A 56455-nucleotide genomic window follows, 5' to 3' on the forward strand; every position below is an offset into this window, starting at 1 on the left:
CCTTAAAACCGCCGAGACCCGGAGCCGCCGCCCACATGTCCCTTCATCATTCCAACAATGAGAAAAAGCCAACCGCCAAACACGCGCCAAATTTCCTCCCTGTTTCCAGAGTGGAAGTCCGGTGCTAATTTGGCGGTGAACGATGCTTGCTTTGCAGCAGCGCCGTTGACGAGGGCTGATCTACGGTCGTCGGCCGGAGGAGTCAACAACCATTCGTCGCAAATATGCAAGATTGCGCGCCGCGTGGGGAACAAAGCTCTCCGACGTGTGGCGGCCGCGGCCTACCCTGCCCTTCTGCCGCGGGCACGCCTTGGCGGCAGTCCGGGGTTGGAGCGCGGCATATGACACGTGATGCCGCGCTCCTCCCCAGTGCCGGACGCAGGGAATGCCGCCGACAAGGGACTCAACGTCCCCGGGCGTCTCGGCTTGCGTCGCCGATCGGCTCGCCGCCGCAATTCGCTGTGGATAAGATCGCGCCGTTCGACCGAAGTCGAACGATCGCTCGCGACGGGGCACGCGCACGCGTCCGGCGGAACGGCCCCGCCTGCCGCTGAGACCAAGAGCCGGGCCGCGATCGGGCCCTATTTGGGCCGGTAGCGTTCGAACCAAGCAAGGATCGCGGCATTCTCGGCTACGAGTTGCGACGGCCGATCGGCGAGCCCGCCATGGCTCGCGCTCGGCACGCGGATCAGGACCGTCGGCACCGATCGGATCTGCAGCGCCGCATAATATTGCTCGGCCTCGCTCGGCGGCGTGCGATGGTCTTCCTCGCCCACCATGACGGCGGTGGGCGTCTTGACGTTGCCGACCAGGCTGAGCGGCGACCGGCGCCAATATTGCTCGGGATCCTCCCACGGCCACTTGCCGAACCAATATTTGGCCATGGACGTGTAGCCGTCGGTCGTGAGTACCTCGCTCGTCCAGTTAATGACCGGCTTCTGCGAGACGGCGGCCTTGAAGCGATCGGTCTTGCCGACGATCCAGGCGGTCAGCAGGCCACCGCCGGAGCCGCCGGTGACGAACAATGCGTTCGGATCGACGTTGCCCCGGCCGATCGCCGCATCGACGACGCTCATCAGGTCGTCATAATCCTGGCTCGGATAATTGTGATGGATGCGGTTGGCGAACTCCTCGCCATAGGAGGTCGAGCCGCGCGGATTCGCATAGACGACGATATAGCCGGCGGCGGCATAGAGCTGATCGTCGGTGGACCAGACCGGGCCATAGCTCGAGAAGGGCCCGCCGTGGATCTCGAGGATCAGCGGATATTTGCGCGTCGGATCGAAATTCGGCGGCGTGACCATCCAGGCATCGATCGGCAGCCCCCCCGCCGAAGACGTGACCGCAAGCGGCGCTACCTGCGCTAGGCTCTTGCCGGCGAACAGGCCGGCATTGAGATCGGTAAGCCGGCGCAGGCCGCCGCCGCGGCCGGAGACGGCGACATCTCCCGGCCGCAGCGCATCACCGAGCGTGACGGCGACAACCCCGTTCCTGGACACGCTATAGTCGCCGCTGGAATAAGGGCGATCGAGCTCGCCGCTGGCGAGGCCCGTGGCGACGATGCTCGTCCGGCCGGCGAGGTCGACCCGGCCGACCTTGGTGACGCCATGATCGGTATATTTGAAGAAGAGCGCGCGCCCGTCGCCCGACCAATGGGGATCGTCGATGTCGCGATCGAGGCTGGTGAGCGTGCGCACGCCGGTCCCGTCGGCATTCATCACCGCGAGCTGCTTGTTCTGATTACCCAGTAGCTTGTCGTCGAAGCCGACGAAGGCGATGAGCTTGCCGTCCGGCGATGCGGTCGGCTGCTCGTCGGGCCCGAAGCGGTTGGTCAGTTGCCGGAGCGCGCCGCTGTCCGCCTGCACCGCGAACAGGTCGCTATTATTGGGTTCGCGCTCGGGATCCTTGCCGCGATTGGAGGCGATCAACAGCTGGCGGCTGTCGGCCGTCCAGGCGACGGTCCGGCCATCGTCATAGGCGCCGAAGGTCAGCTGGCGCGATGCGCCGCCGTCGGCGGAGACGGTGAAGACATGATTGTAGCCGGGGCGGAGATAGCCTCTGCCGTCGGCGCGATAGCGGACCTCGCCGATGATCTTGAGCGGCTCCGCCCACTTCGCGCCCTCCGGCTTGGCGATCGGAGCGCCCAGCTTCGTACCCTCGGCCGGCACGAACATCGTGAAGCCGATGCGGGTGCCGTCCGGCGACCAGGCGATGTCGGTCGGGCTTTCCGGCAGCGCGGTCACCGCCGCTTCGGTGCCGGTGCCGAGCCAGCGGACGTGGATCTGCGGCTTTTGTCCGTCGCCGCCTCTGGCGAAGGCGAGCCGCGTTCCGTCGGGCGACCAGCGCGGCCGGCTGCTCCCCGGCGCGCCGAGCGGCGTCTGGCGACCACTCGCCACGTCGATCAGCCAGATCTCCTGCCGCATGCCATCAATCATGATGTCGCCGGTCGCGCGGACATAGGCGATGTGCTTGCCGTCGGGGCTGATCTGGACGTCGGTCGCCTGCGACAGCGAGAACACATCCTGCGGCCGGAAGGTCCGGGACGGTGTCCCGACTTCGGCGACCTGAGCACTGGTCTGCGCGCCGGCGGCGGTCGCGCACAGCAAGGAGGCGAGCAAGAAGTGGCGGCTCATCAGCGGCGTCTCCGATCGCGACGATCGACGACCGTCCGTATCATTTTCCCATGCGGGAGCAGCCGCTCGTTGGCAATCGAAGGACCGAGGCGCGGCGTCAGATCACACGAAAGATTGCCGAAAGGCGGTTCCGGCAGCCCACCTGCTCACTAACCCTGCAGCCGGTCGAGCGGTAAGCGCATCATCCGGGATCCCTCTCCACTCGCAATCTGGGGCCGCTGACCGATGAACCGGCGCAGCGCAACGGCGGACATTGGCTTGCCGTAGCGATATCCCTGCACGATTCTGCAGCCGCTCGCGCGCAGAAGCTCAGCCTGTTCTTCGGTTTCGACGCCTTCCGCGATCAACTCGATCCCCAGCGTCGTCGCCAGGAAGACCATCGCCGCCACCACGGCGGCATCGACACGATTGTTGCAGATGTCACGGACGAAGCTGCGATCGATCTTGAGGCGGCTGAGCGGAAAGCGCCGGAGCAGGCTAAGCGAAGCGAATCCGGTTCCGAAATCGTCGAAGGCAATGCCGACGCCGAGAGCCCTGAGCTTCCGGAGCGGCAGGAGCATCGTGTCGTCGTGACGCAGGGCGATGTTCTCGGTGATTTCCAGCTCGAGCGCGCGCGGCGGCAGGCCCGTCTGCGTCAGGATACGCTGAACGTCCTCAGCCAGCCGCCCCGTGCGAAACTGCGCGCCGAACAGGTTCACCCCCATGACCAGTTCCGGCACCAATTCCCGCAACGCGACCGCCTCGGCGCAAGCGGTCTGCATCACCCACCCGCCAACCTCCGGGGCCAGCAGACCCATCTCGATCGTCGGCAGAAAGAGATCGGGCGTCAGGAGGCCGCGATCCGGATGCCGCCAACGGAGAAGCGCTTCCACGCCCAGCATCGCCCCATCCGCCATGCGGACCTGCGGTTGATAGAAGAGCTCGAACTCGCTCCTGTCGAGCGCACGCCTTATTTCGCCTTCGAACGCCCGCCGGTTGATCGCGGCATCGCGCAAGGACGGTATGAAGAAGCGGCGACAGTTCCGCCCTTCGCCTTTAGCCTGATACATTGCCAGATCGGCGGCCGACAGGAGCTCCTCGGCATGTCGACCGTCCTGCGGGCTCAGTGCGATGCCGATGCTGGCGCCGATATGCGCCATCTGCTCATCGACGATATACGGGGCGCCGATCGCAGCGATCAGGCAATCGGCTTCCCCGCCGATCAGCCCCTGATCGGGTCTCCGGGGGAGAAGGATCGCGAACTCGTCCCCGCCGAGCCTGGCCACGGTATCGATCGAGCGGACACAGCTAAGGATCCGCGCGGCGACCTGCCGCAACACGGAATCGCCCGCATTATGGCCGAGCGTGTCGTTGACGCTCTTGAAGCCGTCCAGGTCGATCAGCATGATGGCCACGGGCTCGCGCGCTTTGGCGCACTCGGCGATCCGGCTCAGCAAGACGGCGCGGTTGGGAAGCTGGGTCAGCGCGTCGCGATGCCCGAGATCGAACAGCCGCGTCTCGTTGGCGCGGCGTTCGGTCAGGTCGCGGATGATCGCGCCGAAGCTCGTCTGTTCGCCTTCGCGCCACATGGACAGCGACAGCTCGATCGGAAATTCGGACCCGTCCTTGCGACGCGCATTCAGTTCGATCGTCGTCCCGACGAGACGCGGTGCGTCTCCGGCGACAACGCGCCGCAGCCCGCCGCCATGTCCACTCCGCATCGCTTCCGGGATGATGATGTCGAGGCTCGCGCCGACCGCTTGAGCGGCCGTAAAATCGAACAGCTCTTCGCAGGCCGAATTCCAGAACGTGATATTGCCCTGCTGGTCGGCACAGATGATGCCATCCGGCGACGTGGCGGCGATGCTTTCGAACCGTGACTGACTGACGGCACGGGCGACCGCCAGACGGCGCAGCTCAAGCCGATCGATCACGAGTTCGGCGAGCGCCGTCAGGTCGGCTCGCTCCCTCTCGGTGATCCCGTTTCTCGGCCGGCTGTCGATAACGCACAGCGATCCGATGGCGTGTCCCGACGGAGCCCTCAGCGGGACGCCGGCATAAAAGCGGATGAACGGCTCGCCCGTGACCAGCGGATTATCTTCGAATCGGCGGTCGAGCGTCGCGTCGGGAATGACGAAGGCGCCGTCCTCACTGATAGCGTGCGCGCAGAAGGAGATGCTGCGATCGGTGCCGCAGCTATCGATGCCCACGCGCGCCTTGAAAACCTGGGCGTCGCGTTCAATCAGCGACACGAGGCAGATGGGCACATCGAACATGTGCGACGCCAACTGCACGATCTCTGTGAGATCGACATCGTCGGTGCCGCTCAGCAGGTCATACTCGGCGAGAGCGGCCAGGCGCGCATCTTCGTTGAACAAGTGCGGCGCTGCACGCATACGGATACTGTCCTTCGGGGCTGGATCGGGTCGCGTAGCACCGAGGCCTTAACGATCTGGGCGTCCGAAGTGGGCCCGAGGCCGCCCGGCAAACGGCATTGAGCCCATGCCGGACCGAGGGCGCAAACGTCGCTGGCGCGTCGACATTGGCGACCCGCCCTCGAAGAGGCCTCCCGACGGACGCGTCGATCAGCCGCGATCACGCGAAGCTAATCCATATCAACTATCTGTATTCGTTATCAACATTGCATCGCTAATTCCGCCAGCGCGGGCAGCGAGCGGAACGCGACAGCCCCCCGGAAGGTTTGATGCGGACCAATGGGCACACCGTCCGTGGAACGGAGAAGGATTGCCCCAAATGCCAGCGCCGGAAGACCTCAAAGAAATTTATACCGACGAGCTGAAGGACCTGTGGTCCGCCAACGATCAGATGAAGCGGCTGCTGAAGAAGATCACGTCCAAGGCGAGCGACGCGGCGCTCAAGGACATGCTGGCTCAATCGCAGGCGGGGATCGAGAAGCACACGGATGTTCTGAAGGAGCTGATCGCCGGGCAGGACGAGAAGGTCTCAAAGGAGCATTGCAAGGGCATGGAGGGCCTCGTCACCGAAGCCACCAAGCATATCGTCGAGGAAGGCCCGAAGAAGGGACCGCTCCTGGATGTCATGATCGTCGCGCAATATCAGCGCATGACGCACTACGGCATCGCCGGGTTCGGCACGGCGGCGGCCTACGCCAAGGCGCTTGGTTTGAAGGATGACAACAAGAAACTCCGCGACGCCACCAAGGAGATTTACGGCGGCGACGAGTTCATGACGAAATTGGCAGAGACCAGCGTCAATCTGCAGGCAGAAGCCGTCTGATATAGCAGCCCCGCCGGCGCGCGGCCGGCGGGGTCGTTCCTGAAATTTTCGAACCGGTCGATGGCAGACCGGAAAGTGAGCCCGACGATGAATCTTGTTGCGCCGGCGGCCCATCTGCATGGCGACGCACCCTCCGCCAGCACGCCCCAAGGCGAAGTCGACCGCAAGGAGCTTGCCTTCATCGCCATGGAGCGGACGCGGATGCCGATGGTCGTGACCGACCCGCGGCAACCCGACAATCCAATCGTGCTCGCCAATCGATCTTTCCTCAATGAAACCGGCTACTCGTCCGAGGAGGTGCTCGGCCGCAATTGCCGGTTCCTGCAGGGGCCTCAGACGGACGCCGAGAGCGTGGACAGGGTCCGCGCGGCCCTCCGAGACGAGCGCGAGATCGTGATCGAGCTGATCAATCATCGGAAGGACGGCACGCCGTTCTGGAACCAGCTCTATATCAGCCCGGTCCACGACGACGACGGGCAGCTCCTCTACTTCTTTGCGTCGCAACTCGACACGACGAAGAGCCATCAGGCCGAGGATCTCGAGGTCGCCGAGCAGAAGCTGTTGCGGGAGGTCGATCACCGGGCGAAGAATGCGCTTGCGCTCGTCCAGGGCATCGTCCGGCTCACGAAGCGGAACGAGGCGGCCGATTTCGCCGATGCGGTTCAGGGCCGGGTCGATGCGCTCGCGCGCGCGCACGCCATCCTCGCCGAGCATCGGTGGCGGACCGTCTCGCTCGAGACGATCCTACGCGGCGAACTGGGTTCGCTTGCCCCACCCCGGGTCCGTATCAGCGGGGATGCCATCGAGCTCGATCCGGCGCAGGTTCAGCCGCTCGCGCTTTTGCTCCATGAACTGGTCGCGAATGCGCATCGGCATGGAGCATTGTCGGTAGCCGCTGGAGCCGTGTCGATCACATGGCAGCGTGATCCGACGACCGGCGAACTGCGTACCATCTGGACCGAGACGGGCGGCCCCCCTCCCCCTCAGGACAGGTCACCCGGCTACGGACAGACGATGATCGATGCCATCGCCCGCAGGCAATTGCGCGGCCGGATCGACTATCGCTGGCCGGATACCGGCCTGGTCGCCGAGATCGCGATTCCCCGCGCCGCCTTCGGTTAAGGTAGGCGCTTCCGGGGATCTAAGTTTCGCTCAGTGGGACGACTTCGAAATCGAAGCCGGTCCAGCCGCGCTGCCGCGCTGCCTCTTCTGTCGCGATCCTCTTGCCCGTCGCTTCCTTCAGCGAATTGCAGTGCCCCCAGAATATCTCCGTCTTGCCGCTCTCGAGATGAGCCACGATACGCCAGAAATGCGTGAATGCTGCGGCGGTCGGGCCGATCCTCTTGACGGTGCCATCTGCCATTATCGCGGTCAGGTAGCGTTTCTTCCGTGCCATTATCCCCGGTCCGCTCCCCCGGCCGCACACGCGCTATCGAATGCGGCCACCAGGGAAGGATAGGTCGATGCCAGCCAATCGCGAACCTTCGCGATGAACGCTGGCGTGGCGCTCTCGGGAACCCGCTGCAGCCACCGCATCGCCCGCTCCTCATCGTCGCGAGCCAGCAGCATCCGCGCGTGGTTGAACATGCCTCTGAAGTCGCCGCCCTGCGCGGCACACAGGAAATGCTCGCCGGCCGCTTCGAGGTCGCGTTCGACCGCCCATCCATCTTCCAGGAAGCTGCCGATCATGTTGACCGATTTGGCGTGCCCCTGCGCCGCCGCGCGACGAAACAGCGCCAGCGCTGCCGGCCTATCCTCCGCGACGCCCTGCCCCAGCGTCAGCAGCGTCGCGAGATTATACATGCCCCAGTCCAGCCCGCGATCGGCAGCCGCGCGATACCATTGCGCAGCAGCCTTGCTGTCGGCGGCGACGCCCCAGCCATGCTCGCAGCATCGCCCGATCATGTTCATCGCCATCGGGTGCCCCGTCCGTGCCGCCTTGCCGAACCAGGTGAGCGCTTCGTGGGGATCGGCTCTCGTGCCCGTCCCGTCGAGCGAGGCCTGCCCGAGCAACAATTGCGCCTCGACCGCGCCGCCCTCGGCGGCGACGCGCAGGAGCGCGATCGCCTGTTCGGGGGAGTCCGAAAAAGCCGCCCGCAATGCCGAAGGCTCCATCGCATTGAGATCGTCGAGTGTCATGCTTCTCGCGTCAGATCGGGCTGCTTTTCGAGCAGCCCGTCCGCCCGGCTCAATAGCGCAGGTTCAGCGTGGCCAGCGCCGTCCGCCCCGCCGCCTGATTGGCGTAGTGCGCGGTATAGGCCTTGTCGAAATAGCGCTTGTTAGTGAGATTATTGACGTTGACCTGCAGGCCGATCCTGTCGCTGATCTGGTAGCTCGCATTGGCATCGAAGCGCCAATAAGCCTGCACCATGCGGGCCAGCGGCCTGGTGATCGTCAACACGCCATTGGTAACCGTCCGCGTGTCCGAATAGCCGCCATAGACCTCACCCATGTAGATCGCACCGCCGCCCACCGTGAATTTCGGCGTGATCTTGTAATTCGAGAAGGCCGTGAAGCTATGCTTCGGCGTGTTCGGGAAGCGCTTGCCCGTGTTCACCGACGGCGCGAAATAGGCGACATTGTTGACCGTCGTCGTCGTGATGCCGCCATCGACGATCTCCGAGTCCATGTAAGTGTAGCCCCCGAAAACGTTCCACTCCGGCGTGATGTTGCCGTTGAAGCCGAGTTCGACGCCCTTGATCTCGCGCTCGCCGATGAAGACGACGAGGCCGTTCTCGCCGGTCGTCCGCGCATTGCTCGTCTTGGTCTTGAACACGGCCGCGGTCAGCGAAAGATTCCCGTCGAGTAGGTTCGCCTTGGCGCCGATCTCATAGGACTTGGTGCGCTCCACCTTCAGCGCGTCGGTCGCCGCCTGCCCGTCGACCGTCGCCGAAATGGTCGTGTTGAGCGCATTGCCTTCCGAGCCCTGCGCAAGGAACGATCCCGGGGGCGTCGCCGAGGTCGAGGTCGAGACATAGATGCTCGTGTCCGGCGTAGGCTTGGCGATCAGGCCGACCTGATAGGTCCACAGATCGTCCTCGCGGCCGAAATAGGTCCGCCCCGTCGTCGGCGCCGTCACCGCGATGCCGGGAGAGACGGTCGTCTTATAGTGATCGTAGCGCCCGCCGACGTTGAGCAGCAGCCAGTCGGTGAAGGTGATCGTGTCGAACAGCGACGCCGCCTTGGTGCTCGTCTCGCTGACCGTGAAGGTGATCGGCTGGGCGCGCTGGATCGTCGCCAGGGCGGTCGAGGTGTCGCTTGCGTAGCTTACCCACGGATCGGACGGATTGGGCGTGTCGATCGTCGTGCAATTGAAGCGCGCGAGCATCGCCGTCGAGCAGCGCGGGCTGATCGTCGACCCGGTCGCGATCGCGGTGCCATTCGCGGCGTTCGAGACGTAGGAACCGTTCTGCGCCTTCTCGTTGCTGATCTCCAGCGTCGCAGCGAAGCTGTGCTTGATGCCGCCCGTGTCGACCGTCCCGTACAGATCGGTCTGGTTCAGCAGGCCCTCGGCCTCGCTGTAGCGCGAATTGATGCGGCGCCAGACGAGCCCGCCCGCAGTCGATGCGGTGGCGGGGTTCGTGCCGTAGACATTGCCCTGCTGGTCGTCGGGCTGCGTCCAGACATAGCCCTGCGTGCTGCGGCCGTAGCGCGAGGTATTGCGGACGTGGATGCCGTTGCCGAAATCATGCTCGAAGCGCAGCGTCGCGTTGTTGACGTTGGTCTTGCGGAAATCGCGATCCTCGAGGCCGTAAAAGGCGCCGCGCGGGACGCTGACCTGGCGGCCGCCGATCGTCGTATAATCGCGCGCCGGGCTGGTCTCGGTGATGCCGTTCGGCACGTTGGCGGCGGTGAAGAGATAGGGGATGCCGGAATCGGGGAGTTCGTTCGATTCCAGATGGTAGAAGGAGGCAGTCAGGCTCGTCGGCCCGGTCAGGCCGAGCTTCACCGATGGGGCAACGCCCCAACGCTTCTGCCAGATGGAGTCGCGGCCGGCGACATCTTGATCGTGCCACATGCCCGCGATGCGCACCCCGACGAAATCATTGAGCGGCTGGTTGATGTCCGCCGTGACGCGCTTGTAACTGGCGTTGCCGCCCACGATCGACGCCGTCGCTAGGCGCGTCGCGCTCGGCATCTTGCTGACGAGGTTCAGCGAACCGCCCGCACTGCCGCGCCCGCCGACGACGCTGTCCGAGCCTTTCACCACCTCGATCTGCTCGACCGCGAACACTTCGCGCGTCTGCGCGCCGATATCGCGTACGCCGTCCAGATACGTGCTCGCCTGGCTGTCGAAGCCGCGGATGAAGGGCCGATCGCCGAGCGGATTGCCACCCTCGCCCGCGCCCATCGTTATGCCGGGAACGGTGCGTAGCGCCTCCGCCAGCGTCGCCGACGCCGTGTCCTTGATGACCTGCGCGGGGATCACGGTCACCGTACGCGGCGTGTTGACGAGCGGCGCGGTATATTTGGGCGAACTGACGCTGTCGGTCTTGTAGCTGCCCTCGTTGATGGCCGTGTCGGTGACGGTCACGCCTTCGAGTTCGGCCGCCTTTTCCTCGGGCGGCGGGGTGGTCTGCGCGACGGCCGGAAGCGCCAATCCGATGCTGCCGACGCAGGACAACGCGAGTAAGCTCTGCGCATGCCGCGCATCGCCGCGGCGTCGATCGGACATGTTCATAACGACCCCTTCTAATTTTCGGGGGTGCTAATGCGAATAACTCGCAGGGTTGGCAACCGCAAATGCGACTGGCTCGCAGAGAACACGTCAATAATCAGGCCGCGACGCCAATCCTCCACCGAACTGTTTCGACACCGAAATAGATTGCAGCGCTGCAATATTAGAATGGATCGCTGGCGTCACCGCAGATGGTGACCAATGCTCGGCATGTTCTGTGCTGCTTTTCTCGGGCCGATGATTTCGGCGAGCGCGGCCCCGTACCGGGGCTATGGCAACGTCGGTAAGTATGCGCTCATCCGGGCTCGATCGCGGGCATCATGGCAGGACGCGGTCTGCTGATGAATGGCCGCGTCCGCCCGCGTGCACATCGATCATCACGACACGGCAAGCGCGGCGCGGCGCGCCCAAAGATCGAAGAGCTTCGGCCAGGCTGCGCTCGCCTGCCCCGATCGGCCGATGCCGAACGCATGCTGGCCCTCTGCGAATAGATGCGCTTCGCACGGTACGCCGCCTTTGCGAAGCGCAGCCAGCATAGCGAGGCTGTTCTCGATCGGCACGGTCGTGTCGTCGGCTGCATGGGCGAGAAAACAGGGAGGCATCGCGGCGGAGATGCGCAGATCCGGAGAGCGATGCGTCAGCTGTTCCAGCGTTGGCGACGGGCCGAGCAATTCCGTGCGCGCGCGCATGCGCATAAGCGCCACTGGTCAGGATCACGGGATAGATCAGCCCCGCATAGGCCGGTCGGGCGCTCTCGCGATCTGCGGCATCCACGGGCAGATAGACCTGCTCGGCGTGATCGGCCGCGAGCGTCGCCGCGAGTTGGCCGCCCGCGGAGAAGCCGAGCACGCCCACGGTGTCCGGCCGGATGCCGAAGGTCCACGCCCGCTGGCGGATCAGGCGCATCGCCCTTTGGGCATCTTGGAGCGGCACGTCGGCCCGCTCCCGCCAGCCTTCTCCCGGCAGGCGGTAGCTGAGCACGAACACCGTGACACCGATAGCGTTGAAGACTCGCGCAACGTCGACGCCCTCGTTCGCCGCCGAGACGAAGACGTAGGAGCCGCCCGGGCATACCAGCAGAGCCGCGCCGTTCGGCCTCGCCGGGCGGAAGACGTTCAGCGTGGGAACGGACGTCCTGCGCAGGAAGCTCGCCGGCCATGCGCCGCCGGTCCAGCCTGCGGGGATGGCGGGTATCTCGAACGCGGCGACCCGCCCGGGCGGCCGATCGGGCCATAGCGGGATCACCTCGCGCGGTGGCCAGATTTGCGACCAGTCTGAAGGCGACAGGCCAGGCGGCGTTCGCTGCTGAGCGACGGCGCTCGTCGCCGCCAGCGCGGAGGCGATGAGGCCGACGCCGAAGGCGCGCCGATCCGGATCGACAGCGAACATGGCAGCTCCTAGCGCGCTTCCGCCTGCGCAAGCGCACGCCGGAAAGGGGCGTCCATCTGCCGATAGCCGACATGCGAGGGATGCACCGCATCCGTGCCAAATTCGGGCTTCAATCCGCCCGCAGAATCCGCGAGCACGGCGTGATAGTCGACGAAAACCAGCTTCTGCTGCTGCGCATAAGTGCGCAGCCAGGCATTCCAGGCATCGATGCGTCCGGCCGGCCGAAGTTCGGGCTTCCAGGGGAAAGAGGCCGCGGGGGGAATGCTGGCCAAAATGATCGCGATCCCGTTGGCGCGAGCGAGATCCACCATGGCGCGGATATTGTCCTGAAATTGGGCATCGCTGGTGGGGCCGGTATTGCCGGCTATGTCGTTCGTGCCCGCCAGGATATGGACGACGCGCGGGTGCAGCGCGATGACATCCTGGTAGAAGCGCACGAGCATTTGCGGCGTCGTCTGGCCGCTGACCCCGCGATCGATGACGCCCTCGGTGAACAAGGCCGGATCGCGCTGCTTCCAGTTTTCGGTGATCGAATCGCCGAACAAGACGACGCGCGGCCGCGGCGCAGCCGTCAGCCGCAGATTCTCGTCGCGGTAGCGACAGAGATAGGCCCAGTCGTTGGCAGCGAGCACCTGGCTATATTGGCGATAGGCTTCGAGATCCGCAGGTGTCGGCAGCGGCGGCTCGCCGCTCGCGGCTCGGCGCACGAGCAGGACCTCGGGCACGGGCGGGCACGCATATTCCCCGACCCGGGAAGGTCCAGCGACCTGCGCCTGCGCCTGCACGACGGGGGCCGCGAAGACTGCGATCAGCAGCGTCGCCCACCATCCAGGCAAGCGACGGATCGGCACTGAGTGGCGGGTTTCGCGGGACAGCTGCATGATATCTTTCGGGATCGAACAACCGCGATTTAGCGTCTTCGCATGACGACAGCGTGACACATGTACGGCTTTTATACGCTATATTTCGTTCTGAAAATACGCCATTGCGTACTATCATGCGAACCATTTGATCTCTGGAAGCGAGGCCGTCGTGATCAGCCAGGCAGATGCCGACATCCAGCCTCTCCTCAAGGCCGCGATGACACTTGTCGCGGCCGACGGATTGAAGGGGCTGAGCCTGCGACCGCTGGCAGAACGGCTGGGCACGACCGTCTCGGCTTTGTCGCACCGGTTCGGGCTCAAGGACGCCTTGATCGCGGCACTGATCGACGCGGCGCGCGAAGCGGATGCGCTGTTTCTGGACACATGGCTCGCGCGGATCCGCGCATTAGAGGTTCGGGATGGCGCGTTGTTCGCCGATCTTGCCGACGCGGTCCTTTCCGACATGGCCGGGCCGGAAGCGCTCCGGACCCAATTTTATTGCGAACTCGTCCAGGGCGCGGCGACGCAGCCCGAATATGCTGCCCCCCTGGCTGACTGGAAGGGACGGCGCCTCGCCTTCTGGCACGCGGCGAGCGAGGGATTGGATCAGGCCGACCTGGGCGACATTCTTCACGCCTTCAGCACGGACGAAGCCGCGCACGGGCTCGCGATCGGCGATCTCGCCGCCTATCGCTGGTTGCGCCGGCTCAATCTCCACAGGCTATGCCGCGGGTTGATCGCTCCCGCCGACGCGCCGGACATGCGCCAGTTCGAGATATTCCATGCGGCCCTCGGCGCGCCGTTCGCCGCCTCGGGTCGCTACCGCCCACCGGAGCTCAGCGAATGGCAGGCGAAGGCCGCGCACCATATCTCGGCGCTCATCATCTCCGGCGGCAGCGATGCGATCACGCACCGCGCCATCGCCGCACGCGCCGGCGTCGCCAACTCGACGCTAGCCTATCATTTCCCGCGCCAGGAGGATCTGCTGAAAGCCGGGCTCAACGACATCATCGCGCGGATCGACGGCGTGATCCACGCCCCGGAGGAGATGCGCGATACCGAGCGGTACGAACTGACGAGCGTGGAGGTTGCGCGCGCCACCTTCGCAATCGCGCTAGCCGCAACGCGGATGCCCGATCTCAAGACCGTCGCCGCCGACATGCGCCGGCGCCGCGGCGAAAATCTTCTGGTGCAGCTCAACCGCGAGACGAGGGACGCGCCGTTCGATCTGCTGGCAGCGCAGGCGGTATCCGTCACCGGCATCGGCCAGCTCATGCTCGATGCCACGCTCGATCCAACGGGCGCGCCCGCCTTCATACTCACCAGCCGCATGACGGCAACCGCAGCGATCCGCTAACCCGACAGTCCCCGTACGATCGTACGCAAATTTACGATCGCGTTTCTGCGCCCCTTCCGAAAATCCGTACAACTGTCTTTTTGCTGTCACTCGCCGTCGATACTCGGACGCCTAGACACTGACGACTCGGGGGCTTTTCGATGATTTCGCGCAAATTTGTTAGAACGATGCTCCTTCTCGGCTCAGCAATTGGCGGCGCATCCTTCGCACAAGCGTATGCTCAGGACGTACCGGCATCCGCGCCGCGCGAACCGGACACGGGCGGCCGGCTCGATACGATCGTCGTGACCGCGCAGCGACGCAACGAAAGCCTCCAGGACGTGCCCGTTTCCGTGACGTCGATCAGCGGCAAGGCGCTGGAGAATTCGAACTTCCAGTCGATCACCGACCTGCAATATATCGTCCCCGGAGTTCAGTTCGATCCGACCAATGGCGCGGCCTTCCAGATCCGCGGCGTGGGCAGCACCTCGTTCGACTATTCGAACGAGAAGTCGGTCAGCCTGGTCGTGGACGACGTGGTCATGGATGCGCAGCGCGACACCGGCTTGACGGGCCTGTCCGATATTCAGCAGGTCGATGTGCTGATGGGTCCGCAGGGCACGCTGTTCGGCAAGAATTCCACCTCAGGCGTGATCGCGATCACGACGGTCAAGCCGGTGCTCGGCCAATTCTCAGCCAAGGGCAGCGTGAGCTATGGCCAGCGCGAGGATCACAATGTCTCGCTGACGCTCAACGTGCCGCTGGGCGATACGCTGGCGTTGCGCGTCACGGGCTTCGATCAGGGGCAGCAGGGTTATGGCCGTTATACGACGCTCAATCAGCCGCTGAATTCGTTCAAGGAATATGGCTATCGCGCCAAGCTGCTGTTCCAGCCCAGCGATCGCATCGATCTCACTTATATCAACGATTACCAGCATCACTGGGACAATTTCATCCGCACCTCAGTGTCTTGCGCGACGGCGGCGGTTACCGCCCTCCAGATTGCGAACGGCGTCACTCCGGGGCCGGAAAATGACGATGATGCCGATTCCAAGATGGGCCGGACGCGCACCTCCACCTGGGGCCATTCGCTTCGCGCCCAGGCCCGGATCGGCCGCGATACGCTGACCTCGATCACCGCCTATCGCGAGACCCGCTATATCGGCGATGCACCCGCCAATCTCGTACCCGCCAACCTGTTCGCCTTCCTCCCCTACAATGAAGGCACGATCCGCACGCGCAAGTTCAGCCAGGAACTGCGCTGGGCATCACCGACGGGCGGCTTCGTCGAATATCTCGGCGGCCTGTTCTACAATCGGCTGCGCAACGATTCGACCCAGCTGCAATGGGCGACGCTCGGCACGCCCTTGGTCTCGTCGACGGGTGTCCCGCTGACCCGATTCTTCGCGCTGACCGGCGCGATCGGCGATCCCGGCAATGCCGTCCGCTTCCAGACGACGAACACGACGAGCGCCGCGTTCGGCCAGCTCAAGTTCAATGTCACGCAGCGCGCCAGCCTGGCGCTGAGCGGCCGTTATACGCGCGACAATAACAGCCAGGATTACCGCTTCTTCTGGCTCGATCCGCTGCCGATTACCGGCGTCAACGCAACCTTCACGCCGACCGCGGCGCCACCCGTCCAGCCTTTCGGCCGCATCAAGGGAGACAATTTCTCGTACCGGGTCGCCGGCCAATACAAGCTGGCCGATGCCGTCATGCTCTATGCGACCTGGTCGACCGGCTATAAGCCGGGCGGCCCGGGCTATGTCGGCAACATTTATTCGCCGTACAAGGACGAGACGGTGAAGAGCCTGGAGGCCGGCATCAAGACCGAGCTGTTCGATCGCCGGGTCCGCCTGAACTTCGATGTCTTCACCTCGAAATTCACCGATTTCCAGACCTCGCTCGTTACCTTCGTGCCGGGCAATCCTCTGGCAGTCGTCGCGATCGGCAATGCCGGCGGGCTCAAGAGCGAGGGCGCCGAGGCAAGCTTCGCGTGGCGCGTGGTCGACGGACTGACGCTGACCGGCGGACTGACCTATGCCGACGCGCACTTCACCGATTATGCCTACAATGCCACCACGAACTATGGCGGCACCATGCTGACCAATGCGCCCAAATGGCAGGGCAATATCAGCGCCAGTTATGATCACGACGTTACCGGGAACCTGCGCCTCCGCGCCAATCTCGATTATGCCTATCGCAGCAAGGTGTGGTCCACGATCGGGCAGCCGGCCTACTCGGAAATCTCCGGCTACGGGATCGCCAATGGCCGGATCAGCCTGTCACCCGCCGACCGTGATCTGGAGATCGGCGTCTATGCACGCAATCTCTTCGACACGTATTATTCGGCTGCTTTTCAGCAATATAGCACCCTGAGCCTGGTCCATTATATCGCGCGCGATGCGCATCGGACGATCGGCGTCTTCGCCAAATTCAGCTTCTGAACCGCGCATTTGCCGGCGCGCGGCCCTTCTCGGTCGCGCGCCGGCCATTCCAGGAGCACGCCATGCCCCGCTCGCCCGCATTCCTCGTGGCACTCGCCGCGATCCTCTCGACGCCCGCCTTCGCCGCACCCAAGCCGGAGGCATCGTCGCTCGATCCCGAACTGAAGCTCAATCAGATCCAGGTGCTCGGCACGCACAACAGCTATGCGATGCCGGTGGACAAGCGCCTGCTCGCGATCGTCGATCCGATCCTCGGGCGGATCACCAGCGATCTGCCGGCCAGGCTGCCGCCGGACGAGCGTGCCAAGTTCCGCGAGGAACACCCCAACGACGTCTCGGCCAGCGACGGGCTCGGCTATCTGCACCCCGACCTGACCACGCAGCTGAACGAGGGGATGCGCAGCCTCGAGATCGACGTCAACCCGGACCCGCTGGGCGGCAACTTCGCCGATCCTGCCGGGTATCGTTTGCTCCGGGCGAAGGGCGTGACGGACCTGCTGCCGTACGATGCGAGCGCGATGAATGCGCCCGGGTACAAGGTGCTGCACATTCCCGACGTCGATTTCCGCAGCCACTGCCCGACCCTGAAGGGCTGCCTGACCGAAATACGCGATTGGTCGGACGCGCATCCGGACCATGTGCCAGTGTTCCTGGTGCTCGAGGCGAAGGTCGCCGATCTTGCGCTGCTTCCCGAGCCGACCCACACCGTGCCGTTCACGCCCGCGCTGTTCGACGATCTCGACCATGAAATCGTCTCGATATTGGGGCGGCAGCGCCTGATCACGCCGGACGATGTGCGCGGCACGCATCGCACGCTCAACGAAGCGATCCGCGCCGGCGGCTGGCCGAGCCTGCGCGCCGCGCGGGGCAAGATCATCATCCTCATGATCACCGCGACCGGCGAGGCGGCGACGCGCGGATATCTTGCGGGCCATCCATCGCTCGAGGGGCGCGCAGCGTTCCTGCGCGCCAAGCCGGGAGAGGATCATGCCGCCTTCCTCATGTTCGACAATGCGCTCGTCCGGCAGCGCGAGATCCGCGACTATGTCCGCCAGGGCTATATCGTACGCACCCGATCCGACATCGAGGCGTTCGAAGCCAAGACGAACGACATGCGGCGCGCGACGGCCGCCTTCGCCAGCGGCGCCCAGATCGTCTCGACCGATTTCGAGCACGCGGGCAATGCCTTCGGTACGCCTTATGTCGTGCGGCTGCGCGGCGGCGGTGTGGCGCGGCGGAACCCCTCGTTCCCCGAACCTGCGCGAGCGGCGGAACGCGCGTCGTTCCGGTAGCCCGGCGCCATTGCCAGCAGGAAAACCAGTCCCCCGGCGGCGATGATGATCGCCAGAGCGGCCATCGCCGCCGGGGCGCCCGCCTTGAACCCGTCCAGCAGGAGCGCGAGCGCGCCGCCGCACAGGGCGCCCGAAAGCTTGATCGTCGCGGTCAGCAACGCAAAGGCGAACATGTCGGTGCGCTCGCCCGTCCGGCGGGCATGGCTGCGGATCGCGACGCTCATCTCGCGCCAGAAGAGCGTCATCATCCCGCCGATACCCACGCCGTGTGCGAAGCAGGCCCAAAGCGCCGCCGGCCCCGTACGGCTGCCGGCGAGGAAGGCGATCGCCGCCGCCACCGCGAGCGCGGTGAACGCCATCGCCGGTCGCCGCGGCTCACCCTGCGCGCGGCGCAACATCAGCGGCCCGATCGCAGTGCCGAGCACCAGCGCGAAAAGCAGACCGGCGCCGGACGCACCGCCCAGATCATCGCCTTCGACGAACGGCACCATCCGCATCGCCATTGCCTCCGGTCCCGCGAGCGCCGCGCCGGCCAGGAGCAATCGCGCGAGACCGACCGGGGTCGATCGGGTTCGTGCGGGCGCTGGCGTCCCGGTTGCGTCCGGGCTGTTCTTCCAGCGCAGCATCCAGCCGGCGGTCGCCGCGATCGACAGGCCTATCGCGCCCGCGACGATGCTTTCCCGCCCGATCGCCAGAGCGTGCCGACCCAGCAGCAGGAAGGCGAGGCCCGCGACGGCGAGCCGCGCCAGGCCGCTCAGCGTCTGCCGTATGACGACATACAGGTCCGCCTCCGCTTCATCCTCTGGCAGCAGCGAGACCAGGGCATTCTGGGACACGTCGTAGAAGGCATACGCGATGCGGAAGCCGCCGAGCGTCACGAGCAGTGCGGCAAAGGATTCGCCGGGCCTGAAAAGCAGCAGCAGCATTGCCGCCGTCGCGAGCCCGGCGACGAACTGGATGACGAGAATATGCGACAGCAAGCCTTCCGCCCGGCGTAGCAGATAAGCAGCGCCCACATCGATCGCGGCGCCCTGTACGGTCGACAGGGCGATCAGCAAGCCCGTATCGGCCGCCGACAGGCCAAGACGCATATTGGCGTAGTAAGCGATCAGCAGATCGGTGAGGCTCCAGGCAAGGCTCTTGGCAAAATGGCCAGCGCCATAGGCCGATCGCAAAGCGGCCCGCTTGCTCGCGGAAAAGCCAGTGTCTGTTCGGGGCAGCAAAGCCATGGTGCCGTTGGTACGTCACAGATGAGAAGATTGTGGGACACGCTGCCCCGCCGCCGATCCGGGGCCTGTCGATAGACTTTCCGGCGCGCGCACAGCCGCAGTCGCTCGTCCGCGGCCCGACGCCGGCCAGCCCGACCTTTCGCATTTCCCGCACGGGATATCTTCCCAGTTCAGCTATCGCCGGAAGCAACACCGCCGAGGCCGGCAAGACGATCGACGACGATGAACTGACGCGCTGGGCCAGCGACGGAAAGGCCGAAAACGGCTGGATCGAATATCGCTTCGATTATCCCGTCACGCTCAGCGATGTCGATCTGAAGCTGGTCGGCTGGCGGTCGCGCGGCTACCCGCTCAGCGTGACGCTGGACGGCCGCACGGTCTGGACGGGCACGACCGATCGCCGGCTGGGCTATGCGCGCCTGTCGTTCCCGCCCGCGACCGGCAGCCTCATGCGGATCACGCTCACCGCGCCGACCGAGGATCGGGACGCTTTTGGAAAGGTCGTGGAGCTGAACAACCAGCGCGCCGCAGCCGACACGGGCGCGGAGGAGGTTCCGCCCGGATGGCGAATGGGCATCGTCGAGGCGGATTTCGCGGGCCCCGCGGGCGGGCGATAGGCCTGCGCAACGAAGGCGCGTCCGCCCAGCTCCATCGGTCGAGAGTTCCCCGAGGGGGCGCTCTTGTCGTTCCGCAGTCAGGCGGGCGGATCGGAAATTGATCGATCGCTCCTGCCAAATTCGACTTACAGGGGAAATTCCGCCACAGAGACCGGCACGAGAACAGCAACGCTAAATTGGCAGAAGCCGGGAAAATATGCAGATCATCGTTCGGGACAACAATATCGATCAGGCTCTTCGGGCGTTGAAAAAGAAGCTTCAGCGCGAGGGCGTTTACCGCGAGATGAAGCTTCGCCGACACTATGAAAAGCCCTCCGAGAAGCGTGCGCGGGAGCATGCAGCCGCTGTCAGCCGAGCCCGGAAGGCCGATCGCAAGCGAGCCGAGCGGGATCGCTGACGCTCGACGACAAAGACCCACAGGCGGACGTGCCGGCACCCGGCCGGCTTTCGACTTCCAACCTCCCGTCATCATGGTTGCGACGGTCGCGACGCCGCAGCGAAAGCCCGCCTCGGGGGATAGCTTCCGACTGTCCGTCGCGAACCGTCATTCTGCGCCCCCCGCCCCTCTCGAGATCAGACGTTCGTGGCACCGCATCGCCCATACGGCGATCGCCGGCGCCAAGTCGTCAGTCGGCGTTCGCCAATCGGCTTGCGGCCAGATAATCCTCCTCGCTGACATGCTCGAGCCAGGTTACCGGAGAGCCGTCCTTCGCCTCCTGAATGGCAATGTGGGTCATCGCGCTATCCGGCGTCGCGCCGTGCCAATGCTTGCGGTCGGCCGGGCACCAGAGCTGGTCACCAGCGTGGAAGAGCAGTGTCGGGCCGTCCTCGACCTGCGTCAGGCCGATGCCCTCTGTCACGATCAGCGTCTGTCCGAGCGGATGCGTGTGCCATGCGGAGCGAGCGCCGGCCTCGAAATGGACGATGGCAGCGCCGACCCGTGATGGCGCTTCGCGCTGAAATTGCCCGGTGACCGTCACCTTGCCGGTGAAATACTCCCCCGGACCTTCGGTCGTTTTGAGGTCAGCCTTACGAATGATGTCCATCGCGACATGTCCTGTCTGGTGTGGGGTTTGCGCGGCCGAAGAGGCCGCATCGAGAAAGGTCAGGGCCAGGCCGAGCGCGATACGCCTGATGATCATGTTCGTTTCATCCTGGTCGCGGCTCAGTGCTATGCGAGATCGCCGTAGAACCAGGAGGCCGTCACGCCGCCGTCCATCAGGATATCGCTACCCGTGATGAAGGCGCCGTCGGGGCCCATCAGCAGCGCGCCGACCGTCCCGACCTCGTCAGGCGTGCCGGCCCGGCCGGCGGGCGACAGATCGATCATGCGCCGATAGCCCTCGCCCCTGGGGCCCGACAGCTCGTCATTGGCAAGCGGGGTCATGATGATACCGGGGCTGATCGTGTTGATCCGCGCGCCCCTTTCCGCCCAGCGCACCGCCTCGGCCTTCACCCGCAAAGCGTTACCGCGCTTGGCGATCTGATAGGCATTGAGCGGATCGGTTACCGACGTGAGCAAAGGCAGCTCTAGCAGTTCCTCGGCCGGTGTCATCGCCAAGGCCCGATCCTCGTCTGCCGTCAGTGCGCCGAGCCGGTGCCCCGACTGAGAAGCGATCACGACCCCCGAGCCCCCGGCCGCGATGACGTCGCCGAACAGCTCGAGGAGCAAGGCGGTCCCGTAGAGATCGACCTTCAGGATCGTGGCAGGCGGCGCCTGCGAAGGAGACACCCCGGCTGCGTGGATCAGGCCGGTAACTTCGCCAATCGCGGCGGCCGCGGAAACGAGCGCCACTACCGACGATCGCGAGGAGATATCGACCGCGAAAGTGCTGGTGACAAAGCCGGCATCGTTCAGCACCTTTGCGGCCGCATCGGCGGCCTCGATACGCAGGTCGGCCAGCAGCACATGTTTGCCGGCACTCACCCGGCGGGCGATCGCCTGGCCGATAGACCCCGCGCCGACGACCACGATCACGTCCAATGTTGCGCGCTTCATGTTCATCTTGTCTGTCAAAGCCCGGTCATCTTGAGGACGGCCTCGGGCAGTCGCTCGCCCTGGACTGTGATAGTGGACAGCCCGCTCTCGATCTCGGCGAGATCCTCGGCGGTCAGCTCGAGATCGATCGCCCCCAGATTTTCGCGGAGCCGGTGTGGCTTGGTGGTCCCCGGGATCGGCACGATCCATGGACGCTGCGCCAACAGCCAAGCAAGCGCGACCTGCGCCGGCGTGGCCTGCTTGCGATCGGCGACCGCGCGGACCACGTCTACAAGCGCCATATTGGCCTTGCGCGCCTCCGGGCTGAACCGCGGCACGGCATTGCGGAAGTCACCATCGGCGAAACGGGTACTCTCGTCGATCTTGCCGGACAGGAAACCCGCGCCCAGCGGGCTGAACGGCACGAAGCCGATGCCAAGCTCCTCGAGCGTCGGCAGCAGCTCTGCCTCCGGCCCGCGCCAGAACAACGAATATTCGCTCTGCACTGCTGTGATCGGCTGCACCGCATGCGCGCGGCGAATGGTGTTCACTCCCGCCTCGGACAGCCCGAAATGATTGACCTTGCCCTCGGCGATCAACTCCCGGACCGCGCCAGCGACATCCTCGATCGGGACGGCCGGATCGACACGGTGCTGGTAGAAAAGATCGATCCTATCGGTGCGCAATCGCTTGAGCGCGGCCTCGGCGACGGCCTTGATATGCTCGGGCCGGCTGTTAGTGCCGCCGGTGCGCGCGCCGGTGACCGGATCGATCTCGAACCCGAATTTGGTAGCGATCACCACCTGCTCGCGGATTGGCTGCAGGGCCTCCCCCACGAGCTCTTCATTGACGAACGGACCATAGGCTTCGGCGGTGTCGTAGAACGTCACGCCCTCGTCATGGGCCGCGCGGATCATCGCGATCATCTCGGCGGTATCGGCCGCCGGCCCATAGGCCGAACTCATGCCCATACAGCCGAGCCCGAGTGCCGAAACCTCGAGGTCTTTGCCCAAACGTCGCGTCTTCATCGTCGTCATCCTTGTATCTGGCCGAGCCAGGATTTGATCTGGTTGAGCGTGCGGCGCTCCTGATCGGCCTCCATGACGAAGGGCGGCTCGATCCGCGCGCCGGGTGCGTGGCTGGTGAGCACGGCGGGCGCGCTGCCGACACCATAGCCGCCATGGGTGATGAACGGCCGCAGCGTCTTGCCGCGCAGATCGTGCGCTTTCAGAAACGATCGGATCGGCGGCGGCGCGGTTTCGCCCCATATGGGGAAACCCAGGAAGATCTCGTCATATCCGGCGATAGCCTCGGCCTTCGCCGCGAGCCGTGGCTCGAACCCGCTGTCGCGCTCGCGCGTCGCCTGCGCGACATGCGCTTCATAATCCGCAGGATAAGGCGAGGCCGGTCGGATCTCGAAGAGGTCGCCCCCGAGCTGCCGGTGGAGCGTCTCGGCGATCACGCGCGTATTGCCCGAGCGCGTCAGATAAGCGACGAGCGTCTTAGAACCCGTCATAGGAGTGGCGCCTTCGTTCTGAGCGCAGGCAGCCGTGCCCGCGAAAGCGAGGATGGCGGGAATGGCGAGCAGCCCGCGCCGGGAGAGATCGCTCACGATGCCCTCGGCGGCGCTTCGACGCCCGAAAAGGCCTGCACCGCCGGTGGCAGGCGCTCGCCTTTCACCGCGATCGCACGGACCGCGCTGTTGAGTTCTCCCACCTCGGCGGGGCCGAGACGCAGCGCCATCGCGCCGCTATTGTCCAGCATATGCGCCATCTGGGTCGTGCCGGGGATCGGCACGATCCACGGCTTCTGTGCCAGCAACCACGCGAGCGCGATCTGCGCCGGCGTCGATCTCTTTCGCTCAGCCCAGCGCTTCAGCAGTTCGACGAGCGCGAGATTGGCCGGCAGATTGTCCTTGGCGAAGCGCGTCTCGCTTTTGCGAATGTCGCCGTCGGCGTAACTCGTCTGGAGATCGATCGCTCCGGTCAGAAAGCCGACCCCAAGCGGACTCCACGGCACGAAGCCGATGCCCAATGTCTCGCACAAGGGCAACACCTCGGCCTCCGGCCCGCGCCACAGCATCGAATATTCGCTCTGCACGGCGGTGACCGGCAACTCGGCGTGGGCTCGGCGCAGCGTGCCCAAACCCATCTCGCACAGACCCCAGTGGAGAACCTTGCCCTCCGCCTTCAGCTGCTTGATGACGCCCGCAACGTCTTCGATCGGCACGGCCGGATCGACGCGGTGCTGGTAAAGCAGATCGATCCGATCGGTCCGCAGCCGCTTGAGCATAGCCTCGACGACGATCCGGATATGGTCCGGCCGGCTGTTGAGGCCGGGTAGACGCCGACCGGTTTCGACGTCGATGTTCCATCCGAACTTGGTTGCGAGCACGACCTTGTCGCGGAATGGCTGGACGCCTTCGCCGAGGATCCGCTCGACCTCAAGCGGACCATAAGCTTCGGCGGAGTCGAAGAACGTGATGCCCTGATCATATGCGGCTCGAATGATACGCAGCATCTCCGGACGGTATGGAACGGTCGTCTGATAGGTCCGGCTCATGTTCTGAACGCCAAGACCGACGCTCGACACCTCCAGCGTACCGAGCTGGCGACGCGACCTCTGCAAGATCGGCGCCGAAGCGCCGCGCTCGTTCATGGCACCCGCTGGTCCAGCTAGGGCGGGTGCCACTATCGCCGCACCAGTCGCCGCAAGCAGCGCGCGCCGATCAATGCCATTTCCGTCGCTCATGAACTCGTCTCCTCGGCGCGCCGGTGCTCAGTTCTGGTTTGGAAAATCGGTGCCTTTGCTGGCGGCCTCCGCTGCATCGATCTCGTCGAGCTGGGCCTGGAGCCCCTTGCGGACGATCTTCACGGCATCGCTGCCGAGGAGCAGCCGCATGGGCAGCTCGGGCTTCGCGACCGTGTCCAGGATCAGCTGGGCGGCGCGTGCAGGATCGCCCGGCTGGGTGCCGTCGCTGCGATCATTCTCCTTGCGGCGCGGACCGACCGTGGCTTCATAGTCGCCGATGGCATGCTTCGCGCCCTTCAGCGAGCGGCCTGCAAAGTCCGTACGGAACGCACCCGGCTCGATGACCAGCACGCGGATGCCGAGCGGCTCGACCTCGGTCTTGAGCGTGAGGGTGATGCCCTCCTGCGCCATTTTCGCTCCAGAATAGTAACCGGAGCCCGGGTTCACGAACTGCGCGGCGATCGAGGAAAAGTTGACGATGGTCCCCTGACGTCGCGCTCGCATGCCCGGCAGCACCGCCTTCATCACCGCTACCGGTCCGAAGACGTGCGTGGCGAAAAGATCGGCGACGTCCTGCGCATCGCCTTCCTCGACAGCGGCGCGGTAGCCATAGCCGGCATTGTTCACGAGCACATCGATATCGCCAAATCGCTCGATCGCACTCGCGACGGCACGGGAGATACTCGCCTGATCGGCCAATTCCAGGGCGACGGCCAAAGCGCGATCCGGGAAGGCGCGCTCGAATTCCCGCACGCTTTCGGCATCGCGCGCTGTGACGACGGCGTTGTGGCCCGCTTCAAGCACGGCAGTCGCCAAGCTATGTCCCAAGCCCGACGAGCATCCTGTAATCAGCCAAGTTGTCATGGCGTTTGCCTCCTGTTGCGATCTGTCGGGAGCGGACCGAATGAGCAGGCCCGTCGCGTACGACGAAGATAGGCCTCGCTCCCGCCATCGATTACCCGCTACAATCGGGATGTCGCGATAAGATGGGCTTCTGAATGGCGATCGAGAATTTCAACAATTTGGCCGCCTTCGTCGCAGTGGCGCAGGCGCGCAGCTTCACACGAGCCGCCGCGCAGCTCGGGATCTCGCAGTCGGCGCTCAGCCAGACCATGAAGGGTCTGGAGGCACGGCTCGGCATGCGCCTGCTCACCCGCAGCACGCGCAGCGTGTTTCCCACCGAGGCCGGTGAACGGCTGCTCTCGACGCTTGCGCCGCGGTTTGAAGAAATCGAACAGGAAATCGGTGCGCTCAGTGCGCTGCGTGACAAGCCGGCGGGAACTGTCCGGATTACCGCCGGCGAACATCCCGCGATTTCGATCCTCCAGCCCGCCCTGAAGCGCATCCTGCCGGCCTATCCCGACATTCATGTCGAGATCATCGTCGATTATGGCTTGGTCGACATTGTCGCTCAAGGCTTCGACGCTGGCGTCCGCCTCGGCGAGCAGGTGGCCAAGGACATGATCGCCGTCCGGATCGGCCCAGATATGCGGATGGCGGTGGTCGGAACGCCGGACTATTTCGAGAGCCATGAGCGGCCGACGTCGCCGCAGGATCTTACCGGTCACAATTGCATCAATATCCGACTGCCGACCTATGGCGGCGTCTACGTATGGGAATTTGAGCAGGGCGATCGAGAATTGCGCGTGCGCGTGGAGGGGCAACTCGTCGTCAACAATGCAGTCGTCAGAATGGCTTCCGTTCTTGACGGGCTAGGTCTTGCCTACATGCCGGAGGACCAGGTCATCGACCACCTTGATTCTGGCCGGTTGATCCGCGTGTTGGACGATTGGTGCCCCCCGTTTTCGGGCTATCACCTCTATTATCCAAGCCGCCGGCATGCTTCGCCCGCGTTCGGCGTCGCGCTCGAGGCGCTCCGTTACCGATCCTAGACGCTGATGAATGTCGGCCCCCCGCTCGCGACAAGCTCGCCGGGCTTGTAGGTTGGGCACGCGCGGCCCGGCAGCTCATCGCCCTTCTGCAAATCGAGCGCCAGCGCGCGTCCTATGATTGGTGCGCGACGCAGTCCCGAGCGAACGGTCTCGCTTGGGCCATTCCCTGTGAGAGCGATTCTGCAGGGAATTGGCTTCGAATAGCAGGTCTCCGCGCGCAACCCCCGACTGATCAGCCAGCCAGCCCAACGGCTTAGCACCGGCCCGCTGACGAACACGCTCGGCTATCAGACCAACGTCAGTTTCGACGATTCGCCGGCAATGCCCGCAACGAGGCGGACGGCAAGAAGCTCAACGGTCGCCGCTATTTCTCAGCGCACCAGAAACTCCGTTGGAAGCCGACCGGCGCTTTCAAGATCGATCGCGGCATCGATTATCAGGATGGGGAAAGCACGACGGTCCGCCCCTTCATCCTGCTGGCGCCCAACGCGATCCTGCGCGGCAATCGGAGCTTCACGCCCGCGGTCTTCGCGCCCGGCATCGTTGTTGGCCCACAGAATACCGACGTCGCGTACAATTTTTTTCAGACCGGCAACACTTACAACGACTTCGCCCAGTCGCTACGCGTCTCGTACGATACAGGCGGCCCGACGGTGATGTCGATTACGGCCCACGATCATCATAATTCGCACGATCGCCTCGATAACGACGATTCCGCGATCCCGACGTTCGACAATCGCCAGCGCGGCGATTTCTCGACCGAGCAATTCAGCCAGGAGTTGCGGCTCGTCTCCCCGGGCGGCGACCGTCTTCGCTACACGCTGGGCCTCTTTTTCAACACGACGAAATTCGATCGGACGTTCAATCGCGGTCCGCTTTTCTCGATCGCGCGATGGGCCGCTGCCAACGGGAGCGATCAGCTGTCCGGTATCAGTCAGCTAGAATATGACGTGCTGCCCTCGACGACCCTCATTGCCGGCGCACGCTATAGCCGCGAGCGGATCGACTACACCTTCAACGATCTGGTCGCAGCCCGCATTTATGGCGGCCATTCGGTTGACTATTTCGGCACTTACAAGCTGGGCCTCCAGCACAAGTTCGCCGCCGACATTACGGGCTTCCTGACCTATGCGACGGGCCACAAGGGCGAGGCCTACGGCAGGCCCTTGTCAGTAAGCTCATGGACGCTCGGCGCGCGGTGGGCCGCGCGCTCAAGGCGGCAGACGGAGAGGCTGGCACGAGCCCGTGCCGAGGTTGATTCAGCCAAGGTGGCGCTTGGCGAACGCGGTCCGGTTTGGTGGAATGACGGGAGCGAGGATATGAACAGGCACCTTGTCCGCAACACGCGTTATGCCAGCTGGTATGAGGCGCTTGGGGACATCGAATGAAGACGATCCGCTTTTCTGACGGCACTACGGTACCGGCTCTCGGACAGGGGACCTGGATGATGGCGGAGCAGCCTCAGAGGCGCGCGAACGAGTTGGCAGCGCTGCGCGCCGGAATCGAACTTGGTATGACGCTGATAGACACGGCAGAGATGTATGGCGACGGCGAGTCCGAGCGTCTGGTAGGCGAAGCAATCACCGGCATTCGCGACGGCGTGTTCTTGGTCAGCAAGGCCTATCCGCAGAACGCGTCGCAAGCACGCTTGGCGACGGCCTGCGAGGCAAGCCTCCAGCGGCTCGGGACCGATCGGCTCGATCTTTATCTCCTTCATTGGCGCGGCAGCGTGCCGCTCGTCGAGACCGTCGAAGCGATGAGCCGTCTCGTCGATGCGGGCAAGATTCTCCGGTGGGGCGTCAGCAATCTCGACACAGACGATATGGAACAGCTGATAGCGGCAGGCGGTAGCGCCTGTGCGTCCAACCAGATCCTCTACAATCTCACACGTCGCAGCCCCGAGCACGACCTGCTGCCCTGGCTAACCGACCATCGGATCCCTATCATGGCCTATAGCCCGGTGGAACAGGGTCGACTGCTCCACCACCGGCAGCTCGTGGATGTAGCGGCTCGGATCGGCGCCACGCCCGCGCAGGTCGCGCTCGCTTGGACCATGCGAAGTGGCGACCTGATCGCCATCCCGAAAGCCGCGAGCGTCGAGCACGTGCGGGAGAACCGCGCGGCGGCCGACCTGGAATTGTCGGCGGACGATCTCGCAGCGCTCGACACCGCCTTCCCTCGGCCGCGCGATCGCTTGCCTCTGGAGATGCTCTGAGGCCCTCGTAAAATGACCTAAGCAACCCCATTTTTGCGATCAGATGGAGGGTTCGATGCAAACCTATCGCAAGACTGACGAGGCAATCTCCGCGCTCACTGCCGAGCAATATCAGGTGACGCAGAAGAGCGGCACCGAGCGTCCGGGTACGGGCTCACTTCTTCACAACAAAGAGCCCGGTATCTACGTCGATATCGTGTCCGGTGAGCCGTTGTTCGCGAGCTCGGACAAATATGAATCCGGATGCGGTTGGCCGAGCTTCACCAAGCCGATCGAGCCAGCGAACGTCGCGGAAATCACTGACACATCATTGTTCATGACCCGCATCGAGGTTCGCTCGACGCATGGTGACAGCCATCTGGGGCATGTGTTCGATGATGGCCCGCGTGATCGCGGCGGCCTGCGCTATTGCATCAATTCCGCGTCGCTCCGCTTCGTTCACCGCGACGATATGGAAGCGCAAGGCTATGGCGCTTATGTGCCTCAGGTCGAGGACGTCGCATGAGCACGGAACGCGCTGTCCTCGCCGGAGGCTGTTTCTGGGGGATGCAGGATCTGATCCGCCGGCTGCCAGGGGTCGTCTCGACCAGGGTCGGCTATTCCGGCGGCGAGGTGCCTAACGCAACCTACCGCAACCATGGCAATCACGCCGAAGCCATCGAGATCACATTCGATCCTGAGCTGACGACGTATCGCGCCTTGCTGGAATTCTTTTTCCAGATCCACGATCCGACCACCCGCAATCGCCAAGGCAACGATATCGGCGCAAGCTATCGCTCCGCGATCTTCTATGCGGATGCGGATCAGAAGGCGGTCGCCGAGGACACCATCGCCGACGTCGATGCTTCGGGTCTGTGGCCCGGCAAAGTCGTGACCGAATTGGCAGAATTGGGGGACTTCTGGCAGGCAGAGCCTGAGCACCAGGACTATCTGGAGCGCCTGCCGAACGGCTATACCTGCCATTTCGTCCGACCTGGCTGGAAGCTTCCCCACCGCGCCGTTGCGGCATGAACTGGCGGGAGGGCCCGCACCGGGCCTGACCGTTGATGCGGGGCCGGTAAAGTCTGATCCTGTCTGGGGTGAGGCACGGCCCCACTCGCTGCCCGCGGCACAAAATCCACGCGATACCGTTTGATGGCCGGACGGGAGGCGTGACATCCAAAGTGACGGGACGAGGCAGCCACGCGGAGACGCGACCGGCCGCGTAAGGCATTCGTGGTCAGACTGGCTGCTACGGATCTTGGGCGCGCTGTGCCTGATCCTGTTCGCGCTGTGGCTCGTCCTTTACCTGACCAAGGGGCGCTTCCTGCGCGGGCCGTTCGAGCGGACCCTGAGCGCTCAGCTTCACCGCTCGGTGAAGACGCGCGGCGACTTCCAGCTCTTCCTTGATCCGTTCGACGTAAAGCTGGTCGTCGCGGGCCTGACGGTCCGCAATCCCGATTACGCGACCAAACCTTACCTAATCAGCGCCGAGCGGCTCCAGGCGCGCATCGCCTCCTTGACGCTATTTCGCAAAAAGTGGCGGCTACGCGAGCTCGAACTGGCCAATGCGGGGCTCGATCTCGAGTGGGACAAGGCGCACCGGCGCAACAGCTGGACCTTCAGTGACCGGAAGGGTGGCGAACCGCTGACGCTGCCAGTCATAGATCGGGCGACATTGTCGGGCACGACGCTGCGTTACCGCGATCCCCGGTTGCGGCTGCTGGCGGACCTCCGCTTCCAGACGATCAGGTCAGCCGACGCCCGGATCGGCTCGGCGGTCCGCTTTGCCGGACGGGGACAGATACGCGCGACACCCTTCACAACCACCGGCGCGCTGCTTTCGCCTGACGAGACCGTCCAGCGCGGCCGCAATCAGCTGACCCTGCGCGCTTATGCGGCCGACAATGTCATCGACATGCGCGGAACATTGCCGAGCCTCGCCGCGCTCGAAGATGTGCCCCTGGCCGTGGCCGCACGCGGTCGCAATCTCGCGCGGTTGCTGGACGTCATCGGCATCACCGTACCGGACACCCGCCGCTACGCGCTGGCATCCCAGCTCATCCTTCACGAAGACCAATATCGCTTTACGCGGATGCACGGGCGCTTCGGCGACAGCGATCTGTCGGGGGCCTTTACCGTCCATAACATCGAGCCGCGCGTGCGGGTGGAGGCGATGCTCGCCACGCATCGGCTCGACATCGTCGATGCCGCGCCTTTCATGGGCTATAATCCCGATGAGATCGCCGCGAAGGGCGCAGCCGGGGCGATCACCCACGTGCGGGGCGCGCCCCGTCTGCTGCCGGATGCGCGGCTGAGAATAGAAGCGCTGCGCGCCTTCGATGCTGGCCTTCGCTGGCATATCGACACGGTGCGATCCCGGACTATTCCCTTGGCGGACATTGATCTGCGCCTGTCTCTCGAGGACCGCCTGCTGAAGCTCGTGCCGCTGACCTTCACGATGGCGCGCGGACGCGTGACATCCGACGTAACGATCGACGCGCGCATGCGGCCGGTTCGGACCACCTACGATGTCCGCCTGTTGCCTACACCCATCAGCCAATTGCTAGCCGGCTTCGGCGCGATCGAGGCCGGAACCACAGGGACCGTGAAAGGCCGCGCCGAGTTGATCGGTGACGGCGACAGCGTGCGCGACAGCCTCGCGAGCGCTCGCGGCCGCATCGCGTTCGTCCTGCCTAGCGGCACCTTCTGGATGCGCAACGTCCAGCTTGTCGAACTCGATCTCGGCGTGTTCTTCCAGCGCATGCTGCAGAACAAGCTCAAGCAGCCGGTCCGGATCAATTGCGGGCTCGTCGCCTTTACCGTCCGCAATGGGCTCGCCACGGCCGACCCGATCCTGATCGATACGGCCAAAAATGTCATTGCCGGTCGCGGCAGCTTTTCTTTTCGCGATGAGCGGCTCGATCTGGCGATCCGCGCGGACGCGAAGACGTTCAGTTTGCTGTCGGGGCAGTCGCCAGTCGGTCTCGGCGGATACTTCGCCGCGCCTGTCATCCGGCCGCTGAGCACGCAGTTATTCAGTCGATCCGGTATCGGGCTCGGCTTGGCGGCGCTGGCCCCGCCCGCAGCGCTGCTCGCGTTCGTCGATCCTGGCGATGCCAAGTCGGCGGCCTGCGGGCCCGTACTCGCGGGCGCTCGTGCCAGCGCCCAGCGGACCAGCGGCGGTCAAAAACGCCGCGATGTTGGCACCGTGAACACGCACGGAGTTTCGAAGCGGAAGAAATTCCTAGGACTGTTTTGAGGGCGCCTCTCGCTGCCCTGCCGCCCCGAGCCCACCGCTGAAGCGGCAGGACCCGCGCCGAGACGCGGCATAGTGAGGAAACCTGGCGCGACGGTCGATCACATCTTTTGGCCGTGAGACGGGGTTCGCCCGCCTCGTCGAGGTCGTCGCTGTTCGACGGGATCGCCGTCCCGCCCGGCAGCCTTTCGGCCAGCGCGGCAATGCCTTCCCCTGAGAACTCCGTCATGGACGCGCCGTCGATGATCACGGGATGTTCGAGCGTCAGCGTGGCGTCCGTCCGGTGAGCCGGATCCAGTGTGAGCCAGGCCCGGACCGCACCCTCGAGGCTGGTCACTTCCGCGACGTCATCGTCGCCACGAGGGACATTCTCGAGAGCGGCGCTCGCACGCCAATTTATCTCGGGCGAGACTGCATCGCCCCATATCGCTTCGGTCATCGATTTCCTTCCGTCTCGGTAGCTTCATTCGAGCGCGGCCGGCGGGCGGATGTTCCGCCGGTCGACTTCGTCCCATTCCGCATTCGGGCGCAGCAACGCTCGACGCCATGCTCATGCGCCACTCACATCTCGGCCTGTGCCGTCATCCTGCCGAATTGCTCGACGAGCATGCTGCGCGCATCGACGCGGGCCCCCAGCCGCGCGGCTAGCAGCGCGGTGCCGCTGATCTTGCGCTGGACGAAGAGCGTGTCGATCGGCGGAATGTGCCAGGTCTCGCGGTCGGCAGCCATGGCCATGCCCTGGTCGCGCAGCGCACCGACGAATGCCCGGTCCCCGAAATCGAAGGCGGCGTCCCGGGTCAATTCGACGAGAATGACGTCGATCATGCGATCTACCAGCGGCCGATGACGCGTGACGGCGGCCTCGCCGAGGAAGCCGGCAGCCACCGCGGCGTCGCGGACGGCGTCGCGATCGCCGGCCAGTCCGGCTTCGAGCAGTCTGCGATAGCCGACAGCCGTGTCCTCGCCCACAGTCCGCGTCGCGCCGAAGTCCAGCAGTACCAGACGGCCGGTCGCCGGCTGGAAGCGGTAGTTGGCAAAGTTGGGGTCCGTCTGCATCAGCCTGAATTCGAACAGTTCGCGCAAGACGAGCGCGATCAGCGATCGCATTGCGCCGTCGCGAACGTCCTGCGTCGATGCGCCGAGCGATTCGATCGGGATACCTTCGACGAAGCTCATCGCGAGCACCCGATCGGTGGTGAACTCGGGTTCTAGGGTCGGCACCACATAGTGCGGGCTGTCCGCCAGCAGCGTCCCGAATAGCCTCAACTGCTCGCCCTCGCGCAGATAGTCGGCTTCCTCGCGTAGCTGACGTTTCGCTTCGGCCAGCATCGGTGCGAGATCCAGTTCCTTCGGCAGCGCACCCGAGACGCGCAGCAGGGTCGCGACATTGTCCACGTCGGCGTCGATGCTCTCGCGCACGCCGGGATACTGGACCTTGATCGCGAGCTCGCGACCATCGGGGAGACGAGCCCGATGCACCTGGCCGATCGAGGCGGCCGCCAGCGGCGTCGCGTTGAAGTAGGCGAAGCGCCGACGCCAATCAGCTCCCCATTCGCGCGCCAGGACCTGCTGGAGCTGTGTCGGCGGCATGTGGTGGGCGCGATCGCGCAGCCGCGCCAGTATCTGGGTCAGCTCGGCGGGCAGCAAGTCGCCGGCGTCCATCGAGATCATCTGCCCGAGCTTCATCGCGGCGCCGCGCAGATGCGACAATTGATCGGCGACGCGGGCGACGTTGCCGGGCGTCAGCAGCATGTCCCGCATGCGTGGTCGCTCGCCATCGGCCAGCCGGCGGGCGCCTTCGGCGATCATGCCTCCGGCGACGCCTCCCGCCAGCCGGCCGAAAACGCCGAGCCGCGAGAGGCGTCCTCCGGGAACGGCCTTCGCCTTCCGTACGGGATCATCGGCCATGCCGATCCTCCAGGGTAATCCTCAGCCCTCGCTAACAGGCGCCGGGACCAGCGCATCCGCTGCGGACTTGGTGAGCGTCACCGTGTTTCCGCGAATGTCCTGCACCAGCGCGGTCGCGACATAGTGATGCTCTCCGTCCTCGCTGCTCGTCTTCGTGAGCTTGATGCGGTCGCCGTCGAGGTGGTCCACCGTCCCCACATGGACACCGTCGGCGCCGATGACTTCCATATGTTCAGCGATTACATTTGCTTCAGGCATGCCAATCTCCTTGGTGTCGCGGCCTAACGAACCAGCGCCGGGATTGGGGACACGCCTTCAGAATTCTGTCGGAAGACCGGCATGGCCCCTCGCTCACGGTCGTAGCTGCGACGCGAGGATGACGCCGGCGATCACCTGGGCGAGCCCATAGGCCCGCCGTCGGCCGGGGCGATCGGCGAACGGGCGGACAAGCACGTCGGCCGCAGGCAGGTTCGATCGCCAGAGATCCACATGGCGTCTTGGCTGGATCAGCCCGAGGATACCGTCGCCGATCATGAAGATCGCCGCCATCTCCGCGGTTCTGCGCGTGCTCACCTACAGCGAACTCCTGGGTGCCGACATCGTCCGATCTCCTTTCCCGACGAACGCCTGCGACCGCACGATGGCAGCATCTCGATCAAGCACCGGCGCGGACGCTATTCGTTGGGCCTGACGGACGACTCCGCTCGTTGAACTGCGACTTATCACGGAGCTCCACCATGATTCCCGACCCGAAAAACCACGTACCTTCCGAGCCGACCAGCGACGAGCAAAATAAGGACGCCTTGGAGAAGGTGCAGGAAGAGGCCGCCGAAGAGCGCAAGGAAGGCGGCTATCAGTGACGCCTTGAAGCCGAGCGGGCAGATCGACGCCCCAACAGGCGTCAGCGATGTCTGATCGTCGGAGCTGGTCCGGCCGAACTGACGGCCGCGATCTACGTGAGCCGCCTAACCGCGCGGGACTGCTCCGCTACTGTTCGACATCCGTCATGCAACTGGCCCGGAGGTAGCAGTCATCGACTTCCGATGGCGCTGCTGGTCACCGGACCCGGCAACATCGCCCTAGCTACGATGACTTCGGTTCCTTTTAAGGCCCTCGGCCTCTGTGGTTTCGAGAGGTATCTTGAATCAGCCAACGACGGATGCAGCTGCAAGCGTCGACCTGTTGTAACCCCGAAGCAGCGAAGCGACATCATCGTATAGCTCGATTGCGCCGGCTTCAAAGAGCGATTGATCGCTGAAGCCGCCTGACCGCAGGCCGACCGCGGCGATCCCGCATTTTGCCGCCGCCTCGATGTCGTAGGGCGTGTCACCGACCACCAGTGCCTCATCCGCCTTCAGGGGAGATACCTTCTCGAGGGCGACCGCGAAGATGTCCGGCGCCGGCTTCGTCTGCTCGACGTCATCGGCGCTGGTGGTGGCCGAAACCAGATCCCGGACATCGAGTAGATCGAGATAGTGGTCGAGTTCGGCTTGGGAGGCGGACGAGGCGAGCACGACCTTCTGCCCGGCGTTCGCCACATGGACGAGGAGGTCGTGCGCACCCGCGAACGGACGCACCTGGTGCAGGAAGCGGCTCTTGAAGACGTCGCCCTGTATCTTGCCCAGCCGTTCCTGCTCGGCCTGGTCCGCATCCGGCAGGAGGCTGGGCACGAGCATGTCGGTGCCCTTGCCGATCTGGTCGTGAACGACTTGACGGTCGAAGCGCACATCGATGTCCGCGAAGGCCTGCTCCCATGCGAGCACGTGCATGTCGTTGCTGTCGACGAGCGTTCCGTCGATGTCGAAAAGTATCGCTCGAATTGCCATTTGGCTGAAGTCCCATCTCGGACGTCCGCCGCTGGAGCGACGGACGTTGGCATCAGGCATTGTCGGCCTTGGCATTCATCTTGGGCGCCCCGAGCCTCGGATCTGTCTCGCCCGCGACGGCTCAGTCGTTATCGTCGTCGCTGTCCGTCTGTCCGAGGCGGTCTTCCTCGTCGTCATGCATCGGCTCGCCCTGAAAGGCTCCGTTGTCGATGCGGCCGCTGGTGACCATCTGGTTCATCGTATCGACCAGATCCGGCACGTCGTCCGGCATGACCGCCGCGGGGTTCGACGCTCCGCCATGCTCGCTATCTTCGGATAGATCGCCGCCGAGCTCCAAGGCGTCGTCGGCGACGTCCTGCGCCTGGCCGTCGTCGCTCTGTTCGTCGTTATCCGTCTCAGGTGCGAGATCATCGGTCGGTATGCGGTTCATGGTTCTCGCCTCGTTGTGGGATTATGCCGGCTCAACAACCGGCCTTCGCGCACGTTCCTCACCGTCGATTGCGTGCCAGCGCGTCCATCAATCGCGCTGTACAGGCCGAGAGACCTCTGGACGGGCCTGAGATCGATTTCCCTCGTAGAGAAACTCTCGCTGGCGGCGTCTGGAGGATTCCGTCCTCGGGCAACGTCATGTCGAATTAACGCAGGTGCTAGTTGCGCCGGATGACCATTTTGCGGGGGCCAGAGTTGGCTTCCGACGACACAGCTTGGTGGTAAGCTCGTTTTTCAGCTGGGCACAGGTTTACGCCCGCAAGTCGCGACCGGAGGCGATCCGCAAATAAACCGCCAGTGACCCGCATAGCTAAAGTAAGTTTCGCGTGGACGATGTCGTGCGTACCATCGACGAATGTTACATGGCCTTCGGGATCAAGCTGAGCGACGCCCTCTATCTTCCCCGAAGAAGCGAGCGCGCGTTCGGTGACCTCACCGGGCGCCGCACGCTTCCTTACGCGAGGAGTGACAAGCCCCGAGCATGCCTACAAGACCTAGAATCCGCCATTGCTAGGCGATTGTCAGTTTCCCAGCTTCCGACGTCCGTTCATGTCTCGACAGCATTCGCGGTGCACGCGGTCGATCGGCACAAGGCGCGGTGCGCCATCGGTCCGCTTTACAGCGTGCGAAGCGAACGTTCGATTAGAAGCTGTACCGTCGCATTCCGCCGTCGACGAGCAGGACAATGCCCGTGATGTAGCGAGCCCGGGCAGAAGCGAGGAACGTCACCGCATTTGCGACATCCTCGGGCTGGCCGAACTCGTGCAGCGCGATCTCACGGCTGGCGAACTTCGTGCGCTCCTCGCCTGGATAGAGGCGGCGGATCTGCGCGGTGTCGATCAAGCCCGGCTGGACGCAGTTGACGGTGATGCCGTACTGGCCGAGCTGCTCCGAGAGCCCCTTCGACCACACCACCAGGCCGGCCTTGGCTACCATCGCCGCGTTGACGACCTCAGGTTCCAGGTTGCCCGACAAGCTGATGATCGCGCCGGCCTTGCGGGCGATGAAGTTCGGCAGCAGCTTTTGGGCAAGCTGGCGATGCCGGTCGAAATTGAGCGTCATGCCCTCGACCCACTGATCCTCGGGCGCGTCGATCTCCATCGGACGGCTTCCGCCGGCATTGTTGACCAGAATGTCGACGTAGCCGAGCGCCGTGAGCGCAGCGTCGGCGATCTTCTGCGGCGCGTCAGGCGTCATGAAGTCTTGCTCGAACAGGACGGGTCGGGCGCCGCCATCGGCTTCGATCTCGCTCGCAAGGCTGGCGAGCAGTTCGGGATTGCGGGCGGTCGCGAGGACGGTGACGCCTTCAGACGAGAGCGCCTTGGCGATCGCGCGGCCTAGCCCTTGGCTCGCGCCGGTTACGAGCGCGGTCTTGCCGTCCATGTGCAGGTCCATGATCCATTCCTCCAACGTTGCCGCGTCCGCGGCCGTGGAGGGGAAATAGGCCGGTCGGGTGTTATGCAGTAGCTCGCCTTTTCGAGTTTCACTGTTACGATAATCACCAACAATCAGGGCGCTGTAGGAAATCGCATGGACCTACTTCAACGGCTCCGCATCTTCGTGGCTGTCGCCGAACGGGCCGGCTTCGCGCGGGCGGCGGAGACACTCTCGCTGGCGCGGCCCCGCGTGACGAATGCCGTCGCGGCGCTGGAACTGGAGATGGGCGTTCGCCTGTTTCACCGGACCACGCGGCGCACCACCCTGACGGGCGAGGGCGAAGCGCTCTATGACCAGGCTCTGCAGCTGCTGAGCGAAGCGGACCGGACCGTGAATCTGTTCGGCGGATCGGCAACGTCGCCGCGCGGCCGTCTTCGCGTCGACGTTCCGGTCGCACTCGCACGCTCGGTTATCGTGCCGAAGCTGGCCGCGTTCCGATCGGCCTATCCCGACATCGAGATCGTCCTGGGCGTGAGCGATCAGCCGACCGACCTGATCGCCGACGGCATTGATTGCGTCATCCGCATCGGGGATCTCCCGATGGGCAGCATGGTGAGTCGCCTGATCGGGCGGATCGACCTCGTCGTGTGTGGCTCACCCGATTATCTGGCTGCGAGGGAGACTGCGCGGACGATAGCTGACATCGCGGATCATGAAGCGGTCGTCTATTTCTCCGGCCGGGGACGGCGCCCCGTTGAATGGCAGTTCATCGAGGACGGCATCGACCGGTCGCTGCGTGTTCGCGCGGTTCTTCTGGTCAATGACTCCGAGGCGTTCGTCGCGTGCGCGATCGCGGGGCTCGGCCTCATCCAGGTGCCGCGCATCACCGTTGCCGACCATCTAGCAAGCGGAGCCTTGGTCGAACTTCTGGGAGACTTGCCGACGATCAGTCGGCCGGTCTCCGTGCTGTACCCAAGTCGGCAGCATCTCACTCCGCAGGTCCGCGCCTTCATCGAATGGAGTGCGTCGCTTCTTGTTTAGGCGAGTCTGCAAACGGGCGATTGATGCATGCTGCTAGAAGCCCGCCTCTGGCGCTAGCGGCTTCGAACTTCCATTCGACTGACTGCGTTGCGCTGGCCGCCAACCCGTCTGGGACGACACTCAGATGTGCTTAGGCATCTCCCGCATCCGACATCCGTTCATGTTAGGCTGGGGCGTGACGATAGGCAGGACCTGGCTCATGCCTGCTTGCTCCACGCTATCGTTCCTATAGCTTCCGAGGCATGGGCAGCGCTCGCGGCCCGGAAGCTCGTCCTTGAGGAAGCCGAACTTTCGCTCAATCAGATCGCCATCAAGCGCAAACGCTGCCGAACCAGGCTTGCGCGCCTGGTCCGCCTTAGCTGGCTCTCGCCGGACATCACTCGCGCTATCGTCAAAGGCGGCATCTCGATCGACCTGTCCTCCTCCCAGCTCCTGGCGGCCGATCTGCCAACGGCATGGGGCGACCAGCGCATCGCACTTACGCGCGGCTGACTTAGTATCTGCGAGTGCAGCGCCTGCGGGCGCTTTGTCGTTTCTGGCGACGACGGCGGCCGGCCAACGTACCAGGACCACAGCAACAGAGCACAGAGCCTGAGGTCCAAATCTCTGACCGCACATGAACCGACCTGCAGTCAGAAAAATTGGCCGCAGAGACGCAAGCCAAAAGGCGGTCAAAGCTGCCTTACAACAGAGACCAAAACTACTGCACCAGGGATCCAGGGCGTCGGCAAAGTGCCGGAATTGCGGGGCAAATTTACCAGCCCTCGCCGGACTTTCTCAGTAATATCAGTCACTTAGGACTGTTTGGTGCGGTCGAGAAGACTCGAACTTCCACGGCCTTTCGGCCACAGCCACCTCAAGGCTGCGCGTCTACCATTCCGCCACGACCGCACATCGAGAAGAGTACCCCGGAAAGCTCCGGAGCGCTGGCAGGCGCGAGCCCCTAGCAGGGCTTCCCGGGTGCTGCAACAGCGCTTCCTCGCAATCGACGAACATCGGCATTTCCGCGTCGCGCGGAAGCTTCGGACGATAGCGCGGACAAGGTGCATACGCAGAGAAAGGGGGTGAGGCCGGGCGCCCCGCCGCTTTCGGTCAGCGCCCCGATCCGCATCAGCTGCCGCCCGTGCCTAGAAAGCTCACCGCGATCTTGGACGAGCTGCGCGGCACGTCGACCGCGGCCGCATCGAAATCGATGCTCTTGCCCGGGGCCAGCCGCGGCTGCGGCCGCGTGATCGTCCAGGCATAGACGGTGCGGCCCGCGGTATCCTTCAGCTCGGCGCGGATGTCGGGCACCGCCTGATCGGTCGCGGTCGGGTTCCAGATCCGACCCGAGACCGCAAACAGCTCGCTGCCGCCCGCGATCATCCGCCAATCGGGCTGCTTCGTGATCGCGATGCCGAGCGGCACGCGGCGATCGGACAGACCGAGGCCGGTGGCGACCTGGTTCGGGCCGAACGCGATCAGCGCGATCGCGCCGCCTAGCAGGAGGACGAGCAGGACGAGGCCCAGCGCGATCAACGGCCCCTTGACCGATCCCCGCCGCGCGACGGGCGCCGTCTCCTCGATCGGAACGGCGGGAGCGACCGCTTCCTCGACCGGCGCGGTCGCAGGCGCGGGGATGACGACCGGCGCGGGCGGCGGCTGCGTCGGCGCCGCACGCCGCAGCGGCAGCGGCAGGCCGGGGCCCGCCTGGATCCAGCTCTCGCCGCAGGCGCGACAGCGCACCTTGCGTCCGGCAGGGCCGATGGCATCGTCGGGAACGTCGTAACCGCTGGCGCAGCTGGGGCAGGTGATCCGCATCGGCGCATGGTTAGCGCCCCGGTCGCATCGGCGGCAAGCGCGCTTGCGGCACGACGCGCGCTTGCCCGCTCCGCCTGCGCCTGCGATGGTCGGGCACGATGTCCGCTATCGTCCATTTCGAAAATGTCGGGCTTCGCTACGGCACCGGCGCCGAGACGCTGTCGAATCTCAGTTTCTCGCTGGCGCCGGGCTCGTTCCACTTCGTCACGGGCGCCTCGGGCGCGGGCAAGACCTCGCTGCTCCGCCTCGTCACGCTCGCGCAGCGGCCGAGCCGCGGCATCATCCGCCTGTTCGGCGAGGATATCGTGACGCTGCCACGCGATGCCTTGCCGGTGGTCCGGCGGCGGCTGGGCGTCGTCTATCAAGATTTCCGGCTGATCCCGCATCTGACCGCGTTCGAGAATGTCGCGCTGCCGCTGCGGATCATGGGGCAGGACGAGCCGACGATCCGCGCCACCGTGACCGAGATGCTCGACTGGGTCGGCCTCGCGCCGCGCGCCGACGCCCGCCCCGCGACGCTTTCCGGCGGTGAGCAGCAGCGCGTCGCGATCGCGCGCGCGGTCGTCGCCCGGCCGGATCTGATCGTCGCTGACGAACCGACCGGCAATGTCGATCCGGAAATGTCGATGCGGCTGTTCCAATTGTTCGAGGGGCTCAATCGGCTCGGCACCACGATCCTCGTCGCGACGCACGATCTGGCGCTCGTCGCGCGCTTTCCATCCGCGGCGACGATGCATCTCGCGCGCGGGAGTATCGAGGATCCGTCGGGCCTGCTGCGCTATCCCGCCGCACCGCGTCGGGCCTATCGATGAGCGCGCTGCCGTCCGATCTGCTTTTGCGCGCCGGGCGGCGCAGCGCCTTGCCTTGGGTGATCGCGGCCGCGGCCTTCCTGATGGCGCTCGCCGCCGCCAGCGCGCTCGCGCTCGGGCGCAGCGCCGATGCGATCGCGGCGAACGCCGCCGGCAAGATTACCGTCTCGATCGCGGAGGGCGATCCCGCGCGCCGCGATGCCGCCGCGGCGCGTGCGCTGGCGATCCTCGCGGGCAATAAGCTGGTCGATCGGGTCGCGCGCGTCGACCAGGCCGAGGTGCACCGGCTGGTGTCGCCTTATCTGGGTGCGGATGCCGATATCCCGCTCCCCGCGCTGATCGATGCCGATCTGCGGCCCGGCGTCGCGATCGGCGCGGTTCGCACGGCGCTGCGGGCGGTCTCCTCGGCGCGCGTGGATGCCGAAGGCGAAGCGCTCGCGCCACTGTCCGGGCTGATCGTCGCGCTGCGCCGGCTGGCGCTGGTGGTGGTCCTGTTGTCCGCGCTGGTCGCCTTGCTGGTGACGGCGATGGTCGCGCGCGCCGCGCTCGCTGCGCATGCCGGCACGGTCGAGACGCTACACGGGCTGGGCGCAACCGATGCCCAGCTCGCGCGGCTGGTCGAGCGGCGCACGGCGATGGATGCGCTGGTCGGCGCCACGCTCGGGCTGATCGCGGCGGGCGGCGTGATCCTGATCGTCGGCGCGCATCTGGGCACGATCAACGGCAGCACCGGCGGCGCGCCCCATCTGCCCGTCCGCGACTGGGGGCTGCTGATGGTGCTGCCGGTCTATCTGGCGGGCTCGGCGATGATGGCGACGCGGCTGACGATCCTCAGCCAGCTGCGGCGATCGATCTGATGCTCCGCTTGCTCTCGACGGTCCTGCTGCTGTGGGCGCTCGGCTTCGCGCTCTTCGCCTCGACGCTGCCGCATCCCGCCGACGACCGCGTGACGGACGGCATCGTCGTGCTGACGGGCGGCCCCGGGCGCGTCCAGCGCGGGGTCGCGCTGCTGCAGGCGGGCAAGGCGAGACGCATGCTCGTCTCGGGCGTCGATCGGCAGGTTCGCCCGGCCGAGCTCGCCACGATCAACCGCTTTCCGCACGCTTTGCTATCGCGCATCGATCTCGGTGCGGAGGCGGTCGATACGCGCTCGAACGCGGACGAGGCTGCGGCGTGGATCGCCTCCTATCGGTTCCATACGATCCGGGTCGTCACGACCGACTGGCACATGCGCCGCGCCCGGCTCGAGCTCGCGCAACAATTGCCGCGCGACGTGACGCTCCTGCCCGATGCGATCCCGAGCACGCCCAATCTCGTCGCCCTGCTGCGCGAATATAACAAATATCTGCTCCGCCGCGCCGCGACCCTCATCGGCCGCTGACGCGCCGCGCGACTTGCCCCTAAGGCAAAGCATGGCCGATTCGCCCGCAACTCCGATCCCCCGCCTCGCTCTGCCCGCCTTGCTCATTGCCAATGTCGTGCTGGCATGCGGCCCGTGGCTCGTCCGCCTGTCGCAAACGGAGAGCGGGATCGGCCCCGTCGCGGCGGGCTTCTGGCGCCTGACCCTGGCCCTGCCGGTGCTGCTGATCGCCGCGCGGCGGATCGAGCATTTCCCGCCGCGGGCCGGCAGCAGTGCTCTGCTGATGGTCGCGATCGCCGGCCTCGCTTTCGCCGCCGATCTCGGTCTGTGGCATGTCGGCATCCTCCATACGCGGCTCGCCAATGCGACGTTGCTCGGCAACATCACCGCCTTGCTCTTCCCGCTCTACGGCTTCGCGGTCGCGCGTCTGTGGCCGCGGCCGCGCCAATGGCTCGCTCTGCTCCTCGCGACCGCCGGCGCAATACTGCTCGTCGGCCGCTCCTACGAGCTTTCGGGCAAGAACTTCCTCGGCGATCTCCTTTGCATCGCCGCAGGCTGCTTCTACACCTTGTACCTGATCGCGCTCGATCGGGTGCGCGGCGCGGTCCCGCCGCTCTCGACGCTCGCCATCTCCGTGCTGACGGGCGCGCCGCTGCTGCTGCTTTTCGCCTTCGGGCTCGGCGAGCCGATCTGGCCCAAGACGTGGCTGCCGCTCCTGCTGCTCGCCGGCGGCAGCCAGCTCATCGGCCAGGGATTGATCCTCTATGCGGTCAGCCGGGTGCCGCCGATCGTCGTCGGGCTGATGCTGCTGACCCAGCCGATCGTCGCCGCCACGATCGGCTGGCTCGTCTATGGCGAGGCGCTGACATTGGTGGACGCGATCGGCGCCGTCGGGATCGCGGTCGCGGTGCTGCTCGTCCGCGATCGCCCGGCCAAGGCCTTGCCGCACGAGACGCACGGCCTAAGTTCGGTGCTATGACCGACTCCGCCATCCCACCGCTCGACATGACGCTCGACGAGCTGCGCGCCGCGCTCGGCCCGCTGCTGCCGCAGGAGGCGGCGTTCGACGGCTGGAGCGAGGCGGCTCTGTCGGCCGCCGCCATGGCGCTGGGCGTGCCGCCCGAGCGCGCCCGGCTGGCGATACCGGGCGGCGCGATCGACATGATCGAGGCGTGGTTCGCCAGCGTCGATGCCGAGATGGTGGTCGTGCTGCCATCCGAACGGCTGGCGGCAATGAAAATCCGTGAGCGGATCACCGCGATCGTGCTGGCCCGTCTGGAGATTGCGACGCCGCATCGCGAGGCGCTGCGCCGCGCGATCGCCATTCTCGCGCTGCCGACCAATGTCCCTACCGCCACGAGGCTCGGCTGGCATGCGGCCGACGCGATGTGGCGGCTGGCCGGAGACACCGCGACCGGCTTCGCCCATTATACGAAGCGCGCGACGCTCGGCGCCGTCTATCTCTCGACGATCCTCGTTTTCCTCGACGACGAGAGCGAAGGCTTCGCCGACACCCGCGCCTTCCTCGATCGCCGCATCGCCGGCGTGATGCGCTTCGAGAAATTGAAGGCGCAATTGAAGCCCGATCCGGACAGGCATTTCAGCCCCGCCCGCTTTCTCGGGCGCCTGCGCTACCGGACGCGCTGAACGTCCGAACACATCGCGACCCGCTCATCCTGAGGAGCCATTGAGCGAAGTCGAAATGGCGTCTCGAAGGACGGCGCCGGTCCTTCGAGACGAGGCTTCGACAAGCTCAGCCTCTCCTCAGGATGAGCGGCAGTAAAATCAGTTTGATCATGTTCGCGCTGAACTGAGCCCGCTTTTATTGATAATCACTCGCAACAGCCCTATGGCGCTGCGATGCGTCTCGACGAGCTCCCTTCGCGCCAAGCGTCCTGCATCTCCGCGATCGACTGGGACGGTCTGGACGACAAGGCCGCGCGCCGCCTGCGCGAGCTTGGTTTCGACGAAGGCGTCGCGATCGAGACGCTGCATCGCGGACCAATCGGGCTCGATCCGATCGCTGTGCGCGTCGGCCGCATGACGATCGCGCTGCGCAAGGCCGTCGCCGCCGCGGTCACGGTCGTGCCCGCATGAATCCCGCCCCGCTCGTCGCGCTCGTCGGCAATCCCAATGCCGGCAAGAGCGCGCTGTTCAACGCGCTCACCGGCGCGCGCCAGAAGGTCGGCAATTATCCGGGCGTCACGGTCGAGCGCAAATCGGGGCGGATGGCGCTCGACGATGGCCGCCCGATCGAGATGCTCGATCTGCCCGGCACCTACAGCCTCGATCCGTCGAGCCCCGACGAGGCAGTGACGCGCGACGTGCTGATCGGCACGCAGGAAGGCGAACGCCGGCCCGACGTGCTGATCGTCGTCGTCGACGCCACCAATCTCGACAATCACCTCCGCTTCGCCCTCCAGCTCGTCGCGCTCGGCCTGCCGACGATCGTCGCGCTCAACATGATCGACATGGCCGAGCGCGACGGTACCGACATCGATGTCGCCCGCCTCTCGGCCGAGCTCGGCGTGCCCGTTATCCCGACGGTCGCGGTCCGCAAGCGCGGGCTGGATGCGCTGAAGGACGCGATCGGTCGCGCCAGCGCCGGCGGCGGCCGCACTTTGCTCTCCCCGACCGTGCCCGGCGCGGACCTGACCGCGCTCCAGCGCCGCAGCCGCCAGATCGCCGCTGCCGCCACCGTCCAGCGCCCGCTGCAGCGCGCCTTCACCGAGAAATTCGATCGCGTCGCGCTCCATCCGGTCGCCGGACCCATCCTGCTCGCGGTGATGATGTTCGTGATGTTCCAGGCGGTCTTCTCGTGGAGCCAGGCGCCGATCGACTGGCTCGCCGAAGCGCAGTCCTGGCTCGCGACCACCGCGACCAACACGCTGCCCGATAATTTCCTCCGCGATTTCCTCGTCGAAGGGATCATCAACGGCGTGGGCATGGTCGTCGCCTTTCTGCCGCAGATCCTCGTCCTGTTCGCCTTCATCCTCGTGCTGGAGGCGTCGGGGTACATGGTCCGCGCTGCCTTCCTGATGGATCGGCTGATGGCCAGCGTCGGCCTGTCGGGACGCGCCTTCATCCCCCTCCTCTCGTCCTTCGCCTGCGCGATCCCCGGCATCATGGCGACGCGCTCGATCGACGATCCGCGCGATCGGCTGACGACGATCCTGATCGCGCCGCTGATGACCTGCTCGGCGCGTCTGCCCGTCTATGCGCTGATCATCGGCGCCTTCATTCCCGCGCAGAATGTGCTGCCCGGCGTCGGTCTGCAGGGCCTCGTCCTGTTCGGCCTGTATATCGCCGGCATCATCGGCGCGATGGCCGCCTCGGCCGTGCTGCGACGGACGGTCACGAAGGGCGGCGGCGGCGGCTTCATGATGGAGCTGCCGCGCTATCAGCTACCTGTCGTGCGCGATATCGCGATCGGCCTGTGGCAGCGCGCCTTCGTCTTCCTGCGGCGCGCCGGCACCGTGATCCTCACCGTCACGGCCGTACTGTGGCTGCTCACTTCCTATCCTAAGGTGCCGATCGGCAGCAGCCTCAAGCAGAGCGAATATTCGATCGCGGGGCGCATCGCCGGCGTGATCTACCCGATCGTCCGTCCGATCGGCTTCGGCCGGGACATGGCGCTGGCGGTGATCCCGGCGATGGTTGCGCGCGAAGTCGCGGTCTCGGCGCTGCAGACCGTCTATTCGATCGATGCGGCCGACGATCCCACGCAGGGCGAGAAGAAGCTCGCGGGCCGCCTGCGCGGCGCCTGGTCGCTGCCGACCGCTCTGGCCTTCCTCGCCTGGTTCGTCTTCGCGCCGCAATGCCTGTCAACGATCGCCGTGATCCGCCGCGAGACGAACGGCTGGCTGTGGCCAAGCTTCACGCTCGCTTATCTGTTCGGCATGGCCTGGCTCGCGGCTGGCGCGACCTTCTGGACGGCGACCGCTCTGGGATTGTAGGCTGGCGCGACTCCGCCGCACCCGGCGCAGGCTCAGGCCGCGGGCCTCAGCACATAGTTTTGGAGAGACGCATGGCCGGATCGGTCAACAAGGTAATCCTCGTCGGTAATCTCGGCCGCGATCCCGAATCGCGCAGCTTCCAGAATGGCGGCAAGGTCGTGAACCTGCGCATCGCCACGTCGGAGACGTGGAAGGACCGTGCGTCTGGCGAGCGCAAGGAAAAGACCGAATGGCATAGCGTTGCGATCTTCTCCGAGCCGCTCGCCAACACTGCCGAGAAGTATCTACGTAAGGGCAGCAAGGTCTATATCGAGGGCCAGCTCGAGACGCGGAAGTGGCAGGACCAGTCCGGCGCGGACAAGTACAGCACCGAGGTCGTGCTACGCCCCTTCACCGGCACGCTCGTGATGCTGGATGGGCGCGGCGAAGGTGGCAGCCAGGGCGGCGGCGGCGCGCGCGGCGGCTGGGGCGAGGATGACGGCGGCGAGTTCGGCGGCAGCTATGGCGGCGGCGGTGCCAGCTCTGGCGGCGCGCGCGGCGGCGCATCATCGGGCGGCGGGCGTCCGGCCCCGGCGGCGTTCGACAGCGATCTGGACGACGACGTCCCGTTCTGAAAGCACCTAATTCCGCCCGCGCGAAACGGGTGAGAGCGCACCGCCGTGTTCCGGCGAAGGCCGGAACCCTGAACCACGAGCGGCGCGCCCGCTGATCCTGGACCCGGGCCTCCGCCGGGGTCCAGCGCACTTTATTTCTTCAGCAGATCCCGCAAGCCCGCCAGCGCGCCGAGCTTCTCGACTTCGCCCTCGGCTTTCACGCCCGCGGCCTTCAGTGCTTCCTCGGCATTCGGCGCGCGTGGATAGGGGTTGAGCGCCAGCGCCAAGGTCTGCGCGACCGCCTCGCCCAGATCGACCGCGCTGCCCGTATAGCCGACCTCATCGAGCGCGGATTCGTCGAGCTCGATCTCCTCGTCGGCGCTGTCATTGCCCGCATCCGCCTCAGGCACGAAGCGCAGCTCGAAGCGCTGGTCGATCTTCTCGGGCACGTCCTCGCCGCTCGCCGCGCAGGACTGGACGACATTGGCGAGGATCCGGCCCGTTACCGCCACCGTCTCGCCGACGCGCGTCAGCATCGCCTGCGCCTCGAGCCGCTCGATCGAGACGAGCCGGAAGCGCCCAGCGAGCGCCGCGCGCTCCTTGGGCTCGGCCACGACATCGATTCCGCGCGCGCCGTCGCTCAGCGTGTCCATCCGCACGGGGCGGGAGAATTCGGGGATCAGTTCCGCCATATGCCATCCAGAAGTTCGTGTACCGGCGTCGCGTCCAGCGCAGCGCTCAGCGACAACAACCCATCACGCAGCACCGACACCGCGCCCGGATCGGCGGCGGGATCGCGCAGCAGGTTGCGCGCGATCGCGCCGTCCAGATCACCGCCCGGCGCCAGCCCCTCGCGAAACGCGCCGAGCCGACCGCCCAACGCTCCCATCATCCGCCCGACATGCTTGCCGACGATGATGTCGCCAATCCCTTCCTGCCGCAGCTGCCCGTCCATATCGTCGACGAACAATTCGGTGAGCCGCGCCGAGGGGGCCGAGGTCTCGCCGCCCTCGCGCTCTAGCCGCAGCAATACGAGGCTCAGGATCGCGGCGATCATGTCGAAGCGGCCATCCATCGTATCGGGCACCTTGCCCGCGCGATACCAGACCGGCAGGCGCGCGGCGGTGACGACCGCGCGGTACAGCGGCAGCAGCGCCTCGCGATCGGAATCGCGGCCCATTAGCCGGTTCAGGAGCTTCGTGATCAACCCATCGTCCTTTTGCGACCGCCCGTTCTTGCTTGGTCGCGGGCTCCCGCATATTGAGGCCCCCGCCCGCCGTTGCAATCCCGGCCGGGCAGCCGCGTCCGGAACTGGAGAGTAAGACCATGGCCACCCTCGCATCGCGCCGCCTGTGGGCCGGCCTGTGCCTCGGCGCGGTCCTCCTGTCCGGCTGCACCAAGATCCGTGATCACAAGGGCTATGTCGTCGACAAGGCACTTGTCGAAAGCGTCCAGCCCGGCGTCGACAATCGCGATTCGGTGATGAAGACGCTCGGCCGGCCGAGCTTCGCTTCCGAATTTGATGGCGGTGCGACCTGGTATTATCTGTCGCGCGAGACGCGCCAGTTCGCGTTCGGCCAGCCCAAGCCCATCCAGCAGATCCTGCTGGCGATCAATTTTACGAAGACCGGCGACGTCGTCGACGTGAAGAAGACCGGTACCGAGACGATCGCCAGCGTTAGCCCCTATGGCAAGAAGACGCCGACCCTGGGTCGCAACCGCGGCTTCTTCTCCGAGCTGTTCGGCAATATTGGCGCGGGCGGCGCCAACGCCACCAAGGCACCGACGGCCGACAATCCGGATTGAGCCCGATCGCTCGTCATTGCGAGCGTAGCGAAGCAATCCGGTCTTGCGGTGAGTGATTGGATTGCTGCGCGGTCGCCGCCCCCCTGCAGAGGCGGCGCCGCAGTTCAGACCGCGATCCCCGCCCCCGCCAGCACCGCCAGCGTCAGCAATTCCGATGCGGTCGACGACATGGTCGCGATCTGCACCGGCTTCTCCATGCCCACCAGCATCGGCCCGATCATCGCATCGGCGCCGACCACCTCGCGCAGCAGCTTGGCGGAGATGTTGGCGGATTGAAGACCGGGCATGATCAGCACGTTGGCCGGACCCGAGAGGCGGCTGAACGGGTAATTCTTCATCACCTCCTCGTTCAGCGCGACGTCGGGCGCGATCTCGCCTTCATATTCGAAGTCGGGCTTGCGCTCGTCGAGCAGGGCGATCGCGTCGCGGACATTGTCGATCCACGTCCCGTGCGGATTGCCGAAGGTGGAGAAGGACAGGAAGGCGACGCGCGGCTCGTGGCCCATCTTGCGCGCGACGTTCGCCGTATGCTCGGCGATCGCGGCCAGTTCCTTGGGCTCGGGCCGCTCGGTCACCATCGTGTCCGACAGGAAGAGGGTCCGGTTCTTGGCGACGAGCACGTGGATCCCGCACGGGCGCCGCCCCTTCGAGGGATCGATCACGCGCCGCACCTGCTGCAGCGTGCGCGCATAGGTGCGCGTAACGCCAGTGATCATCGCATCGCCCTGGCCCAATGCCAGCAGCAGAGCACCGAAGACGTTGCGGTCCTGGTTGACCATCGCCTCCACTTCGCGGCGCAGATAGCCGCGCCGCTGGAGCCGCCCGTAGAGATAGTCGACCATCTGCGGCACGAGCGGTGAATGCCGGCTATTGTGCAGCTCGAAGCTCTCGGGATCGGTAACGCCGAGCGCGCGGAGCTTCGCCGGCACTTCGTCGCGGCCGACCAGGACCGGCGTGCCATAGCCCCCGTCACGGAAAGCGATCGCCGCGCGCAGCACCACCTCCTCCTCGGCCTCGGCGAAGATCACGCGCTTGGGATTCGCGCGCGCGGCCGCATAGGCGCTGGTCAGCACCGATGTCGTCGGGTTGAGGCGCCCGCGCAGCGAATCGCGATAGGCGGCCATGTCCTCGATCGGCTTGCGCGCGACCCCGCTCGCCATCGCCGCCTCGGCGACGGCGGCGGGCACGATCTCCATCAGGCGCGGATCGAAGGGTGCGGGAATGATGTAATCGTCGCCGAACGAAGGCGCCTTTCCGCCATAGGCCGCCGCGACTTCCTCGGGCACCTGCTGGCGCGCCAGCGCGGCGAGCGCGTGCGCAGCGGCGATCTTCATCTCCTCGTTGATCGTCGTCGCACGCACGTCGAGCGCGCCGCGGAAGATGAACGGGAAGCCGAGCACATTGTTGACCTGGTTCGGATAGTCCGAACGCCCCGTCGCGATGATGCAGTCGGGCCGCGCCGCCTTCGCTTCGGGCGGCGTGATCTCGGGATCCGGATTGGCCATCGCGAAGATGATCGGCTTGGCCGCCATCGTCTTCATATATTCGCCGGGCAGCGCGCCTGCCGCGGAAAGGCCGAGGAAGACGTCCGCGTCGACCAAAGCCTCCTGCAGCGTCCGGCGCTCGGTCGCGACCGCATGGGCCGATTTCCACTGGTCCATCTGCTCGGTCCGGCCCTGGTAGATCACGCCCGACCGGTCGCACATCAGCACGTTGTTCGGCTGCACACCCATTGCCTTGATCAGTTCGGTGCAGGCGATCGCCGCCGCGCCTGCTCCGTTCACCACCACCTTCACGTCGCGTATCTCGCGCCCGGTCAGGTAGCAGGCGTTGATCAGCCCGGCGGCGGTGATGATCGCGGTGCCGTGCTGGTCGTCGTGCATCACCGGAATGTTCATCCGCTCGCGCAGCGTCTGCTCGATGATGAAGCATTCCGGGGCCTTGATGTCCTCCAGATTGATGCCGCCGAAGCTCGGCTCCATCAGCGCGACCGCATTGATGAAGGCGTCGACGTCCTCGGTATCGAGCTCGATATCGATCGAGTCGACGTCGGCGAAGCGCTTGAACAGCACCGCCTTGCCTTCCATCACCGGCTTCGACGCGAGCGCGCCGAGATTGCCCAGGCCGAGGATCGCGGTGCCGTTCGAGATGACCGCGACGAGATTGCCCTTCGCTGTATAATCGTAGGCGGCTTCGGGGTTTTCGGCGATCGCACGGACCGGCACGGCGACTCCGGGCGAGTAGGCCAGGCTCAGATCGCGCTGCGTCGCCATCGGCTTGGAGGCGATGATCTCGATCTTGCCGGGTCGGCCCTGCGAGTGGAACAGGAGCGCCTCGCGCTCCGAAAACTCGACGTTGCTGCCCTCAGCCATGTGCACTCTCCGTTGCGAGCCCTGCCTATAGCGAGTGAGGTTTGCGAGGGAACCGGCAAACGATGCGGATCGTGACTTGCCGGGTGGCAGACGGGCCGGCGACGCGTTATGCTCGCGCCATGAACGTAGAGCGCGGATCATTCGATGGCGAGGAGACGCCCGAGTCCGAAGCGGCGCTGGACGCGCGCATCGCCGCGTTGGCCGAAGCCGCGATGGAGAGTCCGGCTTATTATGCCGTGTTCGGCCCGCAGGGCGAAGCCGAGAGCGAAGCCCGCGCCGAAGCCGACATCGCGGCCGGCCGGGTCTATTCGAACGAAGAAGTGGTCGCTTGGCTGAAGACCTGGGGCTCGCCTGACGCAAAGCCGTTCCCGCATCGATGGTCAAAGTAATCTGGTCGGATCGCGCGATCTTCAACCTCAACGAGATTTTTCACTTCATCAGATCGGATGATCCCGCGGCGGCGGACCAGACGGCGGCCAATCTCATGGCCGCGGCGCACAGTCTGGAAATCTTTCCCAACCGAGGCCGGCCCGTCCGCGCCAAGATACGAGAATTGGTGACGGTTCGGCCGTACATCATTCGCTACCGGCTCGAGGACGATGCCATACGGATCCTTTTCGTCCGCCATGCCGCGCAGCGCCGCGACACCTGATGTCATGAGCACCGCCCCCACGCCGATGATGGCGCAATATCTCGCGCTCAAGGCGAGCGCGCCCGATTGCCTGCTCTTCTACCGGATGGGCGATTTCTTCGAACTGTTCTTCGAGGATGCCGCCCGCGCCGCCGCCGATCTCGACATCGCGCTGACGACGCGCGGCGAGCATGACGGCAAGCCGATCCCGATGTGCGGCGTCCCGGCGCACAGCCACGAAGCCTATCTCGCGCGGCTGATCAAGGCGGGCCACCGCGTCGCCATCGCCGAACAGACCGAGAGCCCGGCGGACGCGAAGAAGCGCGGCGGCAAGACGCTCGTCTCGCGCGGTATCGTCCGCATCGTCACGCCCGGCACGCTGACCGAGGAGACGTTGCTAGACGCGCGCACCGCCAACTGGCTGGTTGCGGTAGGAGAGGCGGCAAGCGGGCTCGGCATCGCCGCCTGCGACATCTCGACCGGCCGCTTCGAGATCGGCCCGGTCTCGCGCGAGGCCCTGGACGCGGAGATCGCCCGCCTCGCCCCCGCGGAGCTGATCGCGCAGCCCACGCTCGCCGCCACCCTTCCTGGCGGGCTCGCGGTCGACAAGGGCTTCGACAGCGCGAACGGCGAACGCCGCCTCAAAGGCCTCTTCGGCGTCGCCACGCTCGACGGCTGGGGCGCCTTCAGCCGCGCCGAGTTGGCGGCAGCCGGCGCGCTCCTCGACTATCTCGATCGCGCCGGCCAGGGGACCCTCCCCTTCCTCCAGCCGCCCGTCCGCCGCGCCGCAGCCGATCACATGATGATCGACGCCGCCAGCCGCGAGAGCCTCGAAATCACCTGCACCGCGTCCGGCCAGCGCAAGGGCAGCCTGCTTGACGCGATCGACCGCACCGTCACAGGCGGCGGCGCGCGCACGCTCGCGGCGGATCTGTCGGCACCGCTCGGCGACCGCGAAGCCATTGAGGCGCGGCTCGATCTCGTGAGCCTGCTGCACGATGATCCGGACCTGCGCGCTCGACTGCGCGCCGCGCTGCGTGCCCAGCCCGACGTCGCCCGCGCGCTCGGCCGGATCGCCTCGGGTCGCGGCTCGCCGCGCGATCTCGGCCAGCTGCGCGACGGGCTTAATCAGGCGCAGCGGCTGCAGGCAATGCTGCGCGGCATCGATCCCGTTCCTCCCTTGCTCTCTCTAATGCTTCCAAGGCTGGGCGGACATGGCGCGCTCATCGACGAGCTTGCCCGCGCGCTCGTACCCGCGCCGCCGATCGACGCCGCGCAGGGCGGCTATATCGCCGAGGGCTATGACGCCGCGCTCGATGCGCTGCGCGACGCCGGCGGCGAGGGCCGCCGCGCCATTGCCGGGCTCGAGGCGCAATATCGCACGCGCACCGGCGTCGCCCAGCTCAAGATCCGCCACAACAATGTGCTCGGCTATCATATCGAGCTCCCCGCGCGCTTCGCCGATCCGCTGATGAAGGCGGAGAGCGGCTTCACCCACCGCCAGACGCTAGCCGGCGTCGTCCGCTTCAACGCGCCCGAGCTGCACGAGGAAGCGAGCCGCGTCGGCCAGGCGGGCGCGCACGCGCTCGCCGCCGAGGCCGCGCATCTGGAGTCGCTGACCGAGCTCGCGCTCGCGCGTCGCCAGGAGATCGCCGCGACAGCCGAGGCGCTCGCCCGGCTCGACGTGTCCGCAGCTCTTGCCGAGCGCGCGGCGGAAGGCGGCTGGTCCCGGCCCGTCATTGCCGATCATCCCTGTCTACAGATCGAAGGCGGCCGCCACCCCGTCGTCGAGGGCGCGGTGATGGCCGCAGGCGGGCGCTTCGTCGCGAATGACTGCCGCCTCTCGCCCGACGATCGGCTGTGGCTCGTCACGGGACCGAACATGGGCGGCAAATCGACCTTCCTGCGCCAGAATGCGGCGATGCTAATCCTGGCCCAGGCCGGCGGCTTCGTCCCCGCGACGAGCGCGACCCTCGGCCTGTGTGATCGCCTGTTCAGCCGCGTCGGCGCTTCGGACAATCTCGCGCGCGGCCGCTCGACCTTCATGGTCGAGATGGTCGAGACCGCCGCGATCCTCGCGCAGGCGACGGAGCGCAGCTTCGTGATCCTCGACGAGGTCGGCCGCGGCACGTCCACCTATGACGGGCTCGCGATCGCCTGGGCAGTGGTGGAAGCGGTCCACGACACCAATCGCTGCCGCTGCCTGTTCGCGACCCACTATCACGAGCTGACCCGCTTGGCCGACCGCCTCGACTCGCTCTCGCTCCACCATGTCCGCGCACGCGAATGGAAAGGCGAACTCGTTCTGCTCCACGAGCTCGCGCAAGGCCCCGCGGATCGCAGCTACGGGCTCGCCGTCGCCCGCCTCGCCGGCCTCGCCCCGCCGGTCGTCGCCCGTGCGAAAGAGGTCCTGAAGAAACTGGAAGCCGGACGCGCCGCGACGGGCGGCATCGCCGCGGGCCTTGACGACCTCCCGCTCTTCGCCGCCGCCGCGCAGGCCGAGGAGGCCAAGCAGGATGTGCTGCGTGATACGCTCGCCGCGATCGACGCCGATACGCTCAGCCCGCGTGAAGCGCTGGAAGAGCTGTACCGGTTGAAGGGAATAGCGGCGGGCGAATAGCACGCGACCCCATCCTCAGCATCTGCCGCAGAGCCGTCCCGCATCGGCCCGACCGCATTGCCTCTGAATTCCATGATCCGGTATGCCACTTCACAAAGTGATCGGAATGGAGCGACGATGTTCGGACGGATGATCCTGCTCGGTTTGGCAACCGGCGCGCTGGCGCTCGGCCCGACCTCCGGACTCGGCGCGCAGCCTGCCCCGCGGGCGATGATCGATGCGACGACCGGCCACCGCATCATCAACGTCGACGATCGCCCGGGCGTCTATGCGCTCTACTTCAACTACAATGCCTTCACGCCCGATGGCACTCGGATGGTCTATCTGACGCCGGAGGGCATCCGCACCGCGCATGTCGGCGACTGGACGACCAAGCTGGTGCTCAAGGCGAAGGTCGATCGCCTGCTTTTCACCGGCCACACCGCGGCGACCGCTTATTACACGACGCGTCCCGCCGGCGCCGCCGATGATGGCGGTCCCTACACCGTCTGGGTGCTCGATCTCGACAGCGGCAAGACGCGCAAGATCGCCGAAATGGATGGCGGCCGAATCGAATCGATCAATGCCGACGATACGTTGCTCGCGGGCAATCGCGAGCTCGCGCCCCCCCCGCCCGCTATCGCCGCGCAGGGCCGCCGCGATCCCAAGACCGGATCGCCCAACTATACCGGCACCGATGCGCAGGGCCGCCCGCTCTCCTTCGCCGCCGCGAAGGACAAATGGATGGGCGAGCGCCTTGCCGCGCACGTGCCGATGGAGATCTTCACGCTCGACGCGAAGACCGGCGAACGTCGCAGCATCCACAAGGCCACCGACTGGCTCAACCATGTCCAGTTCTCGCCGGTCGATCCCGGCCTGCTGATGTTCTGCCACGAGGGGCCATGGCACAAGGTCGACCGGATCTGGACGATCCGCGCCGACGGCAGCGCGCTCACCAAGATCCACGCGCGGACGATGCAGGGCGAGATAGCCGGCCACGAATATTGGGCGCCCGACGGCAAGGCGATCTGGTACGATCTCCAGGCGCCCAAAGGCGGGATGCTCTGGCTGGCGCGCACCGACATTACGAGCGGCGCACGCACCTGGTACAAGGTCGCGCCCGATCAGGGCTCCTATCACTACATGACCTCGCCCGACGGCAAACTCGTCGCCGGCGACGGCAACAATGCCGGCAAATATATCAGCCTATTCCGCCCGATCGCCGATCCCTCGCCCGAGGCGGCGGAGACGCTGGACGGCGAGCATCTGATCGCCACCGGCAGCCTGGCCAGCGAACGCATCGTCGATATGGCGAAGCAGGATTACACGCTGGAGCCGAACGAGCATTTCACGCCCGACGGCAAGTGGCTCGTCTATCGCGCGAACGTCACGGGCGCCCCGGCGCTCTATGCGGCGGAGGTGGCCAAGGCGCGATAGGCGCAGGTCAACTCTTCCCGGACGCGCAAGCCCGGATGCGAATTCGTCGGGCATAAAAAAGAGCCGCCGCCTTTGGGCGACGGCTCCCTTGTCGATGATTTGGATCAGCCGAAGGCGATCGTCGTCTTGCGGCGGCGAAGCGATCCGCCGACCATACCGAAGCCCACGATCATCATGCCCCACGTCGCCGGCTCGGGCACATCCGATGCCGCTGCCGTCAGGTCGAACTTGAACGTCGTCACCGAACCGTCCGTTTTCGCATAGCTGACATTGTCGGCATAAGCGTGGAAGCCGTCTCCGGCCGAGCTGCCCTGGCCGACGCTGATACCCTTGACGACATAATTGGCGAGGCTCGCGTCCGCTGCCCAGTCAGCGATCGACTTGCCGTCGTTCACGCTCCCGCCGGTGATGTAGAAATTGTCTGCCGCAGACGTCGAGTACCACACGTCCTTGGACGTCGTATTGTAGGTATTGTTGTACACGCCCTCCCAGATCAGTTCCTTGCGGATCGAGCCGTTATAGATCGTGAAGCGCAGCGCAGGCGTGTACAGCGGATTCAGCGTGGCGACGGAATCGGCGGCGAGCTTCCAGTCGAACGTCAACGACGCGAACGTGCTGAGCAGGCCGAACGAGGCGGAGGCGGCGTTCGGATAGAG

The 56455-nt window shown here is 65.7% G+C and carries 55 protein-coding genes and 1 tRNA gene (1 of these 56 cut by a window edge); 30 read left to right on the plus strand and 26 right to left on the minus strand.

The genetic code is table 11. From position 1 onward, the window contains the following. Positions 1–581 precede the first annotated feature (581 nt). The gene (locus Q4F19_RS18025) at positions 582–2633 is read right to left on the minus strand and encodes an alpha/beta hydrolase family protein (RefSeq protein WP_303545595.1); all 2052 of its coding nucleotides are present in this window, start codon (positions 2631–2633) and stop codon (positions 582–584) included. A gap of 149 nt (positions 2634–2782) precedes the next feature. Beyond that, positions 2783–5008: a putative bifunctional diguanylate cyclase/phosphodiesterase gene (locus tag Q4F19_RS18030; protein WP_431312427.1), complete on the minus strand. Its 2226-nt coding sequence runs from the start codon at positions 5006–5008 to the stop codon at positions 2783–2785. A gap of 358 nt (positions 5009–5366) precedes the next feature. Here Q4F19_RS18030 and Q4F19_RS18040 point away from each other — a divergent pair, with 358 nt between their 5' ends. Then, a complete protein-coding gene (locus Q4F19_RS18040; protein ID WP_303545597.1) occupies positions 5367–5870 on the plus strand; it encodes a YciE/YciF ferroxidase family protein in 504 nt (167 codons plus the stop codon). 87 nt (positions 5871–5957) lie between these two features. Beyond that, the gene (gene lov / locus Q4F19_RS18045) at positions 5958–6992 is read left to right on the plus strand and encodes a blue-light-activated histidine kinase (protein ID WP_303545600.1); all 1035 of its coding nucleotides are present in this window, start codon (positions 5958–5960) and stop codon (positions 6990–6992) included. Positions 6993–7011: 19 nt separating this feature from the next. Here the strand turns inward: lov and Q4F19_RS18050 are convergent, their stop codons facing one another. The 5 genes from Q4F19_RS18050 to Q4F19_RS18070 all read right to left on the minus strand — a co-directional run bounded on the left by Q4F19_RS18050 (position 7012) and on the right by Q4F19_RS18070 (position 12818). Beyond that, positions 7012–7266, minus strand: coding sequence for a hypothetical protein (locus Q4F19_RS18050; protein ID WP_303545602.1), 255 nt, complete (start codon positions 7264–7266; stop codon positions 7012–7014). Next, positions 7266–8009, minus strand: a complete 744-nt coding sequence (locus Q4F19_RS18055; protein ID WP_303545605.1) for a tetratricopeptide repeat protein — start codon at positions 8007–8009, stop codon at positions 7266–7268. The genes Q4F19_RS18050 and Q4F19_RS18055 overlap by 1 nt, the downstream gene beginning before the upstream one ends. 49 nt (positions 8010–8058) lie before the next feature. Next, complete coding sequence (locus Q4F19_RS18060; RefSeq protein ID WP_341850203.1) at positions 8059–10545, minus strand: TonB-dependent receptor; 2487 nt, start codon at positions 10543–10545, stop codon at positions 8059–8061. Positions 10546–10866: 321 nt separating this feature from the next. Then, positions 10867–11937: an alpha/beta hydrolase gene (locus tag Q4F19_RS18065; RefSeq protein WP_303545609.1), complete on the minus strand. Its 1071-nt coding sequence runs from the start codon at positions 11935–11937 to the stop codon at positions 10867–10869. 8 nt (positions 11938–11945) lie between these two features. Further along, the gene (locus tag Q4F19_RS18070; RefSeq protein WP_303545612.1) at positions 11946–12818 is read right to left on the minus strand and encodes an SGNH/GDSL hydrolase family protein; all 873 of its coding nucleotides are present in this window, start codon (positions 12816–12818) and stop codon (positions 11946–11948) included. A gap of 151 nt (positions 12819–12969) precedes the next feature. Between Q4F19_RS18070 and Q4F19_RS18075 the strand changes: the two genes are divergently transcribed. The 3 genes from Q4F19_RS18075 (at position 12970) to Q4F19_RS18085 (ending at position 17875) form a co-directional block, all read left to right on the plus strand. After that, complete coding sequence (locus Q4F19_RS18075; protein ID WP_303545614.1) at positions 12970–14157, plus strand: TetR family transcriptional regulator; 1188 nt, start codon at positions 12970–12972, stop codon at positions 14155–14157. Between the two features lie 284 nt (positions 14158–14441). Next, a complete protein-coding gene (locus tag Q4F19_RS18080; RefSeq protein WP_303545617.1) occupies positions 14442–16583 on the plus strand; it encodes a TonB-dependent receptor in 2142 nt (713 codons plus the stop codon). A gap of 62 nt (positions 16584–16645) precedes the next feature. Then, a complete protein-coding gene (locus Q4F19_RS18085) occupies positions 16646–17875 on the plus strand; it encodes a Ca2+-dependent phosphoinositide-specific phospholipase C (protein ID WP_303545620.1) in 1230 nt (409 codons plus the stop codon). Here the strand turns inward: Q4F19_RS18085 and Q4F19_RS18090 are convergent. Then, a complete protein-coding gene (locus tag Q4F19_RS18090; protein ID WP_303545622.1) occupies positions 17782–19104 on the minus strand; it encodes an MFS transporter in 1323 nt (440 codons plus the stop codon). The genes Q4F19_RS18085 and Q4F19_RS18090 overlap by 94 nt on opposite strands. Positions 19105–19136: 32 nt before the next feature. Between Q4F19_RS18090 and Q4F19_RS18095 the strand changes: the two genes are divergently transcribed. Further along, positions 19137–19721 (plus strand): discoidin/SUN/FTP domain-containing protein, encoded by a 585-nt coding sequence (locus Q4F19_RS18095; RefSeq protein WP_303545624.1) that lies wholly within the window; start codon positions 19137–19139, stop codon positions 19719–19721. A 196-nt stretch (positions 19722–19917) separates the two neighbouring features. After that, complete coding sequence (gene rpsU, locus Q4F19_RS18100; protein WP_303545627.1) at positions 19918–20118, plus strand: 30S ribosomal protein S21; 201 nt, start codon at positions 19918–19920, stop codon at positions 20116–20118. A gap of 229 nt (positions 20119–20347) precedes the next feature. Here the strand turns inward: rpsU and Q4F19_RS18105 are convergent, their stop codons facing one another. The 6 genes from Q4F19_RS18105 to Q4F19_RS18130 form a co-directional block, all read right to left on the minus strand. Beyond that, positions 20348–20863 (minus strand): (R)-mandelonitrile lyase, encoded by a 516-nt coding sequence (locus Q4F19_RS18105; protein WP_303545630.1) that lies wholly within the window; start codon positions 20861–20863, stop codon positions 20348–20350. Positions 20864–20892: 29 nt separating this feature from the next. Continuing rightward, positions 20893–21738, minus strand: coding sequence for an SDR family oxidoreductase (locus Q4F19_RS18110; RefSeq protein ID WP_303545633.1), 846 nt, complete (start codon positions 21736–21738; stop codon positions 20893–20895). Next, positions 21735–22727 carry an aldo/keto reductase gene (locus Q4F19_RS18115; RefSeq protein ID WP_303545636.1) on the minus strand — a complete coding sequence of 331 codons (993 nt, stop codon included), beginning with the start codon at positions 22725–22727 and terminating at the stop codon, positions 21735–21737. The genes Q4F19_RS18110 and Q4F19_RS18115 overlap by 4 nt, the downstream gene beginning before the upstream one ends. Positions 22728–22732: 5 nt before the next feature. Next, complete coding sequence (locus Q4F19_RS18120; protein WP_303545639.1) at positions 22733–23311, minus strand: flavodoxin; 579 nt, start codon at positions 23309–23311, stop codon at positions 22733–22735. Then, positions 23308–24357, minus strand: coding sequence for an aldo/keto reductase (locus tag Q4F19_RS18125; RefSeq protein ID WP_431312430.1), 1050 nt, complete (start codon positions 24355–24357; stop codon positions 23308–23310). Before Q4F19_RS18125 ends, Q4F19_RS18120 begins: the two co-directional genes overlap by 4 nt. Before the next feature lie 120 nt (positions 24358–24477). After that, a complete protein-coding gene (locus Q4F19_RS18130; protein ID WP_303545645.1) occupies positions 24478–25314 on the minus strand; it encodes an oxidoreductase in 837 nt (278 codons plus the stop codon). 134 nt (positions 25315–25448) lie between these two features. On the opposite strand from Q4F19_RS18130, the gene Q4F19_RS18135 reads away from it, so the two are divergent. The 6 genes from Q4F19_RS18135 to Q4F19_RS18160 all read left to right on the plus strand — a co-directional run bounded on the left by Q4F19_RS18135 (position 25449) and on the right by Q4F19_RS18160 (position 31798). Next, a complete protein-coding gene (locus Q4F19_RS18135; protein WP_303545647.1) occupies positions 25449–26342 on the plus strand; it encodes a LysR family transcriptional regulator in 894 nt (297 codons plus the stop codon). Between the two features lie 656 nt (positions 26343–26998). Further along, positions 26999–27730 (plus strand): TonB-dependent receptor domain-containing protein, encoded by a 732-nt coding sequence (locus tag Q4F19_RS18140; RefSeq protein ID WP_303545650.1) that lies wholly within the window; start codon positions 26999–27001, stop codon positions 27728–27730. Then, positions 27727–28557 carry an aldo/keto reductase gene (locus Q4F19_RS18145; RefSeq protein ID WP_303545653.1) on the plus strand — a complete coding sequence of 277 codons (831 nt, stop codon included), beginning with the start codon at positions 27727–27729 and terminating at the stop codon, positions 28555–28557. The genes Q4F19_RS18140 and Q4F19_RS18145 overlap by 4 nt, the downstream gene beginning before the upstream one ends. Before the next feature lie 55 nt (positions 28558–28612). Continuing rightward, a complete protein-coding gene (gene msrB / locus Q4F19_RS18150) occupies positions 28613–29062 on the plus strand; it encodes a peptide-methionine (R)-S-oxide reductase MsrB (RefSeq protein WP_303545656.1) in 450 nt (149 codons plus the stop codon). Further along, positions 29059–29568: a peptide-methionine (S)-S-oxide reductase MsrA gene (msrA, locus tag Q4F19_RS18155; RefSeq protein ID WP_303545659.1), complete on the plus strand. Its 510-nt coding sequence runs from the start codon at positions 29059–29061 to the stop codon at positions 29566–29568. Before msrB ends, msrA begins: the two co-directional genes overlap by 4 nt. 229 nt (positions 29569–29797) lie before the next feature. Continuing rightward, positions 29798–31798, plus strand: a complete 2001-nt coding sequence (locus tag Q4F19_RS18160; RefSeq protein WP_303545662.1) for an AsmA family protein — start codon at positions 29798–29800, stop codon at positions 31796–31798. A 558-nt stretch (positions 31799–32356) separates the two neighbouring features. On the opposite strand, the gene Q4F19_RS18165 is transcribed toward Q4F19_RS18160, so the two are convergent. Continuing rightward, positions 32357–33442, minus strand: a complete 1086-nt coding sequence (locus Q4F19_RS18165) for an ABC1 kinase family protein (RefSeq protein WP_303545665.1) — start codon at positions 33440–33442, stop codon at positions 32357–32359. Positions 33443–33496: 54 nt separating this feature from the next. Here Q4F19_RS18165 and Q4F19_RS18170 point away from each other — a divergent pair, with 54 nt between their 5' ends. After that, a complete protein-coding gene (locus Q4F19_RS18170; protein WP_303545668.1) occupies positions 33497–33721 on the plus strand; it encodes a hypothetical protein in 225 nt (74 codons plus the stop codon). A 3-nt stretch (positions 33722–33724) separates the two neighbouring features. Here the strand turns inward: Q4F19_RS18170 and Q4F19_RS18175 are convergent, their stop codons facing one another. Both Q4F19_RS18175 and Q4F19_RS18180 read right to left on the minus strand, forming a co-directional pair. Beyond that, positions 33725–33961 (minus strand): DUF2171 domain-containing protein, encoded by a 237-nt coding sequence (locus Q4F19_RS18175; protein ID WP_303545671.1) that lies wholly within the window; start codon positions 33959–33961, stop codon positions 33725–33727. 93 nt (positions 33962–34054) lie between these two features. Further along, the gene (locus tag Q4F19_RS18180; RefSeq protein ID WP_303545678.1) at positions 34055–34276 is read right to left on the minus strand and encodes a hypothetical protein; all 222 of its coding nucleotides are present in this window, start codon (positions 34274–34276) and stop codon (positions 34055–34057) included. Between the two features lie 164 nt (positions 34277–34440). Here Q4F19_RS18180 and Q4F19_RS18185 point away from each other — a divergent pair, with 164 nt between their 5' ends. Next, positions 34441–34563, plus strand: coding sequence for a hypothetical protein (locus Q4F19_RS18185; protein ID WP_303545680.1), 123 nt, complete (start codon positions 34441–34443; stop codon positions 34561–34563). Between the two features lie 285 nt (positions 34564–34848). On the opposite strand, the gene Q4F19_RS18190 is transcribed toward Q4F19_RS18185, so the two are convergent. The 3 genes from Q4F19_RS18190 to Q4F19_RS18200 form a co-directional block, all read right to left on the minus strand. Then, positions 34849–35589: an HAD family hydrolase gene (locus Q4F19_RS18190; RefSeq protein WP_303545683.1), complete on the minus strand. Its 741-nt coding sequence runs from the start codon at positions 35587–35589 to the stop codon at positions 34849–34851. Positions 35590–35650: 61 nt separating this feature from the next. Further along, positions 35651–35959 (minus strand): hypothetical protein, encoded by a 309-nt coding sequence (locus Q4F19_RS18195; RefSeq protein ID WP_303545685.1) that lies wholly within the window; start codon positions 35957–35959, stop codon positions 35651–35653. Between the two features lie 701 nt (positions 35960–36660). Next, positions 36661–37413, minus strand: coding sequence for an SDR family NAD(P)-dependent oxidoreductase (locus tag Q4F19_RS18200; protein ID WP_341850204.1), 753 nt, complete (start codon positions 37411–37413; stop codon positions 36661–36663). A gap of 135 nt (positions 37414–37548) precedes the next feature. Here Q4F19_RS18200 and Q4F19_RS18205 point away from each other — a divergent pair, with 135 nt between their 5' ends. Both Q4F19_RS18205 and Q4F19_RS18210 read left to right on the plus strand, forming a co-directional pair. After that, positions 37549–38436, plus strand: a complete 888-nt coding sequence (locus tag Q4F19_RS18205) for a LysR family transcriptional regulator (RefSeq protein ID WP_303545687.1) — start codon at positions 37549–37551, stop codon at positions 38434–38436. Positions 38437–38643: 207 nt separating this feature from the next. Then, the gene (locus Q4F19_RS18210; RefSeq protein WP_303545690.1) at positions 38644–38928 is read left to right on the plus strand and encodes a hypothetical protein; all 285 of its coding nucleotides are present in this window, start codon (positions 38644–38646) and stop codon (positions 38926–38928) included. 313 nt (positions 38929–39241) lie between these two features. On the opposite strand, the gene Q4F19_RS18215 is transcribed toward Q4F19_RS18210, so the two are convergent. Further along, positions 39242–39327, minus strand: a tRNA-Leu gene (locus tag Q4F19_RS18215). 219 nt (positions 39328–39546) lie between these two features. Next, positions 39547–40236 carry a zinc-ribbon domain-containing protein gene (locus Q4F19_RS18220; RefSeq protein WP_303545693.1) on the minus strand — a complete coding sequence of 230 codons (690 nt, stop codon included), beginning with the start codon at positions 40234–40236 and terminating at the stop codon, positions 39547–39549. A 98-nt stretch (positions 40237–40334) separates the two neighbouring features. Here Q4F19_RS18220 and ftsE point away from each other — a divergent pair, with 98 nt between their 5' ends. The 8 genes from ftsE to ssb all read left to right on the plus strand — a co-directional run bounded on the left by ftsE (position 40335) and on the right by ssb (position 46975). Then, a complete protein-coding gene (ftsE, locus tag Q4F19_RS18225) occupies positions 40335–41048 on the plus strand; it encodes a cell division ATP-binding protein FtsE (RefSeq protein ID WP_303545696.1) in 714 nt (237 codons plus the stop codon). Continuing rightward, positions 41045–41902: a cell division FtsX domain-containing protein gene (locus Q4F19_RS18230; protein WP_303545698.1), complete on the plus strand. Its 858-nt coding sequence runs from the start codon at positions 41045–41047 to the stop codon at positions 41900–41902. The genes ftsE and Q4F19_RS18230 overlap by 4 nt, the downstream gene beginning before the upstream one ends. Further along, complete coding sequence (locus Q4F19_RS18235) at positions 41899–42426, plus strand: YdcF family protein (RefSeq protein WP_303546067.1); 528 nt, start codon at positions 41899–41901, stop codon at positions 42424–42426. The genes Q4F19_RS18230 and Q4F19_RS18235 overlap by 4 nt, the downstream gene beginning before the upstream one ends. A gap of 31 nt (positions 42427–42457) precedes the next feature. Continuing rightward, positions 42458–43384 carry a DMT family transporter gene (locus Q4F19_RS18240; protein WP_303545703.1) on the plus strand — a complete coding sequence of 309 codons (927 nt, stop codon included), beginning with the start codon at positions 42458–42460 and terminating at the stop codon, positions 43382–43384. Then, entirely contained in the window at positions 43381–44052 is a 672-nt protein-coding gene (locus tag Q4F19_RS18245) for a COQ9 family protein (RefSeq protein WP_303545706.1), read from the plus strand. Before Q4F19_RS18240 ends, Q4F19_RS18245 begins: the two co-directional genes overlap by 4 nt. Before the next feature lie 213 nt (positions 44053–44265). Beyond that, positions 44266–44502: a FeoA family protein gene (locus tag Q4F19_RS18250; protein WP_303545709.1), complete on the plus strand. Its 237-nt coding sequence runs from the start codon at positions 44266–44268 to the stop codon at positions 44500–44502. Then, positions 44499–46361: a ferrous iron transporter B gene (feoB, locus tag Q4F19_RS18255; RefSeq protein ID WP_303545712.1), complete on the plus strand. Its 1863-nt coding sequence runs from the start codon at positions 44499–44501 to the stop codon at positions 46359–46361. Before Q4F19_RS18250 ends, feoB begins: the two co-directional genes overlap by 4 nt. Before the next feature lie 71 nt (positions 46362–46432). Next, positions 46433–46975: a single-stranded DNA-binding protein gene (gene ssb, locus Q4F19_RS18260; protein ID WP_303545715.1), complete on the plus strand. Its 543-nt coding sequence runs from the start codon at positions 46433–46435 to the stop codon at positions 46973–46975. Positions 46976–47106: 131 nt separating this feature from the next. On the opposite strand, the gene Q4F19_RS18265 is transcribed toward ssb, so the two are convergent. Both Q4F19_RS18265 and Q4F19_RS18270 read right to left on the minus strand, forming a co-directional pair. Continuing rightward, the gene (locus Q4F19_RS18265) at positions 47107–47646 is read right to left on the minus strand and encodes a YceD family protein (RefSeq protein WP_303545717.1); all 540 of its coding nucleotides are present in this window, start codon (positions 47644–47646) and stop codon (positions 47107–47109) included. Next, positions 47634–48134: a ubiquinol-cytochrome C chaperone family protein gene (locus tag Q4F19_RS18270; protein ID WP_303546069.1), complete on the minus strand. Its 501-nt coding sequence runs from the start codon at positions 48132–48134 to the stop codon at positions 47634–47636. The genes Q4F19_RS18265 and Q4F19_RS18270 overlap by 13 nt, the downstream gene beginning before the upstream one ends. A 146-nt stretch (positions 48135–48280) precedes the next feature. On the opposite strand from Q4F19_RS18270, the gene Q4F19_RS18275 reads away from it, so the two are divergent. Continuing rightward, positions 48281–48760 carry an outer membrane protein assembly factor BamE gene (locus Q4F19_RS18275; protein WP_303545720.1) on the plus strand — a complete coding sequence of 160 codons (480 nt, stop codon included), beginning with the start codon at positions 48281–48283 and terminating at the stop codon, positions 48758–48760. Positions 48761–48864: 104 nt separating this feature from the next. Here the strand turns inward: Q4F19_RS18275 and Q4F19_RS18280 are convergent, their stop codons facing one another. Beyond that, positions 48865–51132, minus strand: coding sequence for an NADP-dependent malic enzyme (locus tag Q4F19_RS18280; protein WP_303545723.1), 2268 nt, complete (start codon positions 51130–51132; stop codon positions 48865–48867). 119 nt (positions 51133–51251) lie between these two features. On the opposite strand from Q4F19_RS18280, the gene Q4F19_RS18285 reads away from it, so the two are divergent. The 4 genes from Q4F19_RS18285 (at position 51252) to Q4F19_RS18300 (ending at position 55799) form a co-directional block, all read left to right on the plus strand. Then, entirely contained in the window at positions 51252–51521 is a 270-nt protein-coding gene (locus tag Q4F19_RS18285) for a hypothetical protein (protein WP_303545725.1), read from the plus strand. After that, complete coding sequence (locus tag Q4F19_RS18290) at positions 51509–51784, plus strand: type II toxin-antitoxin system RelE/ParE family toxin (protein ID WP_303545728.1); 276 nt, start codon at positions 51509–51511, stop codon at positions 51782–51784. Before Q4F19_RS18285 ends, Q4F19_RS18290 begins: the two co-directional genes overlap by 13 nt. 25 nt (positions 51785–51809) lie before the next feature. After that, positions 51810–54383 carry a DNA mismatch repair protein MutS gene (gene mutS, locus Q4F19_RS18295; protein ID WP_303546071.1) on the plus strand — a complete coding sequence of 858 codons (2574 nt, stop codon included), beginning with the start codon at positions 51810–51812 and terminating at the stop codon, positions 54381–54383. A 117-nt stretch (positions 54384–54500) separates the two neighbouring features. Further along, on the plus strand, positions 54501–55799 hold the full coding sequence (locus tag Q4F19_RS18300; protein ID WP_303545731.1) for an oligogalacturonate lyase family protein: 1299 nt from the start codon (positions 54501–54503) through the stop codon (positions 55797–55799). Positions 55800–55903: 104 nt separating this feature from the next. On the opposite strand, the gene Q4F19_RS18305 is transcribed toward Q4F19_RS18300, so the two are convergent. Continuing rightward, positions 55904–56455: the 3' portion of a PEPxxWA-CTERM sorting domain-containing protein gene (locus Q4F19_RS18305; protein WP_303545734.1), read on the minus strand. It continues 237 nt past the right edge of the window; the window shows 552 of its 789 coding nt (coding positions 238–789); its start codon lies off the right edge, out of view; it ends in the stop codon at positions 55904–55906.

Origin of the sequence: Sphingomonas natans (assembly GCF_030546695.1) — a bacterium.
In the GTDB taxonomy this organism is placed as follows: Bacteria; Pseudomonadota; Alphaproteobacteria; order Sphingomonadales; family Sphingomonadaceae; genus Sphingomonas_I; species Sphingomonas_I natans.

Bases quoted from the DNA above. Each gene is read 5' to 3' on its own strand.
- Q4F19_RS18250 (WP_303545709.1), top strand. From the start codon at position 44,266: ATGCGTCTCGACGAGCTCCCTTCGCGCCAAGCGTCCTGCATCTCCGCG.
- Q4F19_RS18185 (WP_303545680.1), top strand. From the start codon at position 34,441: ATGATTCCCGACCCGAAAAACCACGTACCTTCCGAGCCGACCAGCGAC.
- Q4F19_RS18270 (WP_303546069.1), bottom strand. From the start codon at position 48,134: ATGGGCCGCGATTCCGATCGCGAGGCGCTGCTGCCGCTGTACCGCGCG.
- Q4F19_RS18285 (WP_303545725.1), top strand. From the start codon at position 51,252: ATGAACGTAGAGCGCGGATCATTCGATGGCGAGGAGACGCCCGAGTCC.
- ssb (WP_303545715.1), top strand. From the start codon at position 46,433: ATGGCCGGATCGGTCAACAAGGTAATCCTCGTCGGTAATCTCGGCCGC.
- mutS (WP_303546071.1), top strand. From the start codon at position 51,810: ATGATGGCGCAATATCTCGCGCTCAAGGCGAGCGCGCCCGATTGCCTG.
- Q4F19_RS18175 (WP_303545671.1), bottom strand. From the start codon at position 33,961: ATGCCTGAAGCAAATGTAATCGCTGAACATATGGAAGTCATCGGCGCC.
- Q4F19_RS18050 (WP_303545602.1), bottom strand. From the start codon at position 7,266: ATGGCACGGAAGAAACGCTACCTGACCGCGATAATGGCAGATGGCACC.
- Q4F19_RS18230 (WP_303545698.1), top strand. From the start codon at position 41,045: ATGAGCGCGCTGCCGTCCGATCTGCTTTTGCGCGCCGGGCGGCGCAGC.
- Q4F19_RS18220 (WP_303545693.1), bottom strand. From the start codon at position 40,236: ATGCGGATCACCTGCCCCAGCTGCGCCAGCGGTTACGACGTTCCCGAC.
- Q4F19_RS18190 (WP_303545683.1), bottom strand. From the start codon at position 35,589: ATGCCTGATGCCAACGTCCGTCGCTCCAGCGGCGGACGTCCGAGATGG.
- lov (WP_303545600.1), top strand. From the start codon at position 5,958: ATGAATCTTGTTGCGCCGGCGGCCCATCTGCATGGCGACGCACCCTCC.
- Q4F19_RS18200 (WP_341850204.1), bottom strand. From the start codon at position 37,413: ATGGACCTGCACATGGACGGCAAGACCGCGCTCGTAACCGGCGCGAGC.
- Q4F19_RS18240 (WP_303545703.1), top strand. From the start codon at position 42,458: ATGGCCGATTCGCCCGCAACTCCGATCCCCCGCCTCGCTCTGCCCGCC.
- Q4F19_RS18280 (WP_303545723.1), bottom strand. From the start codon at position 51,132: ATGGCTGAGGGCAGCAACGTCGAGTTTTCGGAGCGCGAGGCGCTCCTG.
- Q4F19_RS18025 (WP_303545595.1), bottom strand. From the start codon at position 2,633: ATGAGCCGCCACTTCTTGCTCGCCTCCTTGCTGTGCGCGACCGCCGCC.
- msrB (WP_303545656.1), top strand. From the start codon at position 28,613: ATGCAAACCTATCGCAAGACTGACGAGGCAATCTCCGCGCTCACTGCC.
- Q4F19_RS18275 (WP_303545720.1), top strand. From the start codon at position 48,281: ATGGCCACCCTCGCATCGCGCCGCCTGTGGGCCGGCCTGTGCCTCGGC.
- Q4F19_RS18300 (WP_303545731.1), top strand. From the start codon at position 54,501: ATGTTCGGACGGATGATCCTGCTCGGTTTGGCAACCGGCGCGCTGGCG.
- msrA (WP_303545659.1), top strand. From the start codon at position 29,059: ATGAGCACGGAACGCGCTGTCCTCGCCGGAGGCTGTTTCTGGGGGATG.
- Q4F19_RS18125 (WP_431312430.1), bottom strand. From the start codon at position 24,357: ATGAACGAGCGCGGCGCTTCGGCGCCGATCTTGCAGAGGTCGCGTCGC.
- Q4F19_RS18065 (WP_303545609.1), bottom strand. From the start codon at position 11,937: ATGTTCGCTGTCGATCCGGATCGGCGCGCCTTCGGCGTCGGCCTCATC.
- Q4F19_RS18085 (WP_303545620.1), top strand. From the start codon at position 16,646: ATGCCCCGCTCGCCCGCATTCCTCGTGGCACTCGCCGCGATCCTCTCG.
- Q4F19_RS18105 (WP_303545630.1), bottom strand. From the start codon at position 20,863: ATGATCATCAGGCGTATCGCGCTCGGCCTGGCCCTGACCTTTCTCGAT.
- Q4F19_RS18130 (WP_303545645.1), bottom strand. From the start codon at position 25,314: ATGACAACTTGGCTGATTACAGGATGCTCGTCGGGCTTGGGACATAGC.
- Q4F19_RS18205 (WP_303545687.1), top strand. From the start codon at position 37,549: ATGGACCTACTTCAACGGCTCCGCATCTTCGTGGCTGTCGCCGAACGG.
- Q4F19_RS18145 (WP_303545653.1), top strand. From the start codon at position 27,727: ATGAAGACGATCCGCTTTTCTGACGGCACTACGGTACCGGCTCTCGGA.
- Q4F19_RS18170 (WP_303545668.1), top strand. From the start codon at position 33,497: ATGCGACAATTGATCGGCGACGCGGGCGACGTTGCCGGGCGTCAGCAG.
- ftsE (WP_303545696.1), top strand. From the start codon at position 40,335: ATGTCCGCTATCGTCCATTTCGAAAATGTCGGGCTTCGCTACGGCACC.
- Q4F19_RS18135 (WP_303545647.1), top strand. From the start codon at position 25,449: ATGGCGATCGAGAATTTCAACAATTTGGCCGCCTTCGTCGCAGTGGCG.
- Q4F19_RS18030 (WP_431312427.1), bottom strand. From the start codon at position 5,008: ATGCGTGCAGCGCCGCACTTGTTCAACGAAGATGCGCGCCTGGCCGCT.
- rpsU (WP_303545627.1), top strand. From the start codon at position 19,918: ATGCAGATCATCGTTCGGGACAACAATATCGATCAGGCTCTTCGGGCG.
- Q4F19_RS18290 (WP_303545728.1), top strand. From the start codon at position 51,509: ATGGTCAAAGTAATCTGGTCGGATCGCGCGATCTTCAACCTCAACGAG.
- feoB (WP_303545712.1), top strand. From the start codon at position 44,499: ATGAATCCCGCCCCGCTCGTCGCGCTCGTCGGCAATCCCAATGCCGGC.
- Q4F19_RS18055 (WP_303545605.1), bottom strand. From the start codon at position 8,009: ATGACACTCGACGATCTCAATGCGATGGAGCCTTCGGCATTGCGGGCG.
- Q4F19_RS18090 (WP_303545622.1), bottom strand. From the start codon at position 19,104: ATGGCTTTGCTGCCCCGAACAGACACTGGCTTTTCCGCGAGCAAGCGG.
- Q4F19_RS18195 (WP_303545685.1), bottom strand. From the start codon at position 35,959: ATGAACCGCATACCGACCGATGATCTCGCACCTGAGACGGATAACGAC.
- Q4F19_RS18070 (WP_303545612.1), bottom strand. From the start codon at position 12,818: ATGCAGCTGTCCCGCGAAACCCGCCACTCAGTGCCGATCCGTCGCTTG.
- Q4F19_RS18265 (WP_303545717.1), bottom strand. From the start codon at position 47,646: ATGGCGGAACTGATCCCCGAATTCTCCCGCCCCGTGCGGATGGACACG.
- Q4F19_RS18245 (WP_303545706.1), top strand. From the start codon at position 43,381: ATGACCGACTCCGCCATCCCACCGCTCGACATGACGCTCGACGAGCTG.
- Q4F19_RS18060 (WP_341850203.1), bottom strand. From the start codon at position 10,545: ATGTCCGATCGACGCCGCGGCGATGCGCGGCATGCGCAGAGCTTACTC.
- Q4F19_RS18040 (WP_303545597.1), top strand. From the start codon at position 5,367: ATGCCAGCGCCGGAAGACCTCAAAGAAATTTATACCGACGAGCTGAAG.
- Q4F19_RS18115 (WP_303545636.1), bottom strand. From the start codon at position 22,727: ATGAAGACGCGACGTTTGGGCAAAGACCTCGAGGTTTCGGCACTCGGG.
- Q4F19_RS18140 (WP_303545650.1), top strand. From the start codon at position 26,999: ATGTCGATTACGGCCCACGATCATCATAATTCGCACGATCGCCTCGAT.